The organism is Leisingera sp. XS_AS12, assembly GCF_041224635.1.
Taxonomy (GTDB): domain Bacteria; phylum Pseudomonadota; class Alphaproteobacteria; order Rhodobacterales; family Rhodobacteraceae; genus Leisingera.
Map to the genome: position 1 here is coordinate 1 of NZ_JBGFGM010000111.1, position 55,967 is coordinate 55,967.

Sequence of the window (55,967 nt, forward strand, 5' to 3'; positions counted from 1 at the left end):
AACCCGATCTCCCCGCGCCAAGCCCGCACCCTCCAGGTGATCCATGAAACGCGCCCCTCGCAGCCGTCAACGCCATGATTTATATGCGAAATATCACGATTACGACAGCGAAATCAGCGACTTACTTGGAGAATGTGGGTCGAAACGATCAGCACCCCGAACGACCCAAGAATGATCGCAACGAAATAGTGAAGCGGCAGGCCGAGTACGCGAACATCGTTGTTCGCTCCCAGCAGGACGGCGAACAGGCCAGTGTGCCCGAGCAGCGTGTAGATGACGCCGAAGGCTAATGTTGATCTCAACTCTTTTCTGTAAGCACCCACGAAAATTCTCCTCCTCTTTTCGCAGAGAACGGCGGCCGCGTCTCGTTGCCGGGACGGGTGGTCACCTCCGGTTGCACGACCTCCTCAAGTCGCTAACACGGTCCACGGTATTTTTTCTTGAATATTTTTTCAAGAATTTATTGTTGCGCCTTCTCAAAGGGTTGAACTTAACTGATCAGTATTTCTCATGAGGCGCCCTTTAGATTGCCTAGAGGCAACCTAACTACGCATTCTTTCAGCGGGCTGGTCGGAGAAGCTCAAACGTGCAGCATCCAGAGTTTCGCGCGTCATTCGCATGACCGCTCCGGGTTGCGGTCAACTTTGTGCCCATGCAGCAAACAAGCTGAGCGGAACTGATAGCTGGGGGCTCGCAACCGTCTTGCGGTTGCGCAGCATCAACTGACTGACATCAGGGTCGAGACCGGTCGTTTTCATACTTTTCTATTGTCCGCCGTTCATCACGATTCTAGGGCTTGGAGTGGGGAGAAAGCATGGAAGAAGTCTCATGTCCAAATCCAATTCCCCGCCGTCAAACCGAAACGCCGGCCTTGGAACATGGGGCGGCTGGCCGGCCGGAAACGCCCGCTGCTTCCGAAACAAGTCTGGGCCATCCGCGCCCGGCTCGAACTTGCGGTCAATCTCAGGGGTCTGGCCCTCTTCAATCTCGCAATCGACAGCAAGCTGCGCGGTTGCGATCTGGTCGGTTTGAAGGTGACCGATCTTGTTACCCATGACTGGGTCCGCGAGCGCGTTTCCGTCATCCAGAGCAAAACAAAACGCCCAGTGCAGTTCGAATTGTCTAAAGGCACACGCAATTCCATCTGGGGTTTGACCAACTGCTCGGCTGCACTTTGAAGTTCCCAAGCCGCTTCCTCGACCGCCTCCATGTATCGACACGGCAATACGCACGTCTTGGGCAGCCGACATGACGGCAGAGCAGCACGCCCAGCACCGAAAATATGCCGAGAAACGGTACCTCACGGTGGACTTCTGGCGCGGGCGTTCGGCTTGAATGCAGCGAAAGGGCGGTTTGAGTTCCGCCGAATTCCGCGGGCCCGAATAGCCGCAAACGGAAAATTCGCTGCGCTGCCGAAAATCTCACGCTGCGGGAGCGAGGGTTTTCTGCGGCAGCATTAGCTGCAAAAGCAAAAGACGGCTCTGTCCCGCACTATGTGAATTCATGCTCAGTGCGGCGAAGAGCGGCTCACTTCTCTTTACCGGTCGTTCATGCAGCGCGCGGTGTTTCCCCTGTTCGAGTTCAAACGGGCAGCTGCCGTACGGAAAGCTACAGCAGCCTGCCAGCAATCCAAAAAATACGGACGGCTGCTGCTTGTTTCGCGACCGTCCGCGGTCCACTGCAGCGAAAACGGATTGAAATCCGAAACAACATTGAAATCAAGAGGCGGAAACTGAAGCGCAGTAATTCAGGTATTTGATATCATCGAAGATCCCCGGTTCCGTGTTCGAGCACCCGGCCGCCGCCCTGGAAGGAGCGAATTTTCTGCATCACGCAGTGCGACGCCAGAACCTGGATCTTTGGCCTGATAAATCTGCTCCTCCTCAGCGCATGCAAGGAATGTCGGTACATGACGGAGCAGCGGTTTCGATCATCACGCTGCTGGCAATGCGGAAGTATTGGGCAATCTTCCTGCCGGTCGCAACCGGCGGCGGCGCCCGTAAACAGCCAAGTCCGAGGCGCCTGGGCGGGGATACGGGAGGAGCATTTTGTAAACCAGTCTGTAAACCGGCGGTTCCAGGGCATGCTGCAGTCCCGGCGCGGCTCAGAGAAGTCCAATTATTTCAATGAGAAGGATTGGCTGGGGTGGTAGGATTCGAACCTACGATACACGGTACCAAAAGTCGCCTACCCGGCGGTGAACTTGCAAAGGTCCTGTTCTCACATTTGATGCAGCTTCTAAGCCGCCTACCCGGCGGTGAACGAGAAGAAGCGCATCTTGGGCGAGGCCCGGGTCTTCTAAGCCGCCTACCCGGCGGTGAACGCTGACGGCGTCATGGAGCCGACGGTCAGGCACTTCTAAGCCGCCTACCCGGCGGTGAACATCAGCACCCCCTGCTGGACCCCGCGACGCTTCTTCTAGGCCGCCTACCCGGCGGTGAACTTCGATAGTTGGGATAGCACTCTTTGTGTTTTCTTCTAAGCCGCCTACCCGGCGGTGAACGGAGCGACATGTCCCGCTCACTGTTGTTCTACCTTCTAAGCCGCCTACCCGGTGGTGAACGCATGGCCGGTGAAGGTCTTGTAATCGCGGAACTTCTAAGCCGCCTACCCGGCGGTGAACCAATTCACCTGGGCGCTTCGGCCCATCGCGCGCTTCTAAGCCGCCTACCCGGCGGTGAACGGTTTCGCTTCGATCAGTGGTTTCGTTGGCTGCTTCTAAGCCGCCTACCCGGCGGTGAACAATCATGTTCAAGGCGAGATCAACACCAGCCACTTCTAAGCCGCCTACCCGGCGGTGAACCCGCAGAGCAGGATCATTTCGGCCTCATCGAACTTCTAAGCCGCCTACCCGGCGGTGAACGGCGCGCTCTCTGGTTACGTCCGGGTAATCGACTTCTAAGCCGCCTACCCGGCGGTGAACCCCTCCAATGCGCGCCCCTTCAGGCCGCGGTGCTTCTAAGCCGCCTACCCGGCGGTGAACTCCACCCTTCAAAGCGGTCAATGCCCATCTTTCTTCTAAGCCGCCTACCCGGCGGTGAACGGACACGGGCTGTGAATCGGCTCCGCGAGGACCTTCTAAGCCGCCTACCCGGCGGTGAACCTGATCGAACTCTGCAAAGCATGCCTGCCATGCTTCTAAGCCGCCTACCCGGCGGTGAACGCATCGTGCCAACTGAAACTTCAGCGATCTCCCTTCTAAGCCGCCTACCCGGCGGTGAACCCTTGAGAGCGTCTCTGAGAGCTTCTCCGGCTCTTCTAAGCCGCCTACCCGGCGGTGAACCGGGTCCCTCCCCGCCAGGGGCCGGCTCACGGCTTCTAAGCCGCCTACCCGGCGGTGAACTCAGACAATGCAAGCCGCAGACTGGATCGCTGCTTCTAAGCCGCCTACCCGGCGGTGAACCCTTGCCAAAACCATGATACCCCAGCAATTACAATCAGTTAAGCCAAATCATGTTCCGAACCCCTCTTCTCCACCCAAACCGCTAAGCCATTGATTTCATTGACCTCCAGGAAGCGCCGCAAAAAGATGGTCAGGAAACAGCCTGAATCAGGCCAAGGGTCTCGTGGTAGGCCAGTTCCGGATCTGCCGCAGCCTCACGATCCCGCACCTCGATATCCACGCACAGCAGCTGACGCGTCCGCGCCGCGGTGATATCCGCATCCCCCAGCGCGGACTGCCAGGCGCGCTCCGTACTGCCGTGAAAGAGGCTGTTGCGCAGCGGCGGCAGCCCCGCGATCGTATCCGCCGGTACGTCATTGAGCAGCGGATCCCACCGGCCGGGAAGACGGTCCCAAGACCATGACAGAGCGGAGAAATCCTCCCCCTTCTGCCAAGCCACGATCTTCATCGTCGTGTTGCGCCGGAAACGGCGCAGCCTGGAGTGGCGGCAGCCATGGCGGGCAAGGCGGCAAGAGATCCAGCCCGCCAGGCTTTCCGCCGCGGACCGGCCGCCCAGAAAGCCCTCAACAAGCGCGTCTTCCGCCACCGGCAAGGGCTGGCCCGCTGCGGGCGCCAGAACCATGCGCGCATCAATCGCGCCGGGCGCCCCCAGGAGCTGCCGCGTCTGCCGCCCCTCCGCCCCGAACGCCACCAGGTTGATGCGCCGCACGCCGGTCTCCCCGGGCAAACGCGTCTCCACCCCCGGCATGGCCAGAAGACCGCCCTCATCCAAGGTGACCAGCGGCGCCTGAAGGAGCGCGACATTCGGAGCCGCGGCCTCTCCGGGCCGGTGCCGGCGCACCCGGCCCGCCGCCTGAACCACGGAGCGCGTGCTGGACGGATCCAAAATCGCATAGTCGAAATCAAGGTCGTTCCCGGTCTCGATGACCGGCGAGCACACCAGCACGATCTCGATGTCCCGGACGCCTAACGCCCGGGCGCGCTCAAAGAGCCCCTCGCTCAGGCACAAGCCCCGCAGGCCCGCATTCGGATCCTCCCCTTTGCGGGTCAGCGCGCGCTTCAGCTGATCCTCGATCCAGCCCCGGCCCAGCCGCGTAAAGCGCGAGTGCAGGCAGATCACGGCGCGGATGCGCCCCTCTGCGGGATCCGGAAGCTCCATTGCAAGCCGGGCCGTATGGCTGATCCGGGTTGCCCGCACGAAGCCCGCAGACAGTCGGAAGCCGTCGACCTCCACAGCATGACGATCATGCATGCGGCTGCAGCAGTCCGACACGGCCGCAGGAAGATCCTCGAGGCGGTCGAAGCTGAGCAGCTCCGCCATGCGGCGCGCCGGGGCCGCGGTAAGAGCCGCCAGAACCGCCTCGCGCGTCCGGGCAAGGCAGCGCGAGAAGTCGATGCCCTCATCCGTCCCGGCAAGGCTGCCAGGCGCGTCCGAAGTGCAAAGCGCATGCACATGGTCGCGCAGGCCGAAGGCTTTTGCATGCGCCGACCAGCCAGCACGATATGCCGCATAAAGCGCCTGGGCGATGCGTGGGGTGACGGTCGCCGACATGATAATCAGACGCCGGCCCGCCGCGCCGGTCTGGTAGGCAAGCCTGCCAACCACGGCGAGGTCTTCTGGCGAATACTGATCGACCTCATCCAGAACCAGGTCAGATGTGGCAACACGCAGCGTGGCCGCGAGATGCCGGGCGCGCTCAGGAGAGGCGGAACCTATGACGTTGTCGATCGTGGCGCACAGGATCGGGCAGGACGCGAGCTTTCTCAGCTTGGAGCCCCGGTTCCGCCGGAACGCCCCGTCCCGCTCCGCCAGCAGATCGACAAAAGCCGGAACATTCCGATCCACGTCATGCGTCAGGCCGAGCAGCCAATCATCTTCGCCCTCCGCCCCGTCTTCCGGAATTTCGGACCCGGCCCCGATCACGTCGATCGGATCCAGCCCGCCCAGCATGTCCCCGGAACCGGTCTCAACCTTTTTCGCATCACGGAACGCAATCGGCGGCGAGCCGACCATGACCGAGACGTCACGCTCACTGAAGCCCAGATCCCCGATATACTCCTTCCCGGATTGCGTCGCCAGCACCCGGAGGCCAAGCCCCAAAGTAAAGCGCAGGCTGCGCCGCTCCGGCACCGCATCCGCAAAGGCGGCGGCAGCCAGGATGGACGGCGCGGCGCGGGTCTTCCCCGTGCCGGTGCCCGCCATGAGGCAGGCGAAGAACCCGCCCTCGCCGGAGGCGGCGAGCGTCGCGGCCCGCGCTGCGGCCTGACCCTGCCAGCCAAAGCGGCCCGCAGAGGAAGGGTATCGGATGGATTTTGGAACCTCGGATTCAAGCAGGCCCGGATAGTTGAGCCGGGAAGAGACCATCGCGTCAAAGGAGGATCTCGCCGCATCGACCACCCGCTCGACATGCCTGTGCAAGCTGTCAGCGGCATGACGGCCGTCCTGGGTGGTGTTTGCGATATGCCCCCGGCCGCCATCGCCGGACTTTTCTTTCCGGGCGGAGGCGAAGTGGTCGGCAAGCATCAGCGATGTCCGCCCGTAAAGGTCCATCACGTCCAGAACCGGGTCCGGCTCCGTGATCTTGCCCAGCTCCCGCTGCAGGCGCGGGATCCACCCCTGCTCGTGCCAGAATGGCAGCCCGTCGGCCACCTGAAGGGCATCCGCCGGCAAGTCCGCGTCCAGGTTCATATGATGGTCGGATCGGATCGCTGCAAAATCCTCGGTGAGCATTGGCTGGCGGTGATGACCCAGAATAAGCAGCCCGACGGCCTCGGCAAAGCCCCCCTGATCGAGGAAGGAAAAGGGAACCGCAACCCCGTCCTGCGCCGCCCGCGCCGCGGCATGGGCCTCACCCCCGCGGCGCGCCGCGGCAGACATCGCTTGGTCAATGGCCGCAGCGTCGATCGCCTTCAGCCGGCCGTCCATGCAAAGCTCATCCCAAGCAAGTGCCGAGATCATTTCGTGGCGCACCGCGTCAGGAACCGTCTCCCGGCCCGCGATCGCCGCGCGCAGCTTGTCCTGAAAGAGCCGGGTGGCCTTCCCGAGGTCATGAAACATGGCCGCGATGCGGATGATCGCCCGCATGGTGGCGGCGGTTCCGCTGACCGGCTGCCGGCAGGCGGCCCGTCCATGCGTCGCAATCGGCGCCTGGCCGTTTTCGTCGAAGCGCTTCCGGCTTCCCACCCTGAACAGGACCCTGTCCTCCCGCTCCGACCGGCCAAAGCCATGAACGGCAACGGATGTGGCCCGGGTCGCAGTGCTCTTGAGGTCTCTGGAGATCCTGTCGAGGCACTGATTTGACGCGTGGCCGCGCCAAGTGCGATCCCCGATCCTCATGAGGTAGCGATCGAGAACCCAGGCCGACTTCGCACGGGATCTGCCCGTCGAGCGGCAAACCGCAACCACCTCTCTCATCGCGCGCTCCCCGGATTGCTCGTATGGCCCGTCAGCTCCCTGGGGAGCGTATCTTCCATGACGCCGATCAGATGTTTGAGGATCTTCCGGTTTCGGAAACTGTCCATCACCTTGGCGCGGAAGACCTTCTCCAGATCCCCTTTCAGCCGGCCTTTGGCCGCCGCGAAGGCATAAGGGAGGATGATCGCCTCCTTCACCGTATCGGCCAGGTCGAACACAAGCCCGCCGGACCGTGTTTTGCCGTGCATCACCGGCATATGCGGCGGGATGCCCAAAGCCCACAAGGCAGCACCCGCATAGCCGTAGGCCAGGTAATTGCCGTGATCGATGCAGCCATTGGCCAGGTCCTGGGGGGCCTGACCGGCGCGGATCTGCCTGCCCTCGCCCGGCGCCCGGGTGAATCCGCCGGATTTTGCAAGCCCGGCCGAGCGCGCGAACGCCGCATAAAGCGCCTTGGCATAATCCCCCTCGTGCCCAAGCAGGGCCGGGATATCGCGCGCATTTTCAATGCCCTTGCGAAATCTCGAGATTGCGGAGGTCAGCGTACGCTCGTCCAGATCCAGAAGCTCTTCGCCGAGGTCCAAACCGATCTTGGACATGAAATCGCATCGCGCCCGCATCAAGGATTTCGCCATCTTCAGGCTTTCATCCGGTTGCGCGTATGCCGTGAGCATGCGCCGGAAATGCGCGGTGCCCGAATAGCTGGTGAGGGCGCCATAGAACAGCGGCGCGCCATCCGTTCCGGTAAACGCCACGAAGACGCCCTCCTCGGACAGCAAGCGGGCCGCCTCTTGGGTGATCGAGGTTCCCTGCCCCAGGAACAGGATGGCCAGGTTCGCATAGGGCACCGAGTAATCTTTTCGCAGATCATCCTGTGCGATGCGGTAGATCACCCGACCATGATCCGCATGCACCCGCGCACGCTCAAGCCAGATCGCCTGCTCGCGATGGGTCACAAGCAGGCGTGGCGCTTTCCGGGTTCCGCGGGTCTCACTCATGCGGCTCAGGTGCGGCTGGCAGGACAGAAAGCCCGGTCAGGGTGGACAGCCCGTAGCTGTTCACAAGCACAGGCGAGCCGGTCCAAACGGCCTTGCCGGCCAGGAAGCTGATCTTGCGTCCCGCTTTCAGCGTCACGAAACCGCCCCCCATGAACCCTTCCGGCTTTGCGGGACGGGCCGCAGGGGCTTCTCGGCCTGCTGCAGAACCGCGTGTCGCTGCGATATGGGCGGCACGACGGGCATCACGCCGGGCCTGACGGGCTGATCCGGCCGCGCTTCCCTTCTCAGGGGACCGGTCCCGGACAAGGTATGTGCCCATTGCCCCGGCTTCGAAATCGACCTCCCGCAGCCGCGCCGAGAACATGTCCCGCCGCTGAAGCTTGGACAGACCCTCATCCTCGACAACCGCCGAAAGGATGGCCTCGCTGCCAAGGAGAGTGATCGTGCTGCCAAGCGCCTGATACCCGCGGGCGCCGGACGCGGCCGGCAGCGAGATGGCCGCAAAATCCTGTGGAGAAGAGTGCCGGTTTGCGCGATGAACAGCGCCAAAGACTGCACGCAGAATATCCGGCCCCGCCCCCAGATCGAGCACTTCGCGATAGGGGCGGATGCGGACCTTGAAGGCGGGATCGCAATGTCCCGCCCCGGCCGCCAGGGAAGTGGCGCTCTTCATGCTGTTCAGTCCTTCTTCTTTTTGTCCGACTTGCCCTCGGAAATCCCGAACACGCCGCCGCGCAGCAGGTTGGCGAAGAAGAAATGCGTGTTTCCGCTCATTTCCGCCGCCGGGCGCTCCAGGTCCGCAAAGATCTCGGAATCCTTCTTCATGATGTCGTAGAAGTTCGCCGCGTCGCCGTTCTTCAGCGGCCGCAGAACCGCGCCGGTCTCCTGAACGCCGCCATAGGGGTTGACCGCAATGGCGCCGTTTTCCGCATCCCCATGCCAATCGTCGATGTGGCGCAGAGCGGCGCCGATTTTCTGGGAGTGGATGGAGGCCTGAGGCACGCGACCCCGCACTGTCGCGCAGGGGATGGAGGCATAGACCCGGCCCTTGCTCCCGACGGCGCCCGCCGCCTCGCTGCGCAGGTATTCCTGCGACGGCCAGACTTCAGCACCGCCGTGCAGAACCGACTGCCACTCCACCTCAATGTCCACCGCGCGCTCGCAAAAGCCTTTGGCTACCGCGTCAATCAATGCATCGAGGTGTTCAGCCCCCTCGATGACCGCAGCTGCCATCTCGTCGCGGCCCTGCGGATCCCGGAGGCTCAGCATCAGCGGATCTGCCACGATCTTCAGGTCGGCCAGCTTGACAATGATTTTCGCATCATCGGACTGCAGGCGGTTGCGCCACGCAAAGCGGCCGTTGAGGATGTTCCAGACATAGCGCTCAGCGAGGAATGCAAAGCCGCCTTTGCCCGCATATTCACGGGCCGCCTGGCGGAATGCGGCCGCCACATCACGGTTGTCCGAAGCATGCGGCTGCATCACAGAGGGCATTACCCGCAGTGCGAAGGTGATCGACAGACGGTTAAATTCTGCGGGAATGAAAGCGCTGTCAGCTGTCAGAGGCATGGACCTGCCTTCGTTGCTCTTGGCATTCGGTTCGGAGATCTGCCCCAATGCTCCCTTCTCAACCACCTCGATCGGGGTCCGCCTGTCGTCTTCTCTCAGCGCCCAAAGCAGCGCTTCTGTGATCTGGACCGAGCGGGAGAAAGCGAGCATGCTGGTCACAAGTTTAGGGTTGGACATCAGTTAGATCCTTGCGTTTCAGGGTTGTAGGACGGATGGGCCGTGATGTGATTTCCGGCAGCCGACCAGCGCCAGAACAGGTTGGAGAATTCAGCCTCATAGAGATCGCGAATGGCCGGGTTTCTGACCGACACAAGCTCGCCGACCCCGACACCGGGCTCAGCGAAGACGTGCGGCGTGTGAGCGTCGCGGGCGTTCTTGGGGATCGGATTGGCTCCCGGCCGGGTGATCATGCGGTATCCGATGGCAAGCGGAACACGATACCCTGGCGTAGGATCCTCATCCGTGGCGCGCTTCAACAGGCAGGCTTTGACCTTCCCAAAGCTTCCCGGCTCCCCAAACGCCGTGACACCCTGCATATCGGGCCGCAGCCCCGGGATCACCGCGCGCCCCCGCGGGCATTTGCGCAGCCCCGCGCCATCAGGCGCCATTACCGACACGCTGACAGGCTTCGATCTGCAGGCCGGAAAGATGCTGCCGCCTGCCAGGCGGCGCCCTTCGGCGGCAACCCGGATGTCATCGGTATTCCGGATCTCCGGAAGATCCAGGACCAGGCTGAACACGACGTGGCCATGAAGATCCTCTGCGGTCTCTACCGGCGCAAACCTTCGTCCTTTTTTTGCATATTCCGGGCGGGTTCGTCCGAGCGAAGGGCTGACCTCATGCAGCACCGGCAAGACCCGGGCCTGCCAGCGGTCAAAACCCAGATCATTGAAGATGACACCCGCAAGACCCAGGAATGCCGTCGGACTGGGCAGGCCGGCCGCATAATCATTCTGGATCAGGTTCACCCGCGATGCCGACATATTGGAGATAAGAATCCGCATCAGGTCACCTTTTGCTTGAGAATTTTGCGGAACGTTTGATCCCCCAAGGCGGCACGCAGCCTTTCCCGGGCAACCTTTTCCCTCCGGTATCCGTTCAGGAGCAGGAGGCCGATATCCACCTGTGGCATCTCGAAGTCCGGCTCCATTTCCCGGGCCGCTTCCAGAGTCTCATCCAGCCAGGTGATCGCCTCATCAATGATCCAGGAGATCAGCCGCCGCATGCCGTGTTCCATATCGGCGTTGAAGTAGCCCTTTCCATTGGCATGCTCCGCCCTGGCGGTGTGGAACTTGACCAGATGGTCCAGGCGGTCGCTGAGTTCATAGGAGGATGGAGCGGGCACCGGGCCGCCCTTGATCATACGCAGCAGCGAGGCTTCGTCCCGCATCATCGCGGGCGGCACGCTGCCATAGAAGCGCATCCGCGGCCCGCCGATGGCAACGGAGATATTCTGCATCTTGGAGGACACTTCCTGCCGCATCAGCCGGATCGGCTCCTTGACGCCCTTCTTGGGGATGACCTCAGCCTTGAAGCCGTTATAGGACTGCATCGGAGAGATTGGCGTCAGCTGCAGCTCACCCCCGTCCGGATCCGGAGCATAGACGATCGGAAAGTTCTGAGCCGGCAGGGTTGCAACCCCGGTCCGCTCTTCCTTCAATTTTTCGCAAATCGCTTCCAGGCTTTCCTTTGAGAACGCGGCCACGAAGGATGCCTCAATCTCAGAAGACAGGCCATCGGGCTGCATCACATGCTCCAGAAGGCTCCTGGCCTCCTCGGTCCCCTCAATAGCAACTGGCTGATAGAGGATCTTTGCGAACTTGCCGAACCGCGCATTCATGCTCGGGAAAAACTTCGGCGCCTGGTTGCTTCCGGCAATCGGGAACCGGAGGATATGGTCCTCCGCCTTCGGGTTCAGGAGCTTCAGGATATGCGTTCCGGAATTCCTGCAAACCTCCGCAAAGGCTGACGGGTTGTCAGCGATGCCGGCCGCCTCGCGCAGCTTCGCGTAAATCTCCGGGATCTGGTCCCTCTGAAACGGGTCGCTCGGAACGGAAAAAGACAGGCTGAGTTTGCCCGCGCCTTTCTTTTCCGGGGACTGTGCGTCCGCATTCTCTACATCAGGCATCAACTGCCTCCACAATCATTTTCGCATTCCGACGGAAATTGCGCTCAGCCCCGCCCCGCTGTCACACGCGTGAAGATGCTCCGCATCACGCCCAGCTCGACGGCCTTCAGGTAGCTCTCAGGATCCGATGCCTTCCACCCCCGCGGGGAGAACCTGCCGCGCTGGTAGCGCTTCCTGGCGACCCGCGCGGCAGCCGCCAGCGCATCGACCAGGGTCAATTGGCTGGTGTAGGCCTGTCCGCGCAGGGCGAGCTCAACTTTGCGGGGCACCGGGGGTCACCCCACGAGCACGCTGATGACGACAAGCAGCAAGAGCATGCCGATCAGAGGCCACTTCATGCACTTGTCGGGCAGTTCAGTTTCAGACATGCGGCACAGCCGGACCATGGTGCATTGGAAGCCCTTGCCCTTTTCCGGGACGTCAACGGCGGCCGCATCTTCTTCCGGCGGCGTGATGTCGACGATCTCAGGCAGGGTTTCTTTGCGGACAAATGGTTGCGGAGCCGCCTGCTCTGCGAGCGCGTCCTGCTCCTGCGGCTCGGCGTCAATGGCCGGTGCCTCCTGAGGATCCGCAGCCATTTCGGCCTCCGCCGCGGCTTCGCCAGGTGCCATCGCCAGGTCGCGCCCGGCTTCATCGTCACTTTCGTCAGCCAGTACGTCCGCACCGGACTCCTGCTGCTGCGCCTCGAAGATCGCTTTCAGATCACTGACAAGCTTTTTCACATCTTCGCCTGTCAGATCGGCACGGACGACTTTGACCCGGCGCCCTTTCAGGTGTTCCCCGGCGGTCCGGAAAGCACGCAGCTCATCACCGGAAAAAATGGCTTCGATCCGCTTGCACTGGTCAGCGGTGCCGGCAGCGAGAATGCGGGTCGAAATTGGAGCCCCGTCCAAGAGGGCCACCTGAGACAGCTTGACCATCTCCGAAACCATTTCATGCTGATGCGCAACGGCGGCTCGCGGCCCGTAGTCCCGCACATGCAGCACCATCTCTTTGCCGATCATCGAGGCGCAAACGCCTGTAATGCTATTGCCGGCGCCGATCCGCGCGGCGGCCAGGAACACTGTGCCGTGAGGACGGCCAGCCAGAAGTCCGGCAAGCGCGTCACACTGCACACCACAAAATTGGTGTGTTGTCATATCTGTCGTCCAATCTAAATCAACGCTCACTTTTTCGCATATTCACGAAGGGAAAGCAATCATTCAAAAAATCGATATTGGCTGCATCCTGAAGCAGACATTTTCCGGCAGCAGGAATACTTCTTTTGCGTTTTCGCATACTCATTTTAGCTTGCTGAGAGAAACGGAGGCATCATGACCGACATCATCACCCGGCAGCTCAGCAGCCTGCAGAAAATCAGCACCTTAATCGCGACGGCCCGCGGCAGCGGCAACGCAATGCTGCGTGCGGACAAGGAATTCGGCCCCTACGCCAAGGCCGACGGTAAACTCAGCGAAGCAGACACGGCAGAGCTGGCTCAGGAGGTCGCGGACCTCTTGGAAAGCCTGCCTGCTTGTGCGTTGCCGCTGGTGGTTTCGGCTGATGCCGCACTGACGGAAGTGCGGCTGGCTGGTGTGCGGATCGACAATATCGGCATCGAGGCATCTCTTGCGGATTTTGCGATCCTTGAAACCGCCCTGCAGAACATCTCAGCTGGAGATGCGCAGCAATATCTCTTTGGCCCCGAAGGGCGGCTTCTCCCTCAAGCGGCGGATCAAATGATCATCGCACGCTCCCCGGCGGAAGCCGCTTTGAAATACGCCATGACCAAGATTGGTTTCACGGAGATCCAGTCTCTGGATCCTGCCTGCGCCGCCATCGATGCGGAGCGGACAGAAATGCGGACGCAGAGCGACTGGAAGAAGCTCGACACTCTTGCCCATCTGGAAGAGGGGTGCATTCACCTCAACGAGGTGCTCGCCAGCCGCGATGCTTCGCCCGAACCCTCGCTCTGAAAAGGCGACCAGGAATTGGCGCGCGCTTTCCATTCCGCCTCAGGCGGCGACCATCTCATGGGCCGCGTCTTCTTCCGCTTCCGGCCAGAACGCATACTGCACCATATCGCCCGGCATCAGAGCTTCCGCGTCAGGGAAGCGGGCCTTCAGGCGGGGCAGCTCACCAGCGGTCACCTTCCAGGCCGGACCAAGCGCTTCAACCGTCCTGCTGATGCCATCCGCATGGATTTCATCGCCGGCCTGAACGGTGCCAGCTGCGATGAGCGTCCGGAAACGATCGGCTTCAGCGACCTTCTCAGCAATGATGCGCGCCATCAGTTCGCGCTCTGCCGGGCTCAGGGCCTGCAGTCGCGCTTTTGCGGCAGCAAGGGCGGCCTGCTGAGCCTGGATGCCTTTGCGGCTTGCGGCAAGCTTCAGCTGGGCGATCTCGAGCTCTTCGCAGCGGACATGGTGTTCTTGCAGGCCCTCCCCGCGGCTTGCGGCCTCATCAAACCCTGCCGCCCGGTTCAGGCGCTGCAGGGCGCGCTCCGATACATCGGCGGGCAGGAGGTAAGCGGTTCCCTTATAGCTTGCGCCCAGCAGGCGCAGCTCAAGCCGGACCAGCTTCTGATGAGGCTCCGGCCGCACGAAGTAACGGCCGGCAAAACGGCTGCCAGCTTTTCCGGTGATGAGATTGAGTTCCTGCATTCTCGCCTCCTGAATTACTTTTTCGCATATTACAACGAGGGCGCGGAACTTCCAGATGTATTATTGCAACGCCGGAACTGGCCCCGCCCGGCTCGCCTCAGAAAGCAAAACCGATGCCTTCCGCGGACGCGGAGTCAGACTCTGGTTCGTGCTCGGCCCGGAAGTTCTCAAGGACCGCATTGTAGCTCGTCAGGATGCGTGCGCCCGGCCCAGCCTCCAGGTTCGAATAATGTGCGGAGACCTGGTTGCCGGCGAAGGGATCATCGTAGATCCCGGTTGCGGTCAGAAAGCCCGCCATGCTTTGCTGCGCCTCCTCGCCAAATGACGGAACCCCGGTATCCTGGCTGAATGCCTCGCGAAGCTGATCGTGCGCTACATCGCTCATCATGAGCTGGAAGATGGCCTCCCCGCGCCCTTCGCCCCCGATCTCCTCTGCTTTCGCGCGGGCCGACCAGAAGGCTTCATAGATGAGCTGATCGTTGGCATCGAGCCCGTAGACATCAGCCGTTGCAAGCGGTTCCACCGTGGCGACGGTCCAGCGCGGCGACTCGAGGACCTTCAACTGGTCAAGAAGGTCTGCGCGGCTCGTTTCAATGGCGGCCAGATATGCCTCGAGGTTATCCGTTCCGTAGATCCCGGCCGAAGCCCGGTCATAGCCATCCTCGTAAACCGGAGCCAGAGCGAGAGACAGCTGGGCATCCCTGGCCTCTTCGATCCTGGCGAGCCGTTCGTCATAGGCTGACATTTCGACACCCTGATCCGCCAGACCATCACGGATACCAAGGGCATGTTCGGCAAAAACGACCTTGCCCGGCGTATCGAGGACGCCCTTGAGCGCCCTGCTTGCTTCCAAAACATGTGAGATCGCAGTGTGCGCCGCAAAGGTGCATACGGCGCCAAAGGTCAAACACGCGATCGCTTTCCTGGCGCGCTTGGCGCTGGGGCTTCCCTGGTTGCTCATGAAATCCACTCCTTGTTTTGAGGAATGATCCTCAGATGTCTCGAAAATTGAAACTGGTATCTTTTTTTCGCATTGCCCCGCTTGATGCCCGCTGCTACTTTTTCGCAAATTCTTTTCCCAGAGGTTTCCATGTCCGTCACTGAACGCCACGCTGAGCTCGCCGGCCTGATCGAGCAGGCCAACACCGACTATCACACGCATGATGCTCCGCGCGTTGACGATGCTGTCTATGACGGCTGGAAGCGGGAGCTGCTTGAGATCGAGGCGCTCCACCCCGAGCTGGCGACACCGTCCAGCCCCAGCCAGAAAGTCGGCGCGGCCCCTTCGGCAGCTTTCGGTGAAATCCGCCATGTTGTTCCCATGCTGTCGCTCGGCAATGCTTTCACCGAAGAGGACGTGGAAGGCTTCCGGACCGCCACCGCTGAGGCGGATGCCTATGTCGCTGAGCCGAAGATTGACGGGCTTGCGCTGTCCTTGCGCTACGAAGGCGGTAAGCTGGTCCATGCGGCAACCCGCGGCGATGGGGAGACCGGCGAGGATGTCACGCGCAATGCGCTGACGATCGCCGATATCCCCCAGCAGCTTCCCGCGTCCGCACCCCGGGTTCTTGAGGTCCGCGGCGAAGTCTACATGTCGCATGCGGTCTTCAAAGAGCTGAATGAGGCGGCCCGGAATGGGCAAGGGTCTCGCGTGTTTGCCAACCCGCGCAACGCCGCGGCCGGGTCGCTGCGCCAGCAGGATGCGGAAGTCACGCGCGCGCGCAAGCTCTCCTTCTTCGCCTATGGCTGGGGGGATGTCTCCGAGCAGCTTGCCAGCTCGCATTTCGATGCCATGCAGCGGATCGCCGGCTTAGGCTTCAAGGTGAACCCGCTGATGAAGCGGTGCTCCGGCAGCGCCGACCTGGTTTCCCACTACGAGCAGATCCTCACAGCCCGCGCCGATCTGGGCTACGACATTGACGGCGTAGTCTACAAGGTCGACAGCCTGAAGCTTCAGGACGCGCTCGGCTTCCGTTCGACGACGCCCCGCTGGGCGGTTGCGCATAAATTTCCCGCCGAGCGGGCATGGACACGGCTTGAGGCCATTGAGATCCAGGTCGGCCGGACCGGCGCGCTGTCTCCCGTGGCCCGGCTGGCGCCGGTGACTGTGGGCGGCGTTGTCGTATCCAATGCAACTCTGCACAACCTCGACTACATCCAGGGCCGGGATTCCAGCGGCGAGATGATCCGGGGCGGCATCGACATCCGTGCTGGTGATTTCGCGGAAGTTTACCGGGCCGGTGATGTGATCCCGAAGGTCGGCAATGTGGATGTCTCCAAGCGCCCAGATGATGCGGTCAGCTTTGCCTTCCCCGCCACCTGCCCCGAATGCGGCAGTCCGGTGCGCAAAGAGGGCTCGCGCCATATTTGCACCGGTGGCATGGTCTGCCCGGCGCAGGGTCGCGAACGCCTGCGGCACCTGGTGTCCCGGGCAGCTTTGGATATCGACGGCTTCGGCGAAAAGCAGGTCGAATTCTTCTGGGATTGCACCGAGCTGCCGGTGCGCGAAGCCTCGGATATTTTCACACTCTCCGAGCGGGATGCTCTGTGCCGTGTACCGGGGCAAAGCTGGCTTGCCTCCCAGCCCGGATGGGGCGCTGCGTCGGTGCGCAAACTCTTCGATGCCATTGATGTGGCACGCAACGCGGAGCTTGACCGGTTCATTTACGCCTTGGGTATTCCGCATGTCGGTGAAAGCACCGCTGCGCTCCTGGCGCGGCACTACCTCAGCTGGAATGCCTTTGCATTGGCTTGCGAGCAGATGGCCGCCGGGGATACGGCGGAGGCCGAAAGCCTGCAGAAGATCGATGGGATCGGAGATGCGGTGGTTGGCGCGCTGCGGGCGGCATTCTCGCCTGGGGAGGGTCTTTCGGCCATCAAGCGCCTCGCGGGCCTGATGATCATTGCCGATATGAAGGCGCCGGTGGTGTCCGGCAGTGCGGTTGCGGGCCTCACCGTGGTTTTCACCGGCAAGCTGGTCAAGATGTCCCGTACCGACGCCAAGAAACAGGCGGAAGCTGCGGGCGCGAAAGTGGCAGGGTCGGTTTCGGCAAAAACCGATATCCTCATCGCCGGTCCGGGTGCTGGCTCCAAAGAGGACAAGGCGCGCAGCCTGGGCGTCAAGGTGATCGGTGAAGAGGCGTGGCTGGAGATGGTGGGCTGATGCCGCAGCCCGCCCTTCCCGACGTGCTTCACTGGCATCCGGCTGAACTGCTGAGCTGGCCGGAAACCATTCTGGCCGGCGGGCAGCGCTGGACGCGCCAGACCGCGTTTTGCGACGAGACCGCTCTCGGTGCCGAGGCGGTCCTGACCGCGCAGGACCCGCAGGGGCGCACCCTCTACCGCGGCACAGATGTGTCGGCGGCGGATGCCGCTGTCAAAGCCGATAATCTTTCCAGGTTTGCAGCTGGCGACCTTCAAGCCCCGAACGGGAAAGGATGATCTCGTGATTGCAAGCAACCCGGAAAACCAAGCAGTCACGCAGCCCGGCCCGGCAAGATTTCTGGTCGGCTGCGCCAGACGCCTGAAGACATGGCTGGTCGGGAACGGGCCTTTCCCAGTGGAGCATGTGACCGTCCGCATTTGGCCAGCAAGCGATGAGGGGGTCGATTGATGCGGGGTTCCAAGCTGATCTCTTTGGTGGTTTCGGCAGCTGCAGTTGTCGCGTTCATGGCTGTCGCCTGTGCCGTCTACCTGGCAATATACATCTCAAACACCATCATTCTGGCGGCTGTTTCTTATTCTCACGACTTGATGGGCACATCCCTGAAATCCAATTCGCTGTCTGTGCTTCTTCCCCTGTTCCTGGTCATGCTTGGCGCCTACGGCATCGTTCGCCTGCGCTCCAACACCTATGAGGACCTGAAGCAGGACAGTAAAGCGCGTGAACGCGAGCGGCTTGAGGCCGTAAGGGAACGCCGCGCCAAGCAGGAGGATTTCCTGCAAGAAATGCGCGGCCAGCTCCGCGCGTGGCGCCGCCGACACGGGATCGCCCCGCACATTGAAACCCGGCTTCTCTTTGTGCGCGTGATGGACCCAAAGGTTGGCCAGCCGCGCCTGCGCCCGGTTGTTCAGGCAATGGTCGACGGTAAGAGTATCGATCTTGAAGCTGATCGCAGCGATCTCCGAGAGGCATGCCAGCGCATCGAAATGGACCTGATCCCGAACACCTCGTTCCTCTCCGACAGCATCATCATGAAGGGCTGATGCTGTTCGCTGCGTATGCGCCGGATGCTTGCGGGAAGGTCGCGGCTCCTGAGGGCAGCAGCCGCCGCGCTCTGATTATGTGGACAACCTGCACCGCTTGCTTTTCGCATTTTCGCAGCACCTCTATCCTTTGCTGAACTCCTGCCCGGCAGAACTTATTTTAGCAAAGGATTACTCCATGCCCAAATCCCGTGACACGCACCTGAGCGGCACCCAAGCGGCCCTGATCAAGCGGTGCCGGTATCTCAAATCCACCAAGGCCAAAGTGGAGCTTTCTGACGCGGATCTCGCGGGGGTAATCGGCTTCCTTGAAAGAGACCTGAGCAAGCCCGGCGCCATCTCTGCACTACCGGATGGCGCGCGGCCGGGGCGATCGTACTACGAAACTCCGCCCTCGATGCCGGAGTTTGCCAAGCCGGAACGCGCCAAGGTGAATTTGCCGGAAATCTTCCAGCAGGCTGCCCAGGAAATCGAGGATTTCGAACGGGCCTTCGAATGCCTTTGCGAAATTCATAAACGCCGCGTGAAATTCGCCCAGGTCCGCGAAACCCAGCCGCTGCCCCAAATTGAAGAGCTTGCGCCCCGCGGCATGCTGGAGTTCGGCCTGGCCTCGCCGGAAGCGACGGCCGCACTGCTGCGCCTGCGCAAACACTTCTACGACATCGACAACCGCGCCGCTCAGGAGACCGCTTTCCTGTTCATGAAAATCGCTGCCAATGCAATGGGCGGAACGCGCCACACCAGCCGGACCTCCCCCATCCGGCGCAGCACCGGAAACCGCCAGCGGCGGCCGGTCGACTTCATCGTCGGCAACAGCGCCTACGATTTCAAATGCCGCATGACCGAAGCCCCGAGCCGCCGGGCGCGCTTCCATGATGAGCTGCTCTTCCCGAGAGACTGCAATGTCTCCGGATACCGTCCGGTTCTGCTGGCGCTGCATAAGCTGGAAGGTGAGCGGTCCGAACATCTTCTTGACGCCTACCAGCGCTACGGCGGCACGGCGTATACCGGCGAAGACGCATGGCGACACCTGAAAGACAGCTCCGGCCCGATGATGTCGATGTTCCTCGAGCATTATGTGCTGGGCCACATCAGCCGGATCAGTCAGGCGGCTGAAGGCCCGATGGACATGAAGATCACGATCCGTGATGGCTACATCAAGTACAGCATCACAGGCGCAAATGGCAAAACCGAAAGGATCCGTATTCCTCGCTCCTGATTTGCGAATTTGATTATGTCATTCGGTCTTGCACATGGGTCTCCCTTTGAGCCATTGTCGCCAAAAGGGAGACACGCATGACAGTAATTTCTCCGGACGGACTTCTGGTTCAACTGAACGAAGACATCTGCCGGGAGCTGGCGCCCGGCTCTGCAATCCTATGCGAAGCGAGCGAAGATGGGCTTCCGGTTGTCAGGAATGACGCCGTGGAGATCTGGTTCGAAGGCAATGTCCATGACGCTGTGAACCTGACCCATTTCATCGAAAGAGCACGTTGTGCAGCGGGCAGAATGATGCTGGACTATCCGACGACGGCCAGAATGCACGTGCATCCTTTGAAGTTCCGCGTTCTGGCCGAATTTGATCTCATCCGCGGCATTGTGACCAGCATTGTTGACGCCCAGGGCCTTGCCAGCCAGGCCGGCGCGGAGAGCGCCGTGCTGCTGCCTCCGGAAACGCCAGCGGGCGGCACGGACAACAGAAATGCGGTCGCAGAGGCCGCAAACCTTCCCGGAGGGCGCCTGCTGCGAGTTGACCCTTACGTCTGGCAGGTATGTGACGGGCGGATCATCATCGGCCCCGGTGATGGCGCGATGAGAATGTACGGGCCGGACGATCCGCGCCTCTTGACGCTTGTCCGCGATTTCGATGATCACACCCGCCGCATCATCTCCGGTGTCGGGACCCCGGCAACAACGCATGGTGAGCCATCCCAGCATTAATTCAGGCAGCGCAAGCCCGCCCTGCGCTGCACTCACAGGCACCGCTTTCCGGCGATCGCCTGCCCGCCCCTCAAATTTTGCGAATTTTCTATTGCGCAACTGAACCGAGGCGTCTACCAAGGGTCCATATTAGATTTTCACATTCTGGCACGGGCAGTCTTCAGCCCTCCAGCCGCGGCCCGCCCCTGCATGAAACCGGGACCGTCCGCACCGGGAAATCTGCCAGATACCACGCCGCTTTTGCGGCCGGGCAGGACCGGACAGCTGGAGAGAATGACCCGGGTCAGGCGACCACGGAGCGATCCAAGTGATTCAAGAACATCTCTCTCCCCCAAAAGTGCGAAAACTCGAAGCGGTCCAAGCTGCCAGGCGCATCCACGACGCCATTGAGAACCGCCACGCCACAGCTGGCAAAGGCCAAATCAGGATCGACGCCCGCACACGCACAGGGCGGGTGCGCGGGCTGCGCGCCCTGGCATCCGATGCCGGCCCCTGCTCGCTGGGCGCGGCGCATGATGCGTCCTGCCGGATCGGCCACTGGGCATATCTCTCAACGATGAATTCGCGATCTCTCTACAAGGGGATTGGGGTGGTCGCCAACGCCATCAATTTCGAAACCCGACCAGCCCGCGACGAGGCGGGGTTTGCGGTTGAAAGCGGCCTCGAAGTCTTGATTGATCTCCATATCCTGAAACGCCTTGCCCTGCGCGCCGGAGCGCCGGACGCAGAAAGCCAGATCGCGATGCTGCGCCCGGTGATTGCCTGGTGCGCCGCAGCCAATCAGTGCCGCATTACCGGCCGCTTCATCGTCCCGACTGCGGACGGGCTGTATTTCTGCCGCCGAGAAGAGCTGCCTGATATCGAAGGCCGCACTGACGGCCAGCTCGCAGCCAGGGTTGTCACATTCTACAGCTTTGACGAAATGCGAAATTCCCATAAGGAAAGCTGGGCGCGCCTGCGGGACGCCGGCATTCTGGACAACACGCCGAGCTATCCCAGGCTGGCGGGTGCGGGAAAAGCGGAGCTGGTGCAGCTTTGCGCGATGGCGGGCGAAGATCTTCTCATCCGAACAGCTTTGGAAGCGAAGTCATCACGGAAAATCTAACCCGAGCATTTGCGAATAACTTGATTATCTATCTGTAAATCATATATGAAGCTGCAAGCGACTGACTCTCTGAGCTTCGCGTCTTCGTGGTGGTGGGGCACGGCTTAATTGCCGTGCCCATTCGCTTTTGCGAATTTGTTTATTGTCTTTTCCTCTGTTGCATGCTGCTCTATGGCATCGAACAGGAAAAGGATCAGCGCATGAAGCTCAATCGTATCCCCGTAATCGACCTGTCCACCGGGCATCTCACGGTTCACACCCGTGACTGGATGAGCCGCAAGGCTGATGAGGGCCGCCTCGGCTTCATGGAGCGGGATGAGGGCTTCTTCCTCTCAACGACCCATGCCCGTGATGAAGACTTCACAGCGCAGGATGATCCGCAGCTGCCGCCGGACCTTCACCTTTGCCTCTCGATGGCGGCCGCCAACGATGTGCAATACGTTCTCTTTGACCGGGATGCGGATGCCCAGCCCGGCCTGCCTTTCTATGAAGAGCGCATGGAAACCTATGTCGATAACGGAGCAACCTACCCTGTACAGCCGCTCGATGCGGACCATGACTTCGACGGGATTGCAGGATTGGATCCTTCCCTGCAGACATGGACAGATGATGCAGGCGTCCGCAGGGCGGTGTACGGCTACGCGCCGAGCAGCCTTCAACGCTCCCAGCTGCGCATCGAGAAAAACGGCCCCGTCCTGGAAGATGGCGAATACGAGGTCGACGGGGGCTGCTGGCTGACCCTCGGGAATGCGTCCATTCGCGTTTGCGAACCGGAAAATGATCCGGGGGTACTTCGCATTTCGGTTCTGCCGAAAGGCATGGAGGATGTCGGCCCCGAATTCGGTGCTCTTGATATTCTTCAGGAGGATCTGGCCGAAGAAATCGAGAACAACAGGCGCGAGCAAGAGGCAGACGAGACCCCCTCGATCTGACCGCTCCCCTGCCCCCGCAGTGAACCGCCCGGCCGCATCCGCGGGCCGGGCTTTCTTGTTCTGGCGCTCTGGAGCGCACCGTCCAGGCAGAGCCGGAGGGTCCGGGTGGCCACCTGGAAACTGTGGACAACGTTGAACAGGAATTCGCGCGCTGCCCTGATTTCGTCATAATGCGAAAAACTGATGAAAGGCACAGCCATGAAGATTTTCCTGTTCCTCGCCAAATTCGGAACCATGATCGCCTATCTGGTTTCAAAGTATGGCGACAAGGACGACAGCCCCGCCCCGGACGGCAATGATCATGACAATGGAGACCAGGGCGGCGGCGATCCGGGCCGGGGCGACGGCAGCTTTGAAAGCCGCGTTCCCGAAACCCCGGACGTTGACCCGTCCTCTATCAGCGGAGAGTACATCACCGGGACCTCGCAAGGCGAACGCCTCACCGGCGGTGCCGGCGACGATGTGGTGATTGGCGGCGGCGGCCGGGACAAGATTATCACCGGGGGCGGTGATGATGTCGCCTGGGCTCTGGGCTCATCCGGGCTGACCGGCGTCTATACCCAAAGCGGCAATGACACTGTGGCCGCCTCGGTTCCGGGAAGCGGACAGGTCCATATCGGCACCGGAGATGGTGATGACCGGATCATTCTCGACATGACAAACGACTCCGGCCGCCAGGCATTCCACGTCTATACCGGGGCCGGTCAGGACCGGATCGAGTTTGAAAATCTTGCAGCGGTCAAGTCGCCCATCCTGGGCCGCATCGACGACTTCGATCCCTCTCGTGACACCCTTGTGTTCGAGGGTCAGGTTCTCGACCTGCATGACCTTCCTGACGGGATTGACGTCGTCTCCTACAATGGCCAGCAATGGCTCAGGTTTGAAGACAAGGCCATCTTTGCCCTTGAGGGCGCCCGGGAGGGCGGCACCGAACAGCACTTCACGCCAAATCCGGACGACATGTCGGCGCTTGAGGTGGTGCGCTATGCGGATCCTCAGAATGCTGTCCCTCTTCACGAAGCGGATGGAGAAGAAAGCGGCTTCAACCGCATCGACGTGAACAGCACGCATGCCATGGGAACGAGCGGCGACGACTGGATGACGGACACGCAGGTCCATGGATCAAACACGTCCGGCGAACATGACCATGGTAGCTCAGGAAGCACTCAGGAAACCGCTTCGGTGCATTTCATGGCTGGCGCCGGCAACGATATCGTCGACGCAGGCAAGGGGGAGGATTCCATCTACGGTGGCCATGGAAATGACTCGCTCGCAGGCGGACTGGACGACGACCTCCTGTACGGCGAGGCCGGGAATGACCTCCTCTACGGCGGCACCGAGAATGACACGCTCGATGGCGGCTCGGGTGATGACCGGCTGTTCGGCGGCGCAGGCGATGATGTGCTGCGCGGCGGCAGCGGCCGGGATGAGATGACCGGCGGCGCGGGCCGGGATCAGTTCCTGATGGAAGATGGAGACCTGCAGAACTGGAACGATCTGATCGGCAGCCAGTCTGAAAAATACCTGCAGCTCGACATCATCGAGGACTTCCGCATCGGCGAAGACAAGATCGCCTTCAGTGAAGACCGCGGGATCACCCTTGAGGACCTTCGGGCCTACAAGGTCGAAGTCGAGGGGCGGGAGCTGTTCTGCATTGAGGTCCCTGAAACCGAGGAGCGCTTCCTGGTCAATGTGGCGGAGGCTGAAGACGGCAGCGAAGCTGATTGGACCGATCTCCTGGCGGAAGAAAACTTCGTCATGTAAGATATGCGAAAATTGATACGGATTTCAAAATGAACGTCTGGTACACGAAAGGGCTTTCCGTCACCGCACAGGCCATGAGGCTGGTGCGGGATGGGTTTGGCAGCAGCGCTTTCCTGATCGCCTCTCACGACAACCCGGCCGCACCGGTTCAAATGGCGGCCGACCATTTCCTGGTGGAACCTGAAGAGAGCGATGGTTACCCGGAATGGGTCTTGGAAAACGCCCAGGAAATGGATGTGGACCTGGTGATTGCACAGCGCTTTCCAGAGACCATGTGGGCGTATCGGGATGCGTTCGAGAGTGCGGGCATCCGCCTGCACCTTCCAGCCGGTCCGGATGCGCTGCGGGTCCTCTGCCGGAAGGATCTGTTCTGCATGGATCTTGAAGGGCTGGGCCTGCCCGTGGCTGCGTTTGAAGTCTTCCGGTCCGGGCCTGAATTCGATGATGCAATGAGCATCATGAAGGAGGACGGCCTTGCCCCTGATGGGTTCTGCGTGAAACCGGTTGAGGGGATCTACGGGTCCGGCTTCCGGATCCTCAAGGAAGAGGGCAGCGATCTGGACCGCCTCCTCCGCAACAGCTTCTTCGAGATGTCGACCCGCAGCTTCCGCCGCCTGCTCCCGGACGTCCCGGCTGGCGAAGACATGATGCTGATGCGCTTCCTGCCGGGCGTCGAGCGTTCGGTTGATTTCCTCTCCAGAGACGGGGAGATGCTTGCCGGCGCTGCGCGGGTCAAGCAGGGCAGCACCCAGCATATCGAGATGGAGGGCGAGGCGCTGGAGCTGGCCCGAGCCCTGGCCCGGGAATATGGCCTGAACGGTATATGCAATATGCAGACCCGCGAGGATGCCGATGGGCGGCAATTTATCCTCGAGGTTAATCCGCGGATGTCAGGCGGTCTGCCGATGACCAGCCTGTGCGGCCTCAACCTCCCGGCCTGGGATGTTGCCCTGGCGCTGGATCTGCGCCCCGCGGGGGAAATCCCTCAGCTGCCCGGCGGCCAGACCGTCTGCATGGAAGCCAGCCCGATCCTTCTTCCCTCATCGTCCGGCGGCCCTTGCTGATCGGAAAACTGGCGCTTCTGCGCACCTCTCCAGCGGCGGTCGGCTTGCAAGCTTGGCCGCCAATCTTTTGAATTTCAGAACAGATCCTTATTATTCCATGCGTTTGCAGCTGAAGTATTGCGTAAATTTCACCTCAGAGGGTGAATTGCATAGAGGCTCGATAAATCCCCAGGGCCGCTCAGCGGCGCGCGCGCACCTCTGACATGGCCGGGGTTGGCGTGCTGGCTTCTCATTGCAGCCCGATCACTGAGCAGCGCCCTGCGGCCCTCAGAACCCGTCTGGCGGGCGAAGGGGATCGAAAAACTATCGGGCATATTACTCAGTCCGATAATATGGGACAGGGAAGACTTTGACAGTTTATCGAGCAAGGCTCCATCAGCCCATGGAGCCGCCCGACAGCCCAATCAGAGAGTCGTGTGAAACGCGGTTTTGCGAAAAACTATATTGCATCCCCTCCCCCAAGCACGCTAATCTGAATGCGAAAAAGAAAGGGTATCACATGTACACTCGTCTGCGCGCCGCGCTCCTTGCACTCCCCTTGGTACTGGCAGCTGGCGGCGCCCAGGCTGATGCCGGCATCGCGGATGTTTCGGCCTGGTTCAACAGCTGGAGCACCCTGAGCTCCCCATTCGTTCAGGTGAACGATGATGGCACCACCTCCAAGGGCATGCTCTACATGAAGCGCCCCGGCAAGATGCGCATCGACTATGAGGACCAGGATGCCAAGCTGATCGTGGGAGCCGGATCGATTGAGATCTACGATGGCATGCGCCGGTCGCGCCCGCCCGAGGTCTATCCCCTGAAGCGCACTCCGCTCTGGCAAATCCTTCGCCCGGCTGTCGATCTGACCAAGAGCTCTTCAGTGCGCCGCGTCACCCGCGCCAAGGGTGGGCTGATCAATGTGCGCGTGTACGACCCGAAACATCCGGAAGCCGGAGAGCTTGATCTTCACTTCGCCGACCGGAAAGGAAACGCCTTCCTCACCGGTTGGACCTCCTACCCCCAGTCCGGGGAAGTCGTGAAGGTCCGACTGACCGCCCCTCGCATCGGGGTCAGCCTGAAAAACTCGCTCTTCAGCCGTCACTGACCGCATACCGAACCGGAGATCTGCCATGCTACCCGCCCCCACCACTCAATCCGCTCGGCTGAACCGCAGTGAGCAGCAGATCCAGCCCGGCAGCTGGTGGCGCCTCACCGACCCGGCGCACAGCATCATGAAGAACCCCTGGCAAGCCGGGGCTGGCATGCCGGATCACGGGCTTGTCCTTCTGGTGGAGGAGGTCCGCGTCATTGATGGGGATCTGCATACCATCGTCCTGCATGCGCATCCTGGCTGGAGTAGCCAGGATGGGGTGAAGGTCCTGGCCGCCGACTTCCTGGCCGCTTTCGCGCATGAGCCAGAGGGGGAAGCGCTGCGCGCCGCGGAAATGGCTTTGCTGATGGACCGGATCTCCGAAATGGGTAAAGCCGTCTCGAACATCCCCGCAGATCACCTGCTTCTTCAGGATGCGAAAACCGAAACCAATGAACAGGCCGCATCCCCTGCCCCGGCGGCGGGCGCGGGAACAGTTCCGGCTGTGCTGCTGCCGGGCGGCGATGTGACCGCGGCCCAGATGCGGCTGGAGCAGGAAATCAGCATCATGCGTCTGCGGCAGAACTGGATCGAGGCGCGCCAGTCGGAAATGAAGGACGGCTGGAAGCTGGTGACCGGCTATCAGACCGAGCGCGCCGCGGCCTCCATGGCGGCGATTTCCGCGCGCACCGCGCAGGTCTCCTCCATGCTTGATAAGGTCCACTCGATGAGCCTCTGGCTGGGCGAGGGTGTCACCACTGAGGTGCTCGTGGAGGGCGTGTCGGCCGATGCGGATCAGCCGCTCCACCTCATGCAGCGGATGCTCTACCTGGACGAAGAAATTCACACCCACTCGATGCTCGAAACCGGCTTCACGGCGGACAATATGAGCGACCTGGGCTCCCTTTTGGAGCAGAACCCGGCGCTGGTGGAGCGCATGCTTCCGCACCCCCGCTCCGTGGTCATCACCCGGGTTCGCCGAAATTCTCGCGAGATGCCCTTCCCGAAGTCCTGGGAGGAAATTTTCGCCCAGATCAATAAGCAGGAAGCGGATCAGCTGATCCAGATCCTCATCCGCGACGGCGGCCGGGTCCTGATGATCACCGCAGATGCGGAGACCTCCAAGGCGGAGCGCCTCTTCCCGTCGCGCGCGGAAATCGATGAGATCTTCACCCAGAACGACGGCTACGACTGGAACAGCCACGCATACAAGATGCGCTCAATCACCCCGCATGACATCGAGTATTCGGACAAGCGCTCCGAGCATGACAAGCGCGCGCTGTTCTACCGCCGCTTCCTGCTGATCCTGTGGGGTGCTCAGGAGCGCGAACAGGTGTTCGGGCCTTTCATTCCGGCAGGCAGCAACTGGCTGGAGGCCACCGTCCACAATGAATACTTCCGCTTCGTCCATGATGAGGAGGATGTGCTCGATGACGGCCGGCCGGACGTGCTGTCCTGGATCGCCGCCCGCAACGCCCGCATGGCACCCGGCTCTCAGGTGCTTGTGCAGGGCATGCGCGCAATGAATACCGAAAGCGCACCGACTTGCTTCAAGCTGGCTCATCCCAATCCCCACCCCTACAGGCAATATGTGCCGGTAGAAGACTTCACCCTGGTGAAGGCGCAGCGCTCGGGGGCAAGCCTGATGGCCCGCATTCCCTGTCTGAAGGCATACAGTGATGACGCCGAACATGTGCAAAAACCTTTGCTCCTCCGCGGACCTGATAATCAATCTCCAGAAGAGGGTGTTCTGTGTCTGGACGAGGTAACCGTCGCTGATCTGCGCTACTACATCGCCTCGCGCGTCAACCGAGAAAGCTATTTGAAGTGGCTGGGGCTCTTCCAGGCCGCCCTCCCCATCGTGGAGGCACTGGAGGCCGCGCAGCGTGCGCTGGCGGATGCGGCGATCGAAACCCGGCTGGTGAAGGAGGCGGATCGCGGTCTTGCGATGCTGGCGGCCCGCGCTCAGCTGCAAGCGATGCGCAGCCCGGCGATCACCGAAGCTGCCGCTCTGAAAACCGCGCGGATGGTCGAGCGCCTGCGCGCCGGGCCGCCGAAGGGTATGCCGGAGAGCGAGGTAATCACCCTTGACCATCTGGGGACATGGCGTGCGATCTGCCAGGATGAACGCATCCTGGACTCCGGTCTGCCAGTGCCGCTGCTGCGGCAGGTGAACTGCGGCAAGTCGGGGAAGGCCGTGGCGCGCAAGGAACAGCTGACCTCCTATTCGATGTCCCTCCCGCTGGGCCAGGTGATCGTGCAGGACAACCGCAAGCCGGACCGCATCGAGGAAATCTGGGAGCACTCGGCGCCCGGCCTGCGTGCGCCCAAGGACTGGATGACGGTTGAAAAATTACTGGATGGCGAGCAGGACTGGCTGATCGAGAAATTCTTCAAGACCTGGTCCCGGCCCGGCAGCTATGACTTGGAGCGGATCTTCCATCAGAGCGCTGAGATCTCCCTGGAGCCCAAGCGCCAGTACGATCCCGCCGTCATTCTGCGGCCGCAGGTGGTACTGGGCGCCGCCATGGCCCCCACGGCATCATTCGGGCATGCCAATGATTTCGCGGGCTTTGTGATCGTTGCGAATGCGGATCCCTGCGCGGCTGCGGTTCGAAGCCATGGCGAAGCCCATCTGGAGCGCTACGCGCATAGCGTCTTCGTCAACGGGGCTGCCAAGTATGAGGATCTGCTCACGAAAGCCAGGAAGGCCAAGACCCTCTTCACCCTGTCAGCGGTCCCCGTAACCGATACCATGCCCCTGAGCGCCCATATGACCGGCGATGCCACCGAGCGGCCGCACCCGGTCCTTCGCCCTCGTTCTGTGGAAATCACAGGCTGGAAATCAGGTGACCGGAAAAGCCTCGAGCTGACCACTTTCGAGGAATTGCTGACCTGGCATGATATCCGGTCCGGCGTGTCAAAGGAGCTGGGGGAGCGGCTGACAGAGGCCACCCCAAGAGCGCGCCGCTTCATCGCGCCGGCGGCCGAAGCGTTCCTGGAAGCCTCGGGCTTCTAAATCCCCGCAATCAGGAGATAGACCATGTATGACAACCTCGGAGACAATCCTGTTTTGCGTGTAAACGGGATCAGCCTGGAACGGATGCGTCACGCGATGAAGCTGGCGTCCGGCTTCCCGGCTCATGGCTACAAGATCGACAAGGAGCGCGGCTGGCTGGTCTTCATGAAATACAGCAGCGCACCGGGCATGACCGCCTTTCCGGTTCCGCTGGAAGCGGACCGGTGCGCCGAGATCGCCTTCGACTGGCTGCAGGCGCAGACCTACCCGGCGCAGCCAGACCACGATGGCGACAACAAGGAAGGCTGGCTGCTTTGGAATGACGGGTGGGGGCAGGTCGATGGCCACGGCTACCATTCATTCTGCGCCGTGCGCCCGACATGGATCATGTTCGGAAAGTGAACCCATAGACTGCCGGAGGCGAATGGGAAGACGGACAAGCCATCTCTCCCGTCCGGCTCCCGGGAGAGGTTGCAAGGCCGGGGCAAGCCCGGCCCACCCCTCACCGTTCCAGGTCCAAATTGCGGCGCACCGCCCGGCTCAGGCGGTCTCTGGCCCGCTTCTCGCGTTGTGCCGCAAGATTGGCGAGTCTGGTTTCGACCGCTGTCGTTCGCGGCATGGGCTTATCGCGCTCCAGCATCTCGATCAGCGTTTCGCGATCGGTGCGCGAGATCTCCTTGATCCCGGCCGCCAAATGGCGCTGCTTGATGACTGCTTGCTCTTTGAGCAGCATCTCGCCCTCAGAACTCAGCGTTTGCTGTGTCAGCCCAGCGGCCGACACTACCAAGTCCTCGTCGATATCGGTGCGGCTTGCTTCCACCTTCCGCGCCCGGAAGAAGTGGTCCACCGCGGTGTTGTAAGCCACCTGATAGGCTAGTGAGGCAATTTCGCCCTTCAGTTGCTTACCTGCAGCGAAAAATCTCGCAAGCTTCAGATAGGTGGTGGCCACGACTTCAGCGCGCTCGTCAACGGTCGCTTCGGCGGGCGCTACTTTCCTGATAGCACCTCTGATGGCCTTGTCAAGCCGGTCTTTCTCGATGATTTGGGTCTCGGTGAACTGAACGAGTTGCACATCTTTAACGTGCGCAGCTTTCGCTTGCGGCATCGGCCTCTCCTGATTTTTGGGGTGGGTGAGAGGCCCTGCCGGGCGGAGAGGTCTTGACCCCTCTCTGCGCGCGTAGTAGGCTCGAGGGAACCTCTCGCCAAAGAGGTTCCCGAGAGGCTACGGAGCGCGCTGCGCGCGTTGGGATGTTAGATCCAGCGCAAAAGCGGTTACTGACGCACCATTTTCAGCTCACGCGCAAGATGAACCAAGGCCCAGCCGCGGGCCTTGCCTCAGTACATCTTCCGCCTGTTGCCGCAGGCATCGGTTGTGGTTGAGATCGCCGGATCGAGATCATCATCGTAATCGATTATGATTTCGGGGTCAGTGTCCTGGAGGAGATCGATGTCCTCCCAGTCCTCCAGCAAATCACCATCCTCTTCCAGCTGATCGTCAGGCTGAGCGAAGCTCTCCTCTTCCCAATCATCGCAGGTCGGCGCTCCATCAAGGCCCCATTTGGCAGCAACGTAGCTTGTACTGTGGCGCAGCTGCCGGGCCTTGTCTCGGAAATGCTCGATTGGACAGTCCGATCCATCTTTGTGGGCCATACGGATTTGCCAGGACTGCCTGCAGACTTCCAGCCAGTCCTCTATGGTGAACTCCTCGTAGCCCTCATCGCCTCCTCCGATCGGCGTGAGTAGTTTCTGCGCAATCAGTCGGCGGCGCGCCTCATCCAGTTCATCGATGATCAGCCCGGTTTCCAACTCCAACCGGTCCTGCCCGGTCTGACTGTCGTCTTCCTCGTGCCTGGCGCGCAGCTTGGCAGCAAGAATGGAAAGACCACGGGCGGTAAGAACGGTCTTACTCATGCCGCCACCTCAAAGCCGCGCCCGGCGATCCGGCCCGAGGCATGGAAGGGGTTTTCGTCAAACAAGCCCCGGTAGGCCCGGTCTTTCAGGTAGTTAAGCTTGCGCGCCCTGACCGGCTCACACCCCTGCTGGCAGAGCACCTGCTCATCCTTGGGCATACCCAGTATTTTTCCTTGGTATCCGGTCATCGCAGCCAGGCTGCCCGCCGCGGCCGCATTCGCTGCTCCGAACATCATGAGCGAGCCCGCATTGTCGATGATCTCAGATGAACGGGCACCGTAGATGTCTGCAATCTGGCCGATGCTCTGCCAGAAGGTCCAGGTCCGCAGCCCATAGCCGCGCAAGAGCGAGGCGGCCGTCAGCAGCTCATCCATATAGCCAAGCGTGGCCGCCTCATCGACCAGAAACAGGTCGGGCACCTCCGGGCGGAATTTACGTTCCGCGACGGTCGTCAGAATTGAGCCCAGCCAAAGACGCAACAGGGAGACGTGACTGGACAGGAGGTGCGGCGGGATGCGCAGATAGATCGTCATAGGCCGACACTCGCGGATCTTCTTCAAAATCCCCCAGCCGCCAGATGTTCCGCGCCGGGCCTGCCCGGAAGCGAGGAAGCTGATCTGCCCGCGCAGAGTTGTGAGGATGGAGGATGCGGTCTTGTCGGGCGCATCCGTGTAGGCTCTCGCGGCCGCCGCCATGGCCCCGCCGTGCAGATCGCAGCTCAGCATGCACGCCAGCATCTCTTCGAGGTGATCCGCAACGCCCCACATACGATGAAGCAGGCCCAGCTCTCGGTCCTGGCGCCGGATATGGGTCGCAAGAAACAGGATGGAACCCGCGATGATAGTTTCAGACATGTCTTCCCAGAAGGGGTCCGTCGTGTTGCGGGAGTGATGCATCATGCGTGAGACACGCTTGGACTGATCGTAGGCATCCAGAGATGCAGGATCGATCATCTCCATAGGATTGAGCGCATCCTTACTGCCGCCAAAAGGATCCAGGATAACAACCTCCTGCCCCATTTCGCGCCGGGCGCGCGCCGTGACCGCAGCAATCTCGCCCTTGATGTCCACGATAACCATGGAGCCAGGATAGGTGAGCGCCGTCGGGATGACCTGTGAGACCCCCTTGCCAGTACCGGTCCCCGCAATCGTAACCAGTCCAGCATCACTGCTGTCTTCGATCAGCTTCGATGTTGACCGGCGCGCTGCCGCACCAAAGCCGAGAGCTGCTTCATCGTTCACGGTGTACCCGAGCGAGATTGCGTGGTTCATATGCGGCTTCCTTATTGCTGACATGTTTCGCTGTAGAAGTCGCGGAAGAGGCTGCCCCATGACGGCCGCCGTGAATTTTTTTGATTTTTTTCAGACCTGACCTGTCATGGCGCCGGAGCTGGCCCGACTACGGGGGTATCAACTGCTTGCTAAGGAGAACGATATGCAAGATGCGCCCAGCACCACCCTCCTCGCCGCCCAGCCGGAAAAGAGCGTACCGGCCGCCCTGGTCCTCGCATTCCTGTTTGGCCCCCTGGGACTGCTTTACGCATCCGTATGGGGCGGGATCATCCTGATCATTACCGCGATCCTCACCCTGCCGCTGACCGCCGGCCTGGCCGCGCTTGTCCTGTGGCCCGTATCGATGATCTGGGCGGCAGTGGCGGCAATGGCTTCCAAGCGGAAGGCGGCCTGATCCCGAGCCCTGCCCGGTTCACATTAGGACCGGGCGCTACAGATTGCCAAAGCACTCATTTCAAGGAGACCTTCATGTCTGACCGTCGCAGCTCGATGCTCGCCACACTGAGATCCCTCCGGTCCGTCCGGAATCCAACTCCAAATCAGCTCGCCGCAGCCGCCAATATCGAAGCTGGGCTATCAAAGATGTCCGAATATGCGGCCCGCGCGCCCAAGGGCGGCCGCAATATCCGCGCCATCACCTTCATCGAGCGCGAGCACCTGATGCAGGTGGCAGACGATCAGCAGCGTTCGGACGCCGAGCGGGCGCGGGCACGCAGCATTCTCACCGGTGATGACCTCACCACCGGTGATCTGGAATTCATCAATCGCACAAGTGGAAAAGGAGACCGCTGATGAACAAGAGCATCCTGGGAGAAGAATTGGAGCGCGAGCGTCACAACGCATTCTATCGCCGCTTCGGATCTCTCGCCCAACGCCAAGATGACCTGGAGCGCCCTGCTGACCGGGACTTCGTGCGCTCATTGATCAGGGAAATCGCCCGCCAACAGGGTGCGTTCACCCCTAGCGTCGATCAGTTCAGCTGGATGAGCGATGTCGAGAGCCGCCTTGAAAAATCGAAGGTTGATTACACGGCGCTATCGGATCGACTTTTGACTGAGGCCGACCACATCATCAAGAATGGGCGGCTGCCATCAGGCCGGATGAACATGCTCATTGAATTGGTCGATGCCGCCGCGCTCGCGCCGTTGAGCCCTCAGCAAATTGATCTGCTGCAATACCTCATCCTTGAAGCGAAATGGATCAAAGGGGAAGATCTCGACGAATGAAGGCCATTCAGGCCGCCCCTGAACCGATGAGGGGGTGCAAACATTGCACCCCCTCTCGTAGGTAGGATGCCCCTGCGGCCGTCGGTCATTGCCGTTTCTGCCGGTGAATCTAATCCACAAACAGGAGGCTGTCAAATTTTAAGCACGGTTTTCTTTTTCACATTTCCCCTGGAACGTCTCTACAGATTGCAGAAGGCCGCCTCGGGCACAGAGCAGCTCCCCCGTTGACGCTCGCCGCTGAAAGAGTTTTTGCGATTATTTGAAGGTTGTCTTAACGATTTTCAGCGCTCTACCCTACGCTCGTACCGCAGGAAACGCCCGCAGCAATGCAAGGAGTCGGATTATGGCGGACTTCAAACCAATACTCTTCAAGACCCCCAAGCCGGTCGGCCTGAGCCGCGACGCCATTGAAGCGCTGGCAGAAGGTGTCGCCGCTAAGATGAATGTGGACTACGACGACTATTACTGGTTCGAGAACCTGATCAAGAACATGGGCGGCCGGACTGATGTGGCGACGGGTAACGCTTCGGAGCTCGCAATAGAAGTCTTGGGAAGCGGCGACTTTACGCTTTACAGCTCCCCGCTGGGTAGCCTTAAACATGATCGTGCCCGCATTGCCGCGAGCCTAGGGCATTACGTCCTGCACGCACCGGCTATTCTTGATGGAGAACCTGGGTATGGTATGCGCTCGCCCAGCCACCCTGACCATCCGCACGCGCCTCCGCGGGAGGCACGCTATGAGGCCATCGAGTTCGCCGCCGGTCTGCTGATGCCTAAAGCCGCGTTCTGCGCGACTTGGGAGGAAGGCGGGCCCGCTGCCTGCCAAAAGAAATTCAAGACCCTGAAATCCTGGACAATGGCCCGCGCCCGGCGCCTTAACCTGTCCGCAGATACGGCCGTGCCGGAAATGGCGCCATGAGCGAGCGGATCTATCATGGGTCGACCCAATTGTTCGACCGTTTCTCGCTTCGTAATGCGGGCCGCCTGAGCGGAGCGAGCAATGGCGCGCTTGGCGTCTGGGTCACACCTGAGATTGGAATTGCCTCCGCCTTCACACGAGATGGCTCGGGTTCTGCCCAGGATGTCGTTGGCTATGTTTACGAGCTGGCCGCGCCCGAAGGTGAAATCGCCCCGCTGCCCTTGAAGTGGCTGCTCGAGCAGCACGACATTGCGCAAGGCATCGTAGAGGATCACGGCATTGATGCTGTAATTGCCCATTACGACCGGATCCGCCGGGACTACCTCTCCAAAGGCTATGGGCAGATCTGGATCATGGAACATGATGGCAGCGCTCCAACGCGCATCCTTCTCGACCCGGAAGCCGTTGAGATCAGCCAGACCCTCGCAATCGATCATGATGGCACTGTGTCGCCGCTTACGGACCGCACACATGCTGAACTGAAAAAGGAGACCTCAATGGGCCGCATGAATTACGAAACGCTTCTTGAAAAACTGGAGACTGCGAAAACGGGCAGCATTGAACTCGATGAGATGATCTGGGCCGCCTTGGAAAAACATGACTGGCCGCTGCCGCATTACGATGAAGAGACTTTCTGGAAGTGCCGCAATGAGAGCGACCGGGCGGCGCGTATGTCGACCGATGCCAGCTCGATCGGGAAGTGGCTGGAGAGTGAATGGCCGGACCATCGCATCGAAACGGTCTTCACGGCAGGCCGGGCCCGGATCGACGTCTCCATCCGCGTCGCTGAGACCCTGGTCAAAAAGCGGTTCCGCGGCCCGCTCGCCCTGAACGATATGGCGCGCGGCTTCGCGATCGCGGCGATCGGCGCGCATGCAATGGCGGAGTCCCTTCAGCAGAAGATCTGGAAGCACAACATCGAGGCGGTCAGGAAGAAACTGGCGCCTTGGGAGGAGTGGGATATCGTCAAGGTCGGCGATTACCATCACGCGGTGGATCACAAGAACCGCCTCCTGGGCTCCGGCATCGTGCAGGCCGGAAAGGTTCACGACTGCAAGCACCGGATCAAGGCCCTTGATGTCTTGGTCCGCATGCGCGAGCGCTATGAAGAGGTATTTGCGGATCCGGAACCCGACAACCGCTCGACCCCTGAGGGTCCTGGCCTTTGAGCATGATTTTGCTGCCAGTTCAGCACATTGCCCGGCATGCGCATCCGCTCCGTGATCCGCCCTGGCCGGATTTGCGGGTCTGCGTCGATGAACAGTTGATCAGGCAGGCTTATTGCGACCTGATTTCCGGGAGAGCAGACCCGAATGCCTTCAGCCGCCCCTTGTCAGACCAACAGTATTTAGACGGCAGGTGTCATGCCGGCAGGGTTGCCTGGCTGGCCATGAACGGATGTCCGGATACGATATCGATCGACGCCACGGACATCACCCGCGGCCTGTGGCCGGTCAGCGATGGAAATCACCGACTGGCGGCCGCCTTGTTGCGGGGCGACACGCATATCGAAGCGGAGATTGGCGGCTTTGAAAGCGACATCTTGGCGCATTTCGGGGATAAGGCCGCTCGGGCGGTTTTCGACGCTGAGGCATGTACCGATGACGCGATCTACGGAATGACCTGTTAGATAGGCCCTCCTCTTATCCGCGAGTTATGACCCCTGATGATGACCCCTGTGGTTGTGCCGTGCGCGTGAAGCTGTCAGCATGCTCATCGTTATGAGAAACCGTTTTGCAATAAGCGCAGCTGGCTATCTGATAGATGCTGAAAATCTGACCATGGCGAACCGCGGTCAGGAGGGCCCATATACCTGTCCGGGCTGCGGCGCCGCGATGATTACGGCAATGGGCGCAGTCATGCGGCCGCATTTTCGCCATGCCGCAGGCAGCATCTGCGCGCGGGAGACATATCTGCACGGGGCCGCCAAGGTTGCCTTCAAGACCGCCTTCGACCGCGCCCTGTCCGAAGGGAGGCCGTACCTTGTCAGGCGGGAGGGTCGGAAGATTTGCGGCAATTCGATCGGGAAGCCTGGCGGGCCATGCATGCTCGGACCCGCGGTGCAGGAGCACGACCTGACACGCTGGTTCCAAAGCGCCTCGCTCGAGACGGGCATTCAGGGCTTTGTGGCCGATGTGCTTCTGGAGGGGAAGCAAGGCCAGATGCTGATCGAGATTGCCGTCTCCCACCGGTGCAGCCCGGAAAAGATCGCCTCTGGGCTGCGTATCATTGAAGCGGATATCTTTGGCGATGGCGACATCCTTCGGCTGATGAAGGGGCTCGCTCCGAACTGCAAGCAGCCAGGAGGCTTTGTGCCGGCTCGCAGCTACGGCATTAAGGCCATTGCGGATCAGGAGACCAGCGGCTGCGGAAGCGGCTGCCAAATTCAGGGAACCCGTTTCGCCGTTACGCGCGCTGGCAAGCTCATCTCGAAGACCGGCTGGTACCGCACGCTTTACAGCTGGCCGTCCTTCCCTGTCCTGGGTCGCCTCGACAGTTTCGGGCCGTCCGCTGGGGGAAGGCATGCCCGGGACCTCTCTGAAGTTGCGGCCTTCTTCCGGTACCGCAAGAAGATCGCTGTGAAGTCCTGCCTGCTCTGCAGGAGGCACATCATGCGGAACAATGAGGATGATGCAGGTCCGGTTTACTGCTTTGAGCGCGGGAAAGCCCAGAGGCACACCGAGGCCGCTGCCTGCCCGGATTTCGCCCCCTACCCCGATGATGCCGCACGGCTTCGGGCCATAGCCCGGGATGTGCGCCATGGGGAGGGCAGCTGGGGGGAGGATGACTCGCTGCTCGAATGATGGCGCCTGCCAGATGCCGGATGCGCCAGTGCCGAATGCTATCAATTCTTCGCATCTGCTGCATTCGGGGCACTTGCGCAAAGCCAAGTCACAGCTTAGTTTTTTCGCAATTCTGATTGAAAATCATTGAAACTTGCAATTTGCGATGGGGAACTCGGATGGGTCAGGAAATTGAGGCGCGCGATGATTATTTTGTGATTGATGACATCTCCATTTTCACTTGGAGTAATTTCATCAGCCTCATCGGTGAAGATGGGCGTGATCCGAACTTCAATATCTTGGCAAATGATGATCTCCCGGAAGAGAGCGGCACCTTCCGCATTGAGATTGGCAATGTCAGCATCAACGGCGAAACACCTGATCACTACTACCACCATGGTAGCCCGTCATATTCGTACAGCTACGACTATGTCTCTCACGACTTGGCCGAAGACATGGACGAGTTCCCAACGTCGTATGCGCAGACCAGGCTTGAGCTCTGGAGCGACGCTGTCGATGGCAGGTTCGTTCATGAATTCGACCTGTAGCTTGGCAGCACCTTTGAGCAAACGAGCTCTCTGAATTTCAGACTTAAATTCGATTATTCAGTCGGAAATGATGACTTTTTGTCTCTTGCCCATGTGACCATTGATGTCGACCTGAGCAATGCGGACCCTGTTCCTGATCCGAATGTCGCGGCTGAAATTTTTACGACCGGCGATGGCGTGTTCTCGCTTCTGGATGCGTATGGGGAGCTTCCTGAAGGAGTTTGGCTCAATCCATTCAGATTGTCTATTTCAGGAGAGACGACCCCTAGCGACTACACTTGGGAGTTCGATTATCAAACGGGAAACGTGGCCATTGATCCAAGTCAGTTCGCACATATCGCGCCTGGCGAGATTCTTGAGCTGACACTGGTGTATTCCATTCAAGATCTTGTCCGCTATTCCCAACGCGAGGTCAGCATCACGGTCACCGGCCGGGCGCCCGACATCCATTCGGGCGACGATGGCATTGCCGAAGGCACTGACGACGGCGAGGACGTCTATGGCGGCGAAGGCGATGACACCATCTCCGCGGGCGGCGGCGACGATGATGTGTCAGCGGGGAACGGGTCCGATGTCCTGGACGGCGGTGAAGGCGCGGACAGTCTTGACGGCGGCGCCGGCAATGACACGCTCTCCGGCGGCGAAGGGGATGACCGGCTTGAAGGCGGCGAGGGCAACGACGTCCTGGAGGGCGGTGAAGGTCTTGATACCTACGTCCTGGCGCCGGGATCCGGGGAAGACCGGATCATCGATGACGGCGGCGTCATCGAGATGCTTGCAGACATCCCGGACGAATACCTGCTGATGACCCTTTACGAGGTGAACGGCAAGACGGAGCTGCACATCGATCTTCTGGACGAGGATGGCAACAAGACCGGCGACCGGCTGATCATCGAGAACTTCAACAACACCAGCGGCGGGCCGTCCGGGGGCAGTATCCTTGACTGGGTAATCACCCCTCCTGGTGGAGGCGACGAGCCGATGTCGCCACCCAATCGGGTTTACATCGTTGACCCTGGCCTGGGTGGCGACCTGGTGATCGGGCCTGGCCCGAAACCGGACCCGGACCCGGGCGGAACTCCTGTTCCGCGCCCCTCGGTGGATGTCACGATCATCGACTTCGATGCCTCGGACCTGCGCTTCATGCGGGATGCCGACAGTCCTGACGACCTGATGGTCTATTTCCGGGATCGGCCGGACATCTCGCTTCGGGTCGAAGAGCACTTCGATGAGGGCGGTGCAACCATCCCGGCCGTGAAGGGGATCAAATTCCATGACGGCGAGACGCTCTCTCTGGAGAACGACCTGGTCCTTGAGGGCACGGAAGAAGACGAGGTGATCCGGGCCTCTTATCATGAGGATCTGCTGATCGGCGGCGGCGGTGACGATGTCTTCCAGGGAACCTCGGATGAGCTGGATGGCGATCACGTTACGGATATCGTTGGCTGGGATGCCATCGAAGTCCTGGATGTTGATTTCGAGTACAAGGACATCGATCTCGAAGCGCTGGCCGAGGGCCGGCTGAGCATCGACTACAATGCAGATGGCCTCACGGATATCATCGTCCACCTCGATGATTACCAGGGCAATGGCGTGTCGGTTTCCCGGATTGAAGGTGGCGGGACGCGTGTCGATTTCAACTCCATGCCGACTGAAATCTGGGGAACCGGTCTGGCCGTTGAAGGCGGCGCCATAGTGGACCTGTCGCGCCTGTTTCTTATGCGCGATGTCGATCGTGATATTGAAACTGTGAATGTCACGCTCTCCATCGCAGAGCTCGACCTCAGTCAGATGGAACAGCTCTTTATCGACAACGAAATTGAGAAGGCCTGGGGCATCTCACTGGAAGAGTACCGCAGCGGCGTCCTGGCCAGCATTGAGGCCCTGAAAGAGCAGTTCAATATTGCCGATGGGGCCACAGAAGGCTCCCGGACCTTCACCTATGATGAATTCAAGGACTTCAGCTTTGCAAGTCCCGGCGTCTGGCTGAACCCGGGGGAGAAACTGGAGGAAGCCGCGAACCTCTATTGGACTGATCAGGCTTTCCGCAGCGTTCTGTCGTTCGACGCTTACGCCGTTGATCGGTCCGGCAACCATTCTGTCACGGCCACATCCAAGCTCTACACGGACCGATACAAGGACGACGATGAAGTTCTGCCGATCAACTGGGATGGGTTGGGGTTTTCACTCGGTGCCGTCGGTGCGGGAACAGCTAGTCTGGAAGCTTACTTTGAAAAGGTAATGACCACCTTTGGTGATCACGTCGATGACAATGGCCATGCGTATTTCAAAGAAGGCACCATCGGTGCAGACAACAAACAGGCTTGGGCAAACATTCTGAACTCCAAGGGGGCAAAGTTCGCCTTCAGCATCTTTGGCAAAATGTCTGATGGCATCACGATTTTCAGCATGGCTGTAAATAAAGCCAACATCGACCTCATGTCTGATCGGGAATACGAGGTCAAGAATGGTGGAAAAGCCGTTTCTATTGCTTTTTCTACGGCCACGGACATTTGGATGTCTGGCATCAGTATCGTCAATCCACTGGCAGCTTTCGCCTTCAAGGTTGCAATGGAGGTTATCTCCGTAGCCCTCGACTACTTCGCTATTTTCGAGAGGGTTGTAAACTACATCTACGAGGTGATTGTCGGAGAAGATCCTGGAGAAGAAGGTTATTCTCTCGAGAGCGTCACCAGAGATCTGGAATTAGTCGCAGATGAGGTACCCGCATCCTTCGATTCCGCTTTGGAGAAAACTGAAGTGATGCGAGACGCCGGGGAGCTTTGGTCGAACACCATCATGGTCGAGATCAGCATGCTGGCAGAAATGCAGGAGCAGCTGGCGGCAGCAACCGCGCACGCCGAGCGGATTCACCTCGTTGGCTCTGGGCTGATTTCGATGGTGCAAACCGATGCTGGCGTCCTGGTGACCTATGAAGGCGAAGACGGCACACAGACCCATCTCTTCGAAGGCAAAGATCTGGCGGATATCACGCACCATGAGACCTTCGAGGACTATTCGGACGAGGCTTCGGCCGAGGATGACCAAAGGTTCGAATGGGAGAACTGGGTGCGCCCGGGCGACGCTCCGGTGACCTACGAAGCACGCGACCACGACGATCTCCTGATCGGCAGCCGCGGCGATGACCACATGACCCTGCGCGGCGGGGATGATGAGGTCTACGGCGCCGAGGGCGGCGACAGCTTCGTGATCGACGGAACCGGCACCGCGGAAAGCGATAGCTTCCGGTTTGTCGACCTGAACTTCGACGAAGGCGATCGCATCACCTTCCGGGGCTTCGGAACCGAATATGTTATCAGCTCACGAGAGGAGCTGCAGAACTTCATTGATGCCGGTTATGCCGATGCTATCGACTGGGAGGACGAGAGCGGGGACATCGATGTCACCTTCAGAGGGCTCGATGCAAACCTGTCCGACCTGCCATCGGGGCCGGTCGATCCTGATCCGGTGGACCCTGACCCGGTTGACCCTGATCCAGTCGATCCTGATCCGGTTGATCCGGACCCGGTCGATCCGGACCCGGTCGATCCCGATCCGGTGGACCCCGATCCGGTCGACCCTGACCCGGTCGATCCTGATCCAGTCGATCCTGATCCGGTGGACCCCGACCCGGTTGATCCGGACCCGGTCGATCCTGATCCGGTTGAACCGGTCGAGCCAATCACCGGCGGCGATGATGGTGGCCTGGTCTCCGGTACGGATGGCGATGACCGTATCATCGGCGGCATCGGGCATGACGCGGCCATGGGCGGCGCAGGGAATGACCAGATCGATACCGGTGACGGTTATGACCTGGTGCGCGGCGGGGACGGAGATGACTCCATTGCCGGCGGCCATGGCTTTGACCATCTGTTCGGCGATAAGGGCGCAGACTTGCTCCTGGGTGGTGCGGGGATCGACCGGCTGTCCGGCGGAACCGGCCATGACACCCTGCACGGCGGCGGCGGCCACGACTGGCTGGCTGGAGGGTCCGGGAATGACAGCATGTCCGGCGGCGCTGGCTGGGATCAGCTCTTCGGCGGATCCGGGGACGACATCCTGGACGGCGGGGCCTACAACGATTTCCTTGTGGGCGGTACCGGCAATGACCACCTCCTAGGAGGCGCGGGCCGGGATATGCTGCAAGGCAGCGATGGCGACGACACCCTCAATGGAGGCGCAGGCGATGACAGAATGTTCGGCGGCGCCGGGGCGGATACCTTCATGTTCCAGGAAGGCTCCGGCACGGATACGGTTCACGACTTCGATATCCGGGAAGACCTGCTGCAGTTCTCCGGCAGCCCGGATGGCTATGAAGGTCTCCGGGTTTCCAGTGGCACCGACGGGATTACGATTTCCGGGTTCGACGATGCAGGCAGCGAGATCTTCTTGTCCGGTGTCCACCTGATCGATGAGGACCGGTTTATCTTCAGCTAACCACGACGGGGTGGCCCAAAAAGCTGCCCCGGCGCCCGCTTTCTGAAATATTCCGGGAGATCTGATCCAAATGGATCATGATTTCGCAACCTTCCCAGGTTAACCTGAAGGCGCATATTGTTTTAGTGCGGTGGTGAAGAGTGGGTGCCGCCAGGCTTGTTCCAGCCTGGCGGCCTTCTTCATTTTGGCACCCCAAGCGACCGCTTACGTTATTTTAACGTTAACCCCTGCAACCTGTTTACAGTCGTTTTCGAGTTCCTACAGGTTTGCCCCATGACATACGATGAGAAAGACGTGACCGAGCTGGTAGGTCTTACCTATCAAGCAGCATTAAGCGGCACGACCGGTTGGCGGGAATTCCTATCGAAATTTGGGAAGCTGGGAGACGGGTGTAAGACCTTTTTCCTAATCCAAGACAGCGCTAGAAACGCCGCAAATGGCATCCTCTACGATGGCTTCGACCCGGAATGGATTGAGGCCTTTGAGGCGTATTACGCGTCGACCAACCCTACGCCTGTTAACACTCTTGGTATCGGCGACATCAAGACATCATCTATGATGATTGAACGCTCCGAGATGGAGGCATCCGAATTCTATAACGACTGGCTAAAACCCCAAGGTGATCTAATCGGCTGCGCCGCATTGACGGTCAATCGATCGGCCGAGCAGGTCTTCGTCATAGGTAGCAGCATCCGACGGCGCGATGTTGACGTCAAGGAACCAGAGACTGCGAAACTCTTGGGGCTCATCAAACCTCACGTGCTCAGAGTGCTGGAAATTCAAAAAACGATCTGCGATCAGCGTCTCCTGCTCACTACTGAAACCAATCGACCGGCCGAGAATGTCGGAATCTTCGTGACACAGGGTCATCATCGCCTCATCTATTCCAACGATGTCGGCGCAAACCTTTTGCGCGAGGGGCGCGTCGTGCAACTCGATGAGCTTGGCCGCTTCCGTTTTTCGAACCCGGAGGATGAACATGCGCACCAAACGGCCATCCCCGCCGTGGTGAGCAATCTGATAGGGGATGTGAAACGCTTTGCCGCCTCCGCAAGTAAAGATGATGAATTTGCCTACCGCTGCAAACTCACCCCCCTGCAAGCTTGCGATACCTTGCCCGGAGCACTTGCGGCCATCCGGAACGGCGGAGCGGGTTTCAACGTATTGACGATTGAGCAGATTAGAAAATCCGAAGACCCCATCCAGTCACTTGCATCGCGCTTCGGCCTGACCCGCTCGGAGGCGCGCGCCGCCATAGGGATCGCGAAAGGCACATCTGCAAGAGAAATTGCAGAGGCACACTCAGTCAGCCTGGTGACCGTGCGCAACCAGATCAAAGCCGCAATGAGCAAAGTCGGCGTTCATCGCCAGGTCGAACTAGCGCTGACGGTTTTCAAAACCATCAATCTCTAGCCAAAACGAAAGCCCCCGGCCATTGAAGGGCTCCCTGAGCGCATCGTTTTACTTTGCGCCGCGGCGCCCTAGTCGTGGCTGGGAGAAATCCCATAGGGCGTCCTCAGCATCCTGAACGACCGTATTTGGAATGTCGTCGGCCGGGGCCTGCAGCTCAACGCGCAGCACATGGTCCTCCGGCAAGCACCAGCGGCGCAGGTGCAGCGCATAGGTCGCGTTACTGGCCCGCTGCAGGTGCTCCCTGAGCCGGTCCGCGATCTTCATCGAGCTTCCGACGTAGATCGTGCGCCCTTGATGCTCTGGAATCAGTCGCGGCAGGCTGTAGCTCGCATTTGGTTGCACCCGCCCGAATTCGGCTAGCAAGGCATCCGCCCCGGCCTGGGTGGCCGCCGAGATCCTGTAGATGGCGCGCCCGTAGACCTCGACATGTTCCGAACTTCGAAGCCACTTTTGGATCGCCCCTCTGCCAAGCCCGGCCTCCAATTCCCGCATCGTAAAGTCCCGGGACACTATGGGCCCGAACCGGGCCTGTGGCAGAGCTTCTGCGCGCGCCCGAAGAGCATCCCCTCCCTGGCGCAAAATATCTCGATTTATCATATGGAAAACTCCGGTCTTGGCGAGCCAGGACCCTATAGGTCGTGCTATGAAACCGGAAGAGGTATTCCAAAGTATTCCTGAAAGGAGTACGGTACTCCTCATAAGAGTACCAAGGAGCACTCATGGCTGAAACACTGTTCGTTCCCCGCCCTGCGGTAGCGGAGGGCATCGCGGCGCTCCTCAACCCGGACCCCCTCTTCGGTGAGATTTCCGGGGTATTTCTGGCCGCGCCGCGGCGAACCGGGAAAAGCACCTTCCTGCGCCGGGATCTGCTGCCGCTCCTTGAAGACCGGGGCATGCTGCCGCTTTATGTCGACCTTTGGGCGGACAAGGGCACCGACCCCGGAAAGCTGATTACCGCCAGGATCGCCCGCGCGCTGGAGGAGCACGACGGTCTGATCGCCAAAATCCGGCGCAAGACTCCTTTCAGCGCCATCGGCGCTCTGGGCTTCCGGGTTGATCTGAAATCCTCCGGGACATGGGAGGGCACAATCCCGGATGCACTCTCCCTTCTGGTGGAAGCGACCGGCCAGGATGTCGCGGTGATTATCGACGAAGCTCAGCACAGCCTGGTTTCAGACGAGGGGCGCAATGCGATGTATGCGCTGAAAGCGGCTCGCGATGCGATCAACCAATCCCGGATGCCTGGCCACCTCTACCTGATCATGACCGGCTCTCACCGGGACAAGCTCTCCGCCCTGGTCCATGATCACCAGGCGCCCTTCTTCGGCGCCTCAATCCGGGATTTCCCGCCCCTGGGTCCGGAATACACCCAAGCCATTACCGATCATCTGAACAGCCGGCTCTCCGAGACTGCCAGGCTGGATGCATCAGTAATCGAAGCTGCCTTTGACAAGCTTGGGCGGCGGCCGGAGCGTCTGAATGCCTGCCTGCGCGACCTGTTCCTCGACGTTGATTTCGGGGAGGCGGCGCTGGAGCGGCTGGTCGACGCCCGGATTGCCGCGGCCAAGGCGCAGCTCCTCTCCGAGATCGCATCCCTGTCCCCGCTTCAGCAGGGCATCCTGAAGCTGATGGCAGAGCAAGGGATCGACTTCGCCCCATTTTCCGAACCCTCGCGCGAACGTCTGGGAACACCCGAAAATCCCGCAAGCAAGGGCGGCATCCAGAAAGCCCTGGAAGCGCTGCGCGACAAGGGTCTGATCTGGCGTCCCGGAATCGGCCAATATGTCCTGGAAAGTGCCGAGCTGGCGCTCGCCCTGCAGGGCAGCTGAAGGGCCCATCTGCCCTGCAGCTGCCGGACAGGGGCTATTCAGGCGGGAGCGAGATCGCTGCTGACTTCTAGCTCCTTGATCCCGCGGCTGATCCGGAAGGCCGAAATAAGCTCGCGGGCCATATCCCGCACTTCGATCGCCGAGATCCCGGAAAGCTCCGGCCTGCCGAGGTCGATCACTGGGATGCCCGTTGAGTTGGCGAGCCGGATGGCCTGACCGGTGCCGCCGCCCGCTTTCCCGCCTGGCGTCCAGCAGATCACCACGTTCGTCGGTATCTGGAAATCCTTGCCGAAGATCTGGTTGCCGTTCCGGGACATGAGCTTCAACGTGTAGTGCCGCTTGTCATTGGGGTTGTTGGGATCCGGGGTCAATGCTTCCGGGAAGGCGTGGAAGTTCCGGGCCAGACGCTCGAAGACCGGGCTGCTCTTCACAATGCCATCCGGGATATGCGCCTTCACTTTGGGCAGGAAGATCTCCATTCCGCCGGCGTCGACTTCCCGGGCCCCATTCCAGAAGGCGCTGTCCGCACCCACCGCCCCGCCGGACCGAAGGCGTGCGCCATCCTCGGTCATGAGGGCGCCAATCTCGCTCATCAGCTTCTGAACCCCCGCGGGAGTCTTTCGGGAGCCGACCCCGGCAAAGAAGACCGGATCGTGAAAGCCATCCATCTGCTCATGCGACACCTCGATCTCCACACCCGCCTCAATGGCGCGGTGCAGGTAGATGCGCATCATCTGCTGAACACGCCGCGCGTCCAGACCGCCATTCCCGCAGCCAGGCATCGACATGGCCACGGACCGGTACCCGCGATCGCTGTCGGCCAGCAGACGGTTCATGTAGACGAGCCCGGAGCCGATCCAGTCATAGCGTGAGGCCGCGCGCCAGTGCTGCTTTGTGGCGAGGTTCAGCACCGTCTGCCTGTCGTTCACCTTGATCAGCTGGAAGGTTCCCGGCTGCAAACGGGTGTCCGAGCAGGCCTGCTTGTAGGGGGCCATTATTTTCGGGAAAGCCTTCTTCATGTCGAGCGCAAGCCCCTTCCCCATCACCCCGACTGTGTTCACCGTGTTGACCAGGACGTCTCTTTGCGAATTTTGGATTTTCAGGTTTGGTGTGCAGATGAGCATGAAGTGTTCCTTTCAGGCCCCATTCTCCGTTTTTCGCATGAAAACCGCCACATCTCCCGGGATCAGACGTGCGGGCACACAAGCTGCAGAGGTTTGGTTCCAAACAATTTTAACTAAATTTCGAGGGTTGCTGAAATGTTACGCCTAAAATGCAATTTAACTCGCGCTCCTTGATCCTCCGGTTGAATGGTTGTCTGAAGCGCTCGCCGATATGGCATGATCGAAACCGCGGGAGCTTCATATGTCGCCGAGCCGAAAGGATGATACGCTCGCCCCCCTTCTCGAGGGGGTCGCCCGCGGGAACCGCAAGGATTTCCGGGAGCTTTATGATCGGACCCGGCGGTTCGTGTTCTCCCGAATTCTGAGGCTGATCGGCGATCAATCTGAAGCGGAAGAGCTCCTCCAGGAGACCTACGTCCGCATTTGGAAGAATGCATCCAACTTCGACCGCTCGCGCGGCCGTGCAATTACCTGGATTTCCGCCCTGGCCCGCAAGCTCACGATCAACCGGATCCGGTCGGCGGCATTCCGTGCGTCTACCCTGCAACAACCCATTGAATTTGAGAAAGACATCATCGACCAGGGTACCGACGTTGAGTTATCGATGATCAACGTCCAGCGCGATGCTGAAATTTCCAAACATGTGCAGTCGCTGCGCCCCCAGTATAGGCAAGTCCTGGAGATGAGCTATGTCCAGGGGCTCACCTATCCGGAAATATCCGAGACGCTAGGTATTCCGGTCAATACCTTGAAGACTTGGATCAGGCGCGCGATCATTGAAGTGCGTAACGGTATTGAGGGTGACCAGGAATGATCTCTGATATCAAGATCATCGAGAGCCTGCTCGGACTGGACAATCCGGACGAGCGGGCGCAGCTCCTCAATGACATCGTCAAGGAGCCGAAGTACCGCGACTTCTATTTGAGATGCGCGGAGATCCTGGATGCGGCTTTCCCAATCGAGCCCACACACTTGGAAGATGTTCCTGATCCTGAAGATGTGCTCAGAAGAATAGAAGAACGAATAGATGCCGGGGATTTCAAAGAGCCCCCAATTGATACAGAACAGAAATCTTGAAGACCGCATATCTCTACGCCAGGCGCACTCTCTTCTTGCGTTCCCGTAGAGAAAACACGGGATGCTTTATGCTACCGGCGGCTGCATGCCTATCCCAATGAAGAGCACCGGCGCCCCTTCGCTGACAACCGGGGCTCGCGTCTTGACAGTCGGCTGACACGTCCAAGTCCACGCGAACGTAGCGAAATCATTACGTTTCTGTAGAGATGCCACCAGCGCTCCCCCCTCTATTCCCGCTTCACCAGCGGAGAATGACGAATCCCTCTCGGCTGAATCCGGCGCGGGCAGGCCTTTTAGGCTTGCAACATCAATTCTATGTGATTTTCTTGATCACCCTAATCCCCCCAAATATAGGGGGGAAACAACGAGATGAGGGTTTATGAGGGCCAACATTTTGATTGGAGCAAACCATGAGCCAGCCGGCAGAGCCATCGATCAGTAAGCTACTTGCCGAAACCGGCCAGGGTTCGCGAAGCGCCTTGCGCGAACTCTACAGGCTGACCAGCCCGGAGCTCTACGGCCGGATCCTGACCATTCTCCGCGACCCTCAAGCAAGCAGGGATGTACTCGAGGATACCTACTTGCGCGTTTGGCAGGCTGCACACCTCTTCGATCCTGAAGAGCATGATGCGCGCACAATGCTCAATACCATGGCCCGGACGCGCGCCGTGAATCGCCTGCGCGAGGACAAGAGCCTCCGCACAGTTGCGCGGGGAGCGCAACATCGCGCATTGGCGGAAACTCTCCGAAACGAAGAAGGTGCGGAGCGAAAACCCGCTGAGCGTGAATTCGTCAAGGAGGTCTCGTCTTGCATCGACGCAATGGGGCAGGAATATCGTGAAATTATGTGCTTGGCGTACACGCGTGCGCTGGAGTATGCGGAGATTTCAAGTGTGACCGGGTTCACAGAAGCCCAGGTTAAATCGAAGATCCGTGAAGCGCTTGAAGTGCTTCGCGATACCCTCCGCAGGTGAGGGTCAAGACGTGAGGTGAACTTGTGGACATCGAGACCGACATTCAAATTGCAGAGTGTGTGCTCGGTGTAAGTGAAGACCTGGACAGAAAAAGGGTCTACGATGAAATCAAAAGCTGCCCAGAGAAGTCAAAACGCTACAGCAAATGGGTTGAGGCTATCGACGCGCTGATCGAACATGGGTCTGGTGAAGAAGGTCCGGAGCCGCCCGACGTTTTCTCCAAAATCGAGGCCCGGATAGATGGCTGCGATGACGAGCTCCCCTGGGCAATATCTGCATAGCTGCGATCACCTGACATCTCTTCACGAACAGGCAGAAATGGCTACGTTTCTGTGCAAATGGGTTCGAAACAGCAAGACACTGCAGATGCCCGAAGTGCATTCCCCCCAACTTTGCAGATGGAGGGCCTGCTAGACACAGGAGGATCTCTTGCGCGGCATTCGCCCCTGCCTATGCCGAACCCGGCGAAAGGGAAATCTCAGTGGGCTCCAGGGCAGCGCTCAGTGCCTCGTAGAGTCGGCCAGACATGCCGTCGTGCAAACGAGTGAAATGGTTATCGAAAGCGAGATACATGGCGGCCACTTCCTTGGTGTCCTGCATCCGCCCGACCAAAATATCACCCTCATTGGCCAAATGGAGGATGTCTCGAGTGCTTTCCACCGGTCCGTGGCGGAACAATCCTTCTGAAATCTCGCTGGCCGGGCCGAGCACCCACATCATTGGACCTTTACCCATGCGGTCCCAATTCGGTTTTTCGGTCTTCATCTTTCTCTCCATGAACTAAAATAGGCCGAGCAGCCCGGCTCGGGTATTTCATAGTTTGTTTTTTCGCAAAACGGTCTGAAAACACCTAGAAAATTCGGAGATGTCCTAGGACCCTCCCAACCTTGCCACCCGGACGAAGGCCGAATAGGAAATCTTCAGGGTAGCTCCTGCCGGAGGGTTGTGATGCGGGATGATGAAGGCTTCCTGAGCCTCTTGGAATACGAGGACCGTGGTCCAGCCTACGGGCAGGTAACAAGCCCTTTCGGCGAGCGCATTCTCGCCCTTGGGGCCGATCGGTTTGGCCGCGAATACGGGCAAGTCGTCGAGGGGCTGGCGCGCGCGGTAAGCGAAATGATTGCCATGATAGTACCTGAGAGCCTGGTCAAAGACTGGATTTCGGGTGCGGCACGCCCCTCCACTGATGAGGCGGACCTGATCTGCCGGGCACTGCATTGCGATCGGGATGATCTCCCCTTTTCTGGCTATGTGATCTACGGAAAGCCAAAGCGCGGTCGAGATGCCGGCGGCAGGGTTCGAAGAGCTCTCGAGGCGGCCCGCGCCATGCGGGACATGTCCGGTTGCGGCTGCGATCCGGAGCTGCTGGCGGCGGATCGATTTGCGGAACGGCTCAAGATGGCCTTGGTCCACCGCGGGCGCCTTCAGAAAGAGGACCCGGCGGACTGGGACACAATCTTCCCGCATATCAAGTACCTCATCGGCCCCTGCGCGGAAGGAATCCGCAGAGAGCTCATCGACGGGATAATCCCGGAGGAACCGGTTCTCGAGGAGATTGCCAAAAGGAGCGGAGTGGAAGCTTGCTTCCTGGCCGGGCGCGCCTGGTCGGAGCATTCCTTCGTTCTTATGAAGATTTCCTGAGGCCTCTCATTCGTGGTCTATACGCCCTTGGATATGCTGGATTGCAATGGACGGCCGATCGCAGGCTGCCCGATCTCGGCCAGCGGCCGAATAGGCGCACCCTTCAGCCGGTCTCATGCCGACTGAAGGGAAAAGACGCTCGGCAGCACGACCTCACGCGGCCTCTGCATTCCGCCGCGCCGCAGCCTGCCCCGCGGACCAGACCTTTCCAGCGCGCCTGATCTCGATGAGCATCGTAATCGTCCGTTTGTAGGTGTCGCGCCGCACCTGCGCGAACTCGTTCCCGCCCGGCATCCGCATGGCCTTCGCCAACTCGCGCTGCTCTGCCGCAAAGAAACGGATGTGCTCTTTCAGCAGCGCGCGGAAAGCCAGGTACGCCTCCTTGCTACTCAGGGAAAGCGTCTCCCCGAAGAAGACCTCCGGCGCCTCGTTCAGATGCCCCCACGCCAGAAGCAGGCCGCGGCCGTCATTCATGCTGGCGCAAAGGCGGCGGGCAACATCAGCACAGGTCGCATCGTCTGCGATCGGCTGGATCATCAGGGTTTTCTTTTCAGTGGTCATGGGTCTCATCCTCTGAGATTGGGTTATCTGTACATGTTTCTGATTTTCGCTAACCGGAGAGCCCGGTTAACGCAGGGCGCTATCAGGGGTCGCGCCTTCAGGTTTTGCAGACCGGGCAGTCAGCAAACTCGCCCGTCTCACACCTCAGCCCGGACAATGGCGGCATCAACGAGCTGATCGAGACGCGCCTCAGCCGCTTCCAGCTGAAGCTTGGACGCTGGCAGGCGGCCGTCTTTCATGTCGCGCACATCCCGAACCGCTCTGGCCAGCTGCTGCAGAAGGGCCTCGGCCTGGCTGCCGGCCGGGCGCGCATCTGCCGCCCACGCTCGCGCATAGGCGAGCACACCAAGCAGAGCATTGAACCGCAAACGGTGGTGGTCGATCAGCCTCGCAGTTGCCGGGTCGCCGCAGCCGCCATTGACCTTCTGCCCCTGGCGGAAGGCGAGCTTCAGATGATGAAGCAGGCGTCCGGTTTCCCGCAGCATCACGCGCAGCTCGCGGCGCAGCCCCCGGTATCCGCCCCACCCGGTGACACCAAGCGAAGCCATGAAGTTGCTCGCCTCCCGGCGCGGGATCTCATCAGCGCAAGCGTGCGCCATGCCGGCGAGCTGCCCGACCGAGATGCAACCAGCATGATTCAACAGCTTCTGAAGTTCGTACTTGCTGTTGGCTTTCGTTTTGACATCACTGTTCATCAAATTTCTCCTTGGTTTTCCGATGGTCAAAGGATTGCGCAGCCCCACGGGCCCCGCCCGTCCACATCGGCAGACGGCGAAGGCACTTGGGCGTATCTCTGCGGGTAAAGGGTCCGGCGCCGATCGCGGTCAGGACCGGGCTGCCATCAAAATGCGGCGGCTCGATGTGATCTTGATCGATGATACGGACATAGGGGATGCCAGCCGCGTCAAGCTTGCTGGCGAGCAGCTCGAGACGGTCCTCAGAGCCGCCATCGAGACAGACTTTCGTGCCCGGCCGCAGGCTGGCATAGCCCTCGGCGTTTGCACGCAGTTCGGTATTGCCGTGAGACAAGGAAGAGAGAAGCGTATCGACATAGGCATGACCCGCTTGAGCGTTGGACTTGCCTTCCGACATGATCAGGTCGCCGCGCAGGACCGCATAGAGACGCAGTGTCTCGTCCGGGGCAACTTTCTCAGCAGGGATCTACTGGATGCGCTTCATCGTCTTTCCTCTCACATGCCCCCTCAGGGGCGAATTGGTAGACTAACGGGAGTCGAACCCGCCTGGCGTGGACGTTAGGGCGCCCTGCTGTTCCCGCGACTTAGTCCAAAGTGCCGAGGCTTGCGCCCAAGCAAGAATTCCGGTGCGAGGCTGATGCCTCTCAATGTGACCCTTGGATTGGCGGCCGTAGGGGGCTGCGGCCATCTTGCCCGCATCGTCTCTTTCGAGGAACCACCTTACCGGGCCTGGCAGGTTGGCGGGGAGCGTGCCCCCTCGTGATGCAGGATCAGATTATGCAAACGGCCGCAGCGCGTCAATCCTTCTATCGCACTTTTTTCGCACTTTTTGCCGCGACCTCAGTCGTCGCGTTTGCGGGCGATCAAATCGGCAAGATCCGACAGCTCGATGAAGTTGTCCGCCTGGCGGCGCAGATCATCAGATACCATCGGCGGCTCGGATCTTGTGGTCGACACAACGGTTACGCGGCAGCCCTGCGCCTGCAGGGCGCTGACCAAGGCGCGGAAATCGCCGTCGCCGGAGAACAGCACGACATGATCCACATGCGGTGCGACCATCATCGCATCAGTGGCGATCTCGACCGCGATGGAGCCCTTTTTCTTCTTGCGGCCAAGGGGATCGGTGTATTCCCGGAACGTCTTCGTCACCACGTTGAAGCCATTATACTGCAGCCAGTCGGTCAGGGGCTTCAGGGGCAGGAAGTCGTCCTGCTCGCTCACACAGGTGTAGTAGCTCGCCCGCAGCATCTTGCCGCGGCGCATGAACTCCTCCCGCAGCAGCTTGTAATTGATCTCGAAGCCGAGCGCCTTCGCGGCGCCGTGCAGGTTCACACCGTCAATCAGCAAAGCAATGCGATCATCTTTGTAAAACATCCTGGGGACCTTTTTCATTTTTTGGTTCGTCTTTTTGGGGATCAGCCCCTCCAGGAAATCTATGTGGAAAACCGTTGATGGTGAATGCCTTAATTCTGTTTTTCGCACATACGGGCGCCTATCATGTGGACAACAGCACAAGCGGCCGGAGATCCGATGCTTACCTTTGAAACCATAGGCCCCTGCACGCTTTACCTCGGCGATGCGCGGGAAGTTCTCCGGAACTTGCCGGAAAAGGCGGATCTCGTTGTGACCGACCCGCCCTACAAGCTGACAAGGGGCGGCAAGAACGCGCAAGTCATGTCTGGCATCTTTGCGTCCGACCAATACGACAATTCCGGCACGCTCATGGAAGTCGTGCCCTGGGAAGAGATGGCGGCGCCGATCTTCGCAGCCTGCCGTGATCACTGCGACGCGTACATCATGGCCAATGACAAGAACGTCTTCGATGCCCATGCCGCCTTCATTAGCGCGGGCTGGAAGCTGCACAACCTTCTGACCTGGAACAAAGGCGCCCCAACCAGAAACAGGTGGTACATGAAGAACCTAGAGTTCACCCTGTACCTCTGGAAGGGGCGTGCGGCGACGATCAACATGCCGGGATCGACACAGGACTTCGCCTGCCCGCGGCCCAAGAACCGGTTTCACAGGACCCAGAAACCGTTACGCCTGTTGGACCACTATATTCGAAACTCCTCAAACCAGGGCGAACTTGTGCTCGACCCATTTGCAGGCTCCGCATCTACCCTGGTTGCCGCAATGCGCGCCGAGCGGCGGGCGGTGGGGATCGAGCTCAATCCTGTCTGGTTCGAGAAATCCTGCGAGCGGCTGCACGCGGAGTGGGCCGCAATCTGCCAGGGCCTGGAAGTGCCGGCCGAGTGATCTCTTCCTGGACGATATTTGTGAAAAGCAACCCCTCATGACTGAAAGAAGCCCGCAACCAGGCCCGTTCGGCTCCTATTGGGTCGATGGCATTCTGGACCACCCCAGCGGCGATCCGAAGATGGACGCCCTGCAGCAGGATGCGGCCTACCGCGCCGAGCGGTCGATGGCCGATATTGAGAACCGGCTGCGCAAAGCCTCCAGCGGGGGCTTTGCGCCATCCGATCTGCGCGGCCTGGCCGCCAGCCTCCTCGCGATCGCCTCCCTAAAGCTGCACCGCGAATTTAATCCCGTGGCACATGAATGCTTGATGAGCCACTGTGTGGGGGCTCATCCGGATCTCGAAAAGGTACGGGAGGGGCTGCGGCAGAGAGAAGAGCGGATCCTGCAGGAGAGCATCGCGAAGGATGAGGAAATCCGACGGCTCCAAAGCCGCGTCACGTTCCTTGCTCGCGGCATTCTTCTACTCTGCGTCGTGCTGGCGATCATCCTGATCTGACTGCCAGCCAGGGCTCAGGGCTTGCCCGGACCGGCTGATGCCGCCCCCTGCCCTGCGCTGCTGTTTCTTGCCAGCAGCCCAACGACAAGCAGGACCCCGGTCGCGGCAGCGGGGTACCACATATTTGAGAACCAGGGTGAATAGTTCAGAAAAGCAAAGCCCCGCGCCTGGTCAATCAGGTGGAACAGGGGATTCCATTTGAAATAGACCAGCACATGCGCTGGCAGCATGTTGGCAACGAACATCTGGCCGGATCCGATCATGTTGAACCGGCTGTATGCCTGGGCCGCCAGGGCGGACAGCCGTGGGAAGACACCCTTTGCGGACAGGAATATGAGCCCGGCGCCGACGCCTGACAGCCAGCAGAGGATGAAGGCGATTGCCAGACCTGCCGCATCATCGATGCTGAAGCTTTTGATGAACACGTGATACGCCCCTGCCACGATGGCGATCGAATACGCCTGGACATAGAGGCAAGCCAATGCGGATGCCGCGAGCCCCGGGTGAGCCGCATCATTCTGCGCTCCTATCCGCCCGCCAGACAAGACAGCCCCCATGGCACGGATGTGCAGATTGAACATGCAGACGCCCGTGATGAGGTAGATCAACAGATCACCCCGGACCATCGCGGTGCCAAACCCGGTGAGGATCGAGAAGAGGTAGAAGACCCCGACCAGGATGAGGGTCTGGGCAACGTTTGCAGCGATGCTCAGCAGTAGGTGATCATGCCCACGCGCAACTTCTGCCGCGGTGGCATTGTGGAGACGGCCAGCTGCGCTGACCGCCCCCAGACAAACTCCGGACAGGCTCATCTATCCTCAGCCGAGATTCGCTTATTTTTCGCATAACCGTAGCGCGCCACAGGAAGGGTCGGCAGGGCGGGCTCAACCGGCAATCCATCGAGGGTGCGACCGGTTTCCGCTTCGTAGTTTTTCTGCATCGTGTTGTTGTAGATCGCGCCGCAAATGACGCCCAAAACCAAGGCCGGAGGGGCAGCGGCACCCGAAACAGTCGCGATATTGGCGCAAGCAGCCAGAGTGCCGAGCGCCTCAACAGTCACGTTGGCGCGGGCTGGAGTTGTACCGCCAGACACGATCAGCTTCTTAATGCCATACTTCGCCGGGAGGGCAAGGAGCGGGACCGCATCGCCGAAGGGGGCGAAAATCGGGTTCGCCTCTTCTGCCACGTTGGTCCACAAGCCATAGGCGGTGGTTGCCGAGTCCGCATAGTCGCCAAATCCCAGGCGCACCCTGTCGAGCCGGTGCTCAACCCTGGCACCCTCTACAGGTTTCGCCGATGCCGACTGGCGCACTTCCGGCGCCTCAGGCTGGACATCCGCATGGTAGGTTCCGGACGGCATGGAGCTGGCTGACGCTTTCGCCTGTTCATTTTTCGCACATGCGGAGAGCGCAAGAGCCGCAACGCAGCTCAGCGTGACAATATAGTTTTTCATTTTCGCAATCTCTTCTTGGAGGTACTCCCCAAACGGTATTGCGAAAAATCTAAGCCAGCAACGCGCCGCGG

At 60.3% G+C, this 55,967-nt stretch carries 54 protein-coding genes, 2 pseudogenes, 1 CRISPR repeat array and 1 riboswitch; of the genes and pseudogenes, 32 read left to right on the forward strand and 24 right to left on the reverse strand.

Annotated elements, in window-relative coordinates; all coding sequences use genetic code 11:
* Positions 1-113: 113 nt before the first annotated feature.
* Positions 114-323, reverse strand: a complete 210-nt coding sequence (locus tag AB9K35_RS16445; RefSeq protein WP_369927728.1) for a hypothetical protein — start codon at positions 321-323, stop codon at positions 114-116.
* 555 nt (positions 324-878) lie between these two features.
* Here AB9K35_RS16445 and AB9K35_RS16450 point away from each other — a divergent pair.
* Positions 879-1,237, forward strand: a pseudogene (locus AB9K35_RS16450) (integrase); the annotation flags it as partial.
* A 938-nt stretch (positions 1,238-2,175) separates the two neighbouring features.
* Positions 2,176-3,403: direct repeats of the CRISPR family, unit length 28 nt; unit sequence CTTCTAAGCCGCCTACCCGGCGGTGAAC.
* Positions 3,404-3,533: 130 nt separating this feature from the next.
* Here the strand turns inward: AB9K35_RS16450 and AB9K35_RS16455 are convergent.
* The 9 genes and pseudogenes from AB9K35_RS16455 to AB9K35_RS16495 all read right to left on the reverse strand — a co-directional run bounded on the left by AB9K35_RS16455 (position 3,534) and on the right by AB9K35_RS16495 (position 12,652).
* A complete protein-coding gene (locus AB9K35_RS16455) occupies positions 3,534-6,587 on the reverse strand; it encodes a CRISPR-associated endonuclease Cas3'' (protein ID WP_369928276.1) in 3,054 nt (1,017 codons plus the stop codon).
* Positions 6,588-6,593: 6 nt separating this feature from the next.
* Positions 6,594-6,818 (reverse strand): annotated as a pseudogene (locus tag AB9K35_RS16460) (hypothetical protein); the annotation flags it as partial.
* Positions 6,815-7,816 (reverse strand): type I-F CRISPR-associated endonuclease Cas1f, encoded by a 1,002-nt coding sequence (gene cas1f / locus AB9K35_RS16465; protein WP_369927730.1) that lies wholly within the window; start codon positions 7,814-7,816, stop codon positions 6,815-6,817. The pseudogene AB9K35_RS16460 and the gene cas1f, both read right to left, overlap by 4 nt.
* Positions 7,809-8,489 (reverse strand): type I-F CRISPR-associated endoribonuclease Cas6/Csy4, encoded by a 681-nt coding sequence (locus tag AB9K35_RS16470; RefSeq protein WP_369927732.1) that lies wholly within the window; start codon positions 8,487-8,489, stop codon positions 7,809-7,811. The genes cas1f and AB9K35_RS16470 overlap by 8 nt, the downstream gene beginning before the upstream one ends.
* Positions 8,490-8,494: 5 nt before the next feature.
* A complete protein-coding gene (gene csy3, locus AB9K35_RS16475; RefSeq protein WP_369927734.1) occupies positions 8,495-9,562 on the reverse strand; it encodes a type I-F CRISPR-associated protein Csy3 in 1,068 nt (355 codons plus the stop codon).
* Entirely contained in the window at positions 9,562-10,389 is an 828-nt protein-coding gene (locus tag AB9K35_RS16480; RefSeq protein WP_369927736.1) for a type I-F CRISPR-associated protein Csy2, read from the reverse strand. Before AB9K35_RS16480 ends, csy3 begins: the two co-directional genes overlap by 1 nt.
* Positions 10,389-11,513, reverse strand: coding sequence for a hypothetical protein (locus tag AB9K35_RS16485; protein ID WP_369927738.1), 1,125 nt, complete (start codon positions 11,511-11,513; stop codon positions 10,389-10,391). Before AB9K35_RS16485 ends, AB9K35_RS16480 begins: the two co-directional genes overlap by 1 nt.
* Before the next feature lie 44 nt (positions 11,514-11,557).
* Positions 11,558-11,782 carry a hypothetical protein gene (locus tag AB9K35_RS16490; protein ID WP_027234203.1) on the reverse strand — a complete coding sequence of 75 codons (225 nt, stop codon included), beginning with the start codon at positions 11,780-11,782 and terminating at the stop codon, positions 11,558-11,560.
* Between the two features lie 6 nt (positions 11,783-11,788).
* A complete protein-coding gene (locus AB9K35_RS16495; protein WP_369927740.1) occupies positions 11,789-12,652 on the reverse strand; it encodes a hypothetical protein in 864 nt (287 codons plus the stop codon).
* A 174-nt stretch (positions 12,653-12,826) separates the two neighbouring features.
* On the opposite strand from AB9K35_RS16495, the gene AB9K35_RS16500 reads away from it, so the two are divergent.
* Complete coding sequence (locus AB9K35_RS16500) at positions 12,827-13,468, forward strand: hypothetical protein (RefSeq protein ID WP_369927742.1); 642 nt, start codon at positions 12,827-12,829, stop codon at positions 13,466-13,468.
* Positions 13,469-13,507: 39 nt separating this feature from the next.
* Here AB9K35_RS16500 and AB9K35_RS16505 read toward each other — a convergent pair whose 3' ends face one another.
* Together AB9K35_RS16505 and AB9K35_RS16510 are read right to left on the reverse strand one after the other, a co-directional pair.
* The gene (locus AB9K35_RS16505; RefSeq protein WP_369927744.1) at positions 13,508-14,155 is read right to left on the reverse strand and encodes a hypothetical protein; all 648 of its coding nucleotides are present in this window, start codon (positions 14,153-14,155) and stop codon (positions 13,508-13,510) included.
* Between the two features lie 97 nt (positions 14,156-14,252).
* Positions 14,253-15,116, reverse strand: a complete 864-nt coding sequence (locus AB9K35_RS16510) for a hypothetical protein (protein WP_369927746.1) — start codon at positions 15,114-15,116, stop codon at positions 14,253-14,255.
* A 129-nt stretch (positions 15,117-15,245) separates the two neighbouring features.
* Between AB9K35_RS16510 and ligA the strand changes: the two genes are divergently transcribed.
* The 12 genes from ligA (at position 15,246) to AB9K35_RS16570 (ending at position 29,660) form a co-directional block, all read left to right on the forward strand.
* The gene (ligA, locus tag AB9K35_RS16515) at positions 15,246-17,318 is read left to right on the forward strand and encodes an NAD-dependent DNA ligase LigA (protein ID WP_369927747.1); all 2,073 of its coding nucleotides are present in this window, start codon (positions 15,246-15,248) and stop codon (positions 17,316-17,318) included.
* On the forward strand, positions 17,318-17,596 hold the full coding sequence (locus AB9K35_RS16520) for a hypothetical protein (protein WP_369927748.1): 279 nt from the start codon (positions 17,318-17,320) through the stop codon (positions 17,594-17,596). Before ligA ends, AB9K35_RS16520 begins: the two co-directional genes overlap by 1 nt.
* A gap of 171 nt (positions 17,597-17,767) precedes the next feature.
* Positions 17,768-18,361: a hypothetical protein gene (locus tag AB9K35_RS16525; protein WP_369927749.1), complete on the forward strand. Its 594-nt coding sequence runs from the start codon at positions 17,768-17,770 to the stop codon at positions 18,359-18,361.
* A 178-nt stretch (positions 18,362-18,539) separates the two neighbouring features.
* On the forward strand, positions 18,540-19,580 hold the full coding sequence (locus tag AB9K35_RS16530; protein ID WP_369927751.1) for a hypothetical protein: 1,041 nt from the start codon (positions 18,540-18,542) through the stop codon (positions 19,578-19,580).
* Between the two features lie 206 nt (positions 19,581-19,786).
* Positions 19,787-20,302 carry a hypothetical protein gene (locus AB9K35_RS16535; protein WP_369927753.1) on the forward strand — a complete coding sequence of 172 codons (516 nt, stop codon included), beginning with the start codon at positions 19,787-19,789 and terminating at the stop codon, positions 20,300-20,302.
* A 307-nt stretch (positions 20,303-20,609) separates the two neighbouring features.
* A complete protein-coding gene (locus AB9K35_RS16540) occupies positions 20,610-21,407 on the forward strand; it encodes a hypothetical protein (RefSeq protein ID WP_369927755.1) in 798 nt (265 codons plus the stop codon).
* 200 nt (positions 21,408-21,607) lie between these two features.
* The gene (locus AB9K35_RS16545) at positions 21,608-22,339 is read left to right on the forward strand and encodes a hypothetical protein (protein ID WP_369927757.1); all 732 of its coding nucleotides are present in this window, start codon (positions 21,608-21,610) and stop codon (positions 22,337-22,339) included.
* Positions 22,340-22,537: 198 nt separating this feature from the next.
* Positions 22,538-24,103 carry a calcium-binding protein gene (locus AB9K35_RS16550; RefSeq protein ID WP_369927759.1) on the forward strand — a complete coding sequence of 522 codons (1,566 nt, stop codon included), beginning with the start codon at positions 22,538-22,540 and terminating at the stop codon, positions 24,101-24,103.
* Between the two features lie 29 nt (positions 24,104-24,132).
* Positions 24,133-25,167 carry an ATP-grasp domain-containing protein gene (locus AB9K35_RS16555; protein ID WP_369927762.1) on the forward strand — a complete coding sequence of 345 codons (1,035 nt, stop codon included), beginning with the start codon at positions 24,133-24,135 and terminating at the stop codon, positions 25,165-25,167.
* Between the two features lie 499 nt (positions 25,168-25,666).
* A complete protein-coding gene (locus AB9K35_RS16560; RefSeq protein ID WP_369927764.1) occupies positions 25,667-26,254 on the forward strand; it encodes an outer membrane lipoprotein carrier protein LolA in 588 nt (195 codons plus the stop codon).
* Positions 26,255-26,279: 25 nt separating this feature from the next.
* Entirely contained in the window at positions 26,280-29,258 is a 2,979-nt protein-coding gene (locus tag AB9K35_RS16565) for a hypothetical protein (RefSeq protein ID WP_369927766.1), read from the forward strand.
* A gap of 24 nt (positions 29,259-29,282) precedes the next feature.
* Positions 29,283-29,660, forward strand: coding sequence for a hypothetical protein (locus AB9K35_RS16570; protein WP_369927767.1), 378 nt, complete (start codon positions 29,283-29,285; stop codon positions 29,658-29,660).
* Between the two features lie 100 nt (positions 29,661-29,760).
* Here the strand turns inward: AB9K35_RS16570 and AB9K35_RS16575 are convergent, their stop codons facing one another.
* The 3 genes from AB9K35_RS16575 to AB9K35_RS16585 form a co-directional block, all read right to left on the reverse strand.
* On the reverse strand, positions 29,761-30,363 hold the full coding sequence (locus AB9K35_RS16575; RefSeq protein WP_369927769.1) for a hypothetical protein: 603 nt from the start codon (positions 30,361-30,363) through the stop codon (positions 29,761-29,763).
* A gap of 230 nt (positions 30,364-30,593) precedes the next feature.
* Positions 30,594-31,169, reverse strand: coding sequence for a hypothetical protein (locus AB9K35_RS16580; RefSeq protein ID WP_369927770.1), 576 nt, complete (start codon positions 31,167-31,169; stop codon positions 30,594-30,596).
* Positions 31,166-32,440: a type IV secretory system conjugative DNA transfer family protein gene (locus AB9K35_RS16585; RefSeq protein ID WP_369927772.1), complete on the reverse strand. Its 1,275-nt coding sequence runs from the start codon at positions 32,438-32,440 to the stop codon at positions 31,166-31,168. Before AB9K35_RS16585 ends, AB9K35_RS16580 begins: the two co-directional genes overlap by 4 nt.
* A gap of 163 nt (positions 32,441-32,603) precedes the next feature.
* Between AB9K35_RS16585 and AB9K35_RS16590 the strand changes: the two genes are divergently transcribed.
* The 10 genes from AB9K35_RS16590 to AB9K35_RS16635 all read left to right on the forward strand — a co-directional run bounded on the left by AB9K35_RS16590 (position 32,604) and on the right by AB9K35_RS16635 (position 43,787).
* A complete protein-coding gene (locus tag AB9K35_RS16590; RefSeq protein ID WP_369927774.1) occupies positions 32,604-32,855 on the forward strand; it encodes a hypothetical protein in 252 nt (83 codons plus the stop codon).
* A 74-nt stretch (positions 32,856-32,929) separates the two neighbouring features.
* Positions 32,930-33,253 (forward strand): hypothetical protein, encoded by a 324-nt coding sequence (locus tag AB9K35_RS16595; protein WP_369927776.1) that lies wholly within the window; start codon positions 32,930-32,932, stop codon positions 33,251-33,253.
* The gene (locus tag AB9K35_RS16600; protein ID WP_369927778.1) at positions 33,253-33,687 is read left to right on the forward strand and encodes a hypothetical protein; all 435 of its coding nucleotides are present in this window, start codon (positions 33,253-33,255) and stop codon (positions 33,685-33,687) included. The genes AB9K35_RS16595 and AB9K35_RS16600 overlap by 1 nt, the downstream gene beginning before the upstream one ends.
* A gap of 343 nt (positions 33,688-34,030) precedes the next feature.
* Positions 34,031-34,606 (forward strand): hypothetical protein, encoded by a 576-nt coding sequence (locus AB9K35_RS16605; protein WP_369927780.1) that lies wholly within the window; start codon positions 34,031-34,033, stop codon positions 34,604-34,606.
* Positions 34,603-35,775: a hypothetical protein gene (locus tag AB9K35_RS16610; RefSeq protein WP_369927782.1), complete on the forward strand. Its 1,173-nt coding sequence runs from the start codon at positions 34,603-34,605 to the stop codon at positions 35,773-35,775. The genes AB9K35_RS16605 and AB9K35_RS16610 overlap by 4 nt, the downstream gene beginning before the upstream one ends.
* A complete protein-coding gene (locus AB9K35_RS16615) occupies positions 35,772-36,236 on the forward strand; it encodes a hypothetical protein (protein WP_369927784.1) in 465 nt (154 codons plus the stop codon). Before AB9K35_RS16610 ends, AB9K35_RS16615 begins: the two co-directional genes overlap by 4 nt.
* A gap of 532 nt (positions 36,237-36,768) precedes the next feature.
* Positions 36,769-37,410, forward strand: a complete 642-nt coding sequence (locus tag AB9K35_RS16620; protein ID WP_369927785.1) for a hypothetical protein — start codon at positions 36,769-36,771, stop codon at positions 37,408-37,410.
* 158 nt (positions 37,411-37,568) lie between these two features.
* Positions 37,569-37,937, forward strand: coding sequence for a hypothetical protein (locus tag AB9K35_RS16625; RefSeq protein ID WP_369927787.1), 369 nt, complete (start codon positions 37,569-37,571; stop codon positions 37,935-37,937).
* A gap of 93 nt (positions 37,938-38,030) precedes the next feature.
* A complete protein-coding gene (locus AB9K35_RS16630) occupies positions 38,031-42,374 on the forward strand; it encodes a calcium-binding protein (protein WP_369927789.1) in 4,344 nt (1,447 codons plus the stop codon).
* Positions 42,375-42,647: 273 nt separating this feature from the next.
* Positions 42,648-43,787, forward strand: a complete 1,140-nt coding sequence (locus AB9K35_RS16635; RefSeq protein WP_369927791.1) for a helix-turn-helix transcriptional regulator — start codon at positions 42,648-42,650, stop codon at positions 43,785-43,787.
* Between the two features lie 48 nt (positions 43,788-43,835).
* Here AB9K35_RS16635 and AB9K35_RS16640 read toward each other — a convergent pair whose 3' ends face one another.
* Positions 43,836-44,279 (reverse strand): hypothetical protein, encoded by a 444-nt coding sequence (locus AB9K35_RS16640; RefSeq protein WP_369927794.1) that lies wholly within the window; start codon positions 44,277-44,279, stop codon positions 43,836-43,838.
* A 227-nt stretch (positions 44,280-44,506) separates the two neighbouring features.
* Here AB9K35_RS16640 and AB9K35_RS16645 point away from each other — a divergent pair, with 227 nt between their 5' ends.
* On the forward strand, positions 44,507-45,616 hold the full coding sequence (locus AB9K35_RS16645) for a hypothetical protein (RefSeq protein ID WP_369927796.1): 1,110 nt from the start codon (positions 44,507-44,509) through the stop codon (positions 45,614-45,616).
* Positions 45,617-45,654: 38 nt separating this feature from the next.
* On the opposite strand, the gene AB9K35_RS16650 is transcribed toward AB9K35_RS16645, so the two are convergent.
* A complete protein-coding gene (locus AB9K35_RS16650) occupies positions 45,655-46,740 on the reverse strand; it encodes a macro domain-containing protein (RefSeq protein ID WP_369927798.1) in 1,086 nt (361 codons plus the stop codon).
* A gap of 241 nt (positions 46,741-46,981) precedes the next feature.
* On the opposite strand from AB9K35_RS16650, the gene AB9K35_RS16655 reads away from it, so the two are divergent.
* The 4 genes from AB9K35_RS16655 to AB9K35_RS16670 all read left to right on the forward strand — a co-directional run bounded on the left by AB9K35_RS16655 (position 46,982) and on the right by AB9K35_RS16670 (position 49,072).
* A complete protein-coding gene (locus AB9K35_RS16655; RefSeq protein WP_369927800.1) occupies positions 46,982-47,554 on the forward strand; it encodes an RNA polymerase sigma factor in 573 nt (190 codons plus the stop codon).
* The gene (locus tag AB9K35_RS16660; RefSeq protein ID WP_027234229.1) at positions 47,551-47,817 is read left to right on the forward strand and encodes a hypothetical protein; all 267 of its coding nucleotides are present in this window, start codon (positions 47,551-47,553) and stop codon (positions 47,815-47,817) included. The genes AB9K35_RS16655 and AB9K35_RS16660 overlap by 4 nt, the downstream gene beginning before the upstream one ends.
* A 410-nt stretch (positions 47,818-48,227) precedes the next feature.
* Complete coding sequence (locus tag AB9K35_RS16665) at positions 48,228-48,791, forward strand: RNA polymerase sigma factor (protein WP_369927802.1); 564 nt, start codon at positions 48,228-48,230, stop codon at positions 48,789-48,791.
* Positions 48,792-48,814: 23 nt separating this feature from the next.
* Positions 48,815-49,072, forward strand: coding sequence for a hypothetical protein (locus tag AB9K35_RS16670; RefSeq protein ID WP_369927804.1), 258 nt, complete (start codon positions 48,815-48,817; stop codon positions 49,070-49,072).
* A gap of 169 nt (positions 49,073-49,241) precedes the next feature.
* Here the strand turns inward: AB9K35_RS16670 and AB9K35_RS16675 are convergent, their stop codons facing one another.
* Positions 49,242-49,556, reverse strand: coding sequence for a hypothetical protein (locus tag AB9K35_RS16675; protein WP_369927806.1), 315 nt, complete (start codon positions 49,554-49,556; stop codon positions 49,242-49,244).
* Between the two features lie 183 nt (positions 49,557-49,739).
* Between AB9K35_RS16675 and AB9K35_RS16680 the strand changes: the two genes are divergently transcribed.
* Positions 49,740-50,432: a hypothetical protein gene (locus AB9K35_RS16680; RefSeq protein ID WP_369927808.1), complete on the forward strand. Its 693-nt coding sequence runs from the start codon at positions 49,740-49,742 to the stop codon at positions 50,430-50,432.
* A 153-nt stretch (positions 50,433-50,585) separates the two neighbouring features.
* On the opposite strand, the gene AB9K35_RS16685 is transcribed toward AB9K35_RS16680, so the two are convergent.
* The 4 genes from AB9K35_RS16685 to AB9K35_RS16700 all read right to left on the reverse strand — a co-directional run bounded on the left by AB9K35_RS16685 (position 50,586) and on the right by AB9K35_RS16700 (position 53,062).
* Positions 50,586-50,993, reverse strand: coding sequence for a hypothetical protein (locus AB9K35_RS16685; RefSeq protein WP_369927810.1), 408 nt, complete (start codon positions 50,991-50,993; stop codon positions 50,586-50,588).
* 137 nt (positions 50,994-51,130) lie between these two features.
* Complete coding sequence (locus tag AB9K35_RS16690) at positions 51,131-51,688, reverse strand: hypothetical protein (protein ID WP_369927812.1); 558 nt, start codon at positions 51,686-51,688, stop codon at positions 51,131-51,133.
* Positions 51,678-52,154, reverse strand: a complete 477-nt coding sequence (locus AB9K35_RS16695; RefSeq protein ID WP_369928277.1) for a peptidyl-tRNA hydrolase — start codon at positions 52,152-52,154, stop codon at positions 51,678-51,680. The genes AB9K35_RS16690 and AB9K35_RS16695 overlap by 11 nt, the downstream gene beginning before the upstream one ends.
* Before the next feature lie 181 nt (positions 52,155-52,335).
* A riboswitch (SAM-I-IV-variant riboswitch) is annotated at positions 52,336-52,459 on the reverse strand.
* A 69-nt stretch (positions 52,460-52,528) separates the two neighbouring features.
* Entirely contained in the window at positions 52,529-53,062 is a 534-nt protein-coding gene (locus AB9K35_RS16700) for an NYN domain-containing protein (protein ID WP_027234239.1), read from the reverse strand.
* A 156-nt stretch (positions 53,063-53,218) separates the two neighbouring features.
* On the opposite strand from AB9K35_RS16700, the gene AB9K35_RS16705 reads away from it, so the two are divergent.
* Positions 53,219-53,944, forward strand: coding sequence for a site-specific DNA-methyltransferase (locus tag AB9K35_RS16705; protein ID WP_369927814.1), 726 nt, complete (start codon positions 53,219-53,221; stop codon positions 53,942-53,944).
* Between the two features lie 37 nt (positions 53,945-53,981).
* Complete coding sequence (locus AB9K35_RS16710) at positions 53,982-54,443, forward strand: hypothetical protein (protein ID WP_369927816.1); 462 nt, start codon at positions 53,982-53,984, stop codon at positions 54,441-54,443.
* A 14-nt stretch (positions 54,444-54,457) separates the two neighbouring features.
* Here the strand turns inward: AB9K35_RS16710 and AB9K35_RS16715 are convergent, their stop codons facing one another.
* The gene (locus tag AB9K35_RS16715) at positions 54,458-55,255 is read right to left on the reverse strand and encodes an ABC transporter permease (RefSeq protein WP_369927817.1); all 798 of its coding nucleotides are present in this window, start codon (positions 55,253-55,255) and stop codon (positions 54,458-54,460) included.
* A complete protein-coding gene (locus AB9K35_RS16720; RefSeq protein WP_369927819.1) occupies positions 55,252-55,896 on the reverse strand; it encodes a hypothetical protein in 645 nt (214 codons plus the stop codon). The genes AB9K35_RS16715 and AB9K35_RS16720 overlap by 4 nt, the downstream gene beginning before the upstream one ends.
* Between the last annotated feature and the right edge of the window lie 71 nt (positions 55,897-55,967).

Excerpts from the sequence above, each read along its gene's own strand:
- cas1f (WP_369927730.1), bottom strand. The coding sequence starts at position 7,816 with ATGAGTGAGACCCGCGGAACCCGGAAAGCGCCACGCCTGCTTGTGACC.
- AB9K35_RS16470 (WP_369927732.1), bottom strand. The coding sequence starts at position 8,489 with ATGAAGAGCGCCACTTCCCTGGCGGCCGGGGCGGGACATTGCGATCCC.
- csy3 (WP_369927734.1), bottom strand. The coding sequence starts at position 9,562 with ATGTCCAACCCTAAACTTGTGACCAGCATGCTCGCTTTCTCCCGCTCG.
- AB9K35_RS16480 (WP_369927736.1), bottom strand. The coding sequence starts at position 10,389 with ATGCGGATTCTTATCTCCAATATGTCGGCATCGCGGGTGAACCTGATC.
- AB9K35_RS16485 (WP_369927738.1), bottom strand. The coding sequence starts at position 11,513 with ATGCCTGATGTAGAGAATGCGGACGCACAGTCCCCGGAAAAGAAAGGC.
- AB9K35_RS16495 (WP_369927740.1), bottom strand. The coding sequence starts at position 12,652 with ATGACAACACACCAATTTTGTGGTGTGCAGTGTGACGCGCTTGCCGGA.
- AB9K35_RS16500 (WP_369927742.1), top strand. The coding sequence starts at position 12,827 with ATGACCGACATCATCACCCGGCAGCTCAGCAGCCTGCAGAAAATCAGC.
- AB9K35_RS16505 (WP_369927744.1), bottom strand. The coding sequence starts at position 14,155 with ATGCAGGAACTCAATCTCATCACCGGAAAAGCTGGCAGCCGTTTTGCC.
- AB9K35_RS16510 (WP_369927746.1), bottom strand. The coding sequence starts at position 15,116 with ATGAGCAACCAGGGAAGCCCCAGCGCCAAGCGCGCCAGGAAAGCGATC.
- ligA (WP_369927747.1), top strand. The coding sequence starts at position 15,246 with ATGTCCGTCACTGAACGCCACGCTGAGCTCGCCGGCCTGATCGAGCAG.
- AB9K35_RS16520 (WP_369927748.1), top strand. The coding sequence starts at position 17,318 with ATGCCGCAGCCCGCCCTTCCCGACGTGCTTCACTGGCATCCGGCTGAA.
- AB9K35_RS16525 (WP_369927749.1), top strand. The coding sequence starts at position 17,768 with ATGCGGGGTTCCAAGCTGATCTCTTTGGTGGTTTCGGCAGCTGCAGTT.
- AB9K35_RS16530 (WP_369927751.1), top strand. The coding sequence starts at position 18,540 with ATGCCCAAATCCCGTGACACGCACCTGAGCGGCACCCAAGCGGCCCTG.
- AB9K35_RS16545 (WP_369927757.1), top strand. The coding sequence starts at position 21,608 with ATGAAGCTCAATCGTATCCCCGTAATCGACCTGTCCACCGGGCATCTC.
- AB9K35_RS16550 (WP_369927759.1), top strand. The coding sequence starts at position 22,538 with ATGAAGATTTTCCTGTTCCTCGCCAAATTCGGAACCATGATCGCCTAT.
- AB9K35_RS16555 (WP_369927762.1), top strand. The coding sequence starts at position 24,133 with ATGAACGTCTGGTACACGAAAGGGCTTTCCGTCACCGCACAGGCCATG.
- AB9K35_RS16560 (WP_369927764.1), top strand. The coding sequence starts at position 25,667 with ATGTACACTCGTCTGCGCGCCGCGCTCCTTGCACTCCCCTTGGTACTG.
- AB9K35_RS16565 (WP_369927766.1), top strand. The coding sequence starts at position 26,280 with ATGCTACCCGCCCCCACCACTCAATCCGCTCGGCTGAACCGCAGTGAG.
- AB9K35_RS16570 (WP_369927767.1), top strand. The coding sequence starts at position 29,283 with ATGTATGACAACCTCGGAGACAATCCTGTTTTGCGTGTAAACGGGATC.
- AB9K35_RS16575 (WP_369927769.1), bottom strand. The coding sequence starts at position 30,363 with ATGCCGCAAGCGAAAGCTGCGCACGTTAAAGATGTGCAACTCGTTCAG.
- AB9K35_RS16580 (WP_369927770.1), bottom strand. The coding sequence starts at position 31,169 with ATGAGTAAGACCGTTCTTACCGCCCGTGGTCTTTCCATTCTTGCTGCC.
- AB9K35_RS16585 (WP_369927772.1), bottom strand. The coding sequence starts at position 32,440 with ATGAACCACGCAATCTCGCTCGGGTACACCGTGAACGATGAAGCAGCT.
- AB9K35_RS16590 (WP_369927774.1), top strand. The coding sequence starts at position 32,604 with ATGCAAGATGCGCCCAGCACCACCCTCCTCGCCGCCCAGCCGGAAAAG.
- AB9K35_RS16595 (WP_369927776.1), top strand. The coding sequence starts at position 32,930 with ATGTCTGACCGTCGCAGCTCGATGCTCGCCACACTGAGATCCCTCCGG.
- AB9K35_RS16600 (WP_369927778.1), top strand. The coding sequence starts at position 33,253 with ATGAACAAGAGCATCCTGGGAGAAGAATTGGAGCGCGAGCGTCACAAC.
- AB9K35_RS16605 (WP_369927780.1), top strand. The coding sequence starts at position 34,031 with ATGGCGGACTTCAAACCAATACTCTTCAAGACCCCCAAGCCGGTCGGC.
- AB9K35_RS16610 (WP_369927782.1), top strand. The coding sequence starts at position 34,603 with ATGAGCGAGCGGATCTATCATGGGTCGACCCAATTGTTCGACCGTTTC.
- AB9K35_RS16620 (WP_369927785.1), top strand. The coding sequence starts at position 36,769 with ATGCTGATCGAGATTGCCGTCTCCCACCGGTGCAGCCCGGAAAAGATC.
- AB9K35_RS16625 (WP_369927787.1), top strand. The coding sequence starts at position 37,569 with ATGGGTCAGGAAATTGAGGCGCGCGATGATTATTTTGTGATTGATGAC.
- AB9K35_RS16635 (WP_369927791.1), top strand. The coding sequence starts at position 42,648 with ATGACATACGATGAGAAAGACGTGACCGAGCTGGTAGGTCTTACCTAT.
- AB9K35_RS16640 (WP_369927794.1), bottom strand. The coding sequence starts at position 44,279 with ATGCGGGAATTGGAGGCCGGGCTTGGCAGAGGGGCGATCCAAAAGTGG.
- AB9K35_RS16645 (WP_369927796.1), top strand. The coding sequence starts at position 44,507 with ATGGCTGAAACACTGTTCGTTCCCCGCCCTGCGGTAGCGGAGGGCATC.
- AB9K35_RS16650 (WP_369927798.1), bottom strand. The coding sequence starts at position 46,740 with ATGCTCATCTGCACACCAAACCTGAAAATCCAAAATTCGCAAAGAGAC.
- AB9K35_RS16655 (WP_369927800.1), top strand. The coding sequence starts at position 46,982 with ATGTCGCCGAGCCGAAAGGATGATACGCTCGCCCCCCTTCTCGAGGGG.
- AB9K35_RS16660 (WP_027234229.1), top strand. The coding sequence starts at position 47,551 with ATGATCTCTGATATCAAGATCATCGAGAGCCTGCTCGGACTGGACAAT.
- AB9K35_RS16665 (WP_369927802.1), top strand. The coding sequence starts at position 48,228 with ATGAGCCAGCCGGCAGAGCCATCGATCAGTAAGCTACTTGCCGAAACC.
- AB9K35_RS16675 (WP_369927806.1), bottom strand. The coding sequence starts at position 49,556 with ATGAAGACCGAAAAACCGAATTGGGACCGCATGGGTAAAGGTCCAATG.
- AB9K35_RS16680 (WP_369927808.1), top strand. The coding sequence starts at position 49,740 with ATGCGGGATGATGAAGGCTTCCTGAGCCTCTTGGAATACGAGGACCGT.
- AB9K35_RS16685 (WP_369927810.1), bottom strand. The coding sequence starts at position 50,993 with ATGACCACTGAAAAGAAAACCCTGATGATCCAGCCGATCGCAGACGAT.
- AB9K35_RS16690 (WP_369927812.1), bottom strand. The coding sequence starts at position 51,688 with ATGAACAGTGATGTCAAAACGAAAGCCAACAGCAAGTACGAACTTCAG.
- AB9K35_RS16700 (WP_027234239.1), bottom strand. The coding sequence starts at position 53,062 with ATGTTTTACAAAGATGATCGCATTGCTTTGCTGATTGACGGTGTGAAC.
- AB9K35_RS16705 (WP_369927814.1), top strand. The coding sequence starts at position 53,219 with ATGCTTACCTTTGAAACCATAGGCCCCTGCACGCTTTACCTCGGCGAT.
- AB9K35_RS16710 (WP_369927816.1), top strand. The coding sequence starts at position 53,982 with ATGACTGAAAGAAGCCCGCAACCAGGCCCGTTCGGCTCCTATTGGGTC.
- AB9K35_RS16715 (WP_369927817.1), bottom strand. The coding sequence starts at position 55,255 with ATGAGCCTGTCCGGAGTTTGTCTGGGGGCGGTCAGCGCAGCTGGCCGT.
- AB9K35_RS16720 (WP_369927819.1), bottom strand. The coding sequence starts at position 55,896 with ATGAAAAACTATATTGTCACGCTGAGCTGCGTTGCGGCTCTTGCGCTC.